General features: G+C 59.1%; 49 protein-coding genes and 1 pseudogene (2 of these 50 running past the window's edge). 17 read left to right on the top strand and 33 right to left on the bottom strand.

What is annotated here, in order from left to right; genetic code table 11:
- The 4 genes from glsB to BK659_RS09580 form a co-directional block, all read left to right on the top strand.
- Positions 1-494 carry the 3' portion of a glutaminase B gene (gene glsB, locus BK659_RS09595; protein ID WP_123424814.1) on the top strand. 415 nt of this gene lie to the left of the window's left edge, so only the last 494 of its 909 coding nucleotides appear in the window; its start codon lies beyond the left edge, outside the window; the stop codon is at positions 492-494.
- Positions 495-851: 357 nt separating this feature from the next.
- Positions 852-2,078 (top strand): ATP-grasp domain-containing protein, encoded by a 1,227-nt coding sequence (locus BK659_RS09590; RefSeq protein WP_123424813.1) that lies wholly within the window; start codon positions 852-854, stop codon positions 2,076-2,078.
- Positions 2,079-2,144: 66 nt separating this feature from the next.
- Positions 2,145-3,509 carry an FAD/NAD(P)-binding protein gene (locus BK659_RS09585; RefSeq protein WP_123424812.1) on the top strand — a complete coding sequence of 455 codons (1,365 nt, stop codon included), beginning with the start codon at positions 2,145-2,147 and terminating at the stop codon, positions 3,507-3,509.
- Positions 3,510-3,515: 6 nt separating this feature from the next.
- Positions 3,516-4,535, top strand: a complete 1,020-nt coding sequence (locus BK659_RS09580) for an AbrB family transcriptional regulator (RefSeq protein ID WP_123424811.1) — start codon at positions 3,516-3,518, stop codon at positions 4,533-4,535.
- Between the two features lie 190 nt (positions 4,536-4,725).
- Here BK659_RS09580 and BK659_RS09575 read toward each other — a convergent pair whose 3' ends face one another.
- From BK659_RS09575 to BK659_RS09540, 7 genes are all read right to left on the bottom strand, one after another.
- On the bottom strand, positions 4,726-5,097 hold the full coding sequence (locus BK659_RS09575) for a DUF6124 family protein (RefSeq protein ID WP_123424810.1): 372 nt from the start codon (positions 5,095-5,097) through the stop codon (positions 4,726-4,728).
- A gap of 593 nt (positions 5,098-5,690) precedes the next feature.
- A complete protein-coding gene (locus tag BK659_RS09570; RefSeq protein ID WP_123424809.1) occupies positions 5,691-7,634 on the bottom strand; it encodes a DNA topoisomerase III in 1,944 nt (647 codons plus the stop codon).
- A gap of 154 nt (positions 7,635-7,788) precedes the next feature.
- Complete coding sequence (locus BK659_RS09565; protein WP_123424808.1) at positions 7,789-8,142, bottom strand: DUF2493 domain-containing protein; 354 nt, start codon at positions 8,140-8,142, stop codon at positions 7,789-7,791.
- On the bottom strand, positions 8,130-9,824 hold the full coding sequence (locus tag BK659_RS09560) for a Na/Pi cotransporter family protein (protein WP_123424807.1): 1,695 nt from the start codon (positions 9,822-9,824) through the stop codon (positions 8,130-8,132). The genes BK659_RS09565 and BK659_RS09560 overlap by 13 nt, the downstream gene beginning before the upstream one ends.
- A 211-nt stretch (positions 9,825-10,035) precedes the next feature.
- Positions 10,036-12,750 carry a magnesium-translocating P-type ATPase gene (gene mgtA, locus BK659_RS09550; protein ID WP_123424806.1) on the bottom strand — a complete coding sequence of 905 codons (2,715 nt, stop codon included), beginning with the start codon at positions 12,748-12,750 and terminating at the stop codon, positions 10,036-10,038.
- 286 nt (positions 12,751-13,036) lie between these two features.
- Positions 13,037-13,327 (bottom strand): hypothetical protein, encoded by a 291-nt coding sequence (locus BK659_RS09545; protein WP_123424805.1) that lies wholly within the window; start codon positions 13,325-13,327, stop codon positions 13,037-13,039.
- Positions 13,328-13,733: 406 nt separating this feature from the next.
- Positions 13,734-14,087, bottom strand: coding sequence for a hypothetical protein (locus BK659_RS09540; RefSeq protein ID WP_123424804.1), 354 nt, complete (start codon positions 14,085-14,087; stop codon positions 13,734-13,736).
- 277 nt (positions 14,088-14,364) lie between these two features.
- On the opposite strand from BK659_RS09540, the gene BK659_RS09535 reads away from it, so the two are divergent.
- On the top strand, positions 14,365-15,798 hold the full coding sequence (locus BK659_RS09535; protein ID WP_123424803.1) for a serralysin family metalloprotease: 1,434 nt from the start codon (positions 14,365-14,367) through the stop codon (positions 15,796-15,798).
- Positions 15,799-15,890: 92 nt separating this feature from the next.
- Here BK659_RS09535 and BK659_RS09530 read toward each other — a convergent pair whose 3' ends face one another.
- Entirely contained in the window at positions 15,891-17,513 is a 1,623-nt protein-coding gene (locus BK659_RS09530; protein ID WP_123424802.1) for an MFS transporter, read from the bottom strand.
- 218 nt (positions 17,514-17,731) lie between these two features.
- Positions 17,732-19,384 (bottom strand): GMC family oxidoreductase, encoded by a 1,653-nt coding sequence (locus BK659_RS09525; protein WP_123424801.1) that lies wholly within the window; start codon positions 19,382-19,384, stop codon positions 17,732-17,734.
- Between the two features lie 134 nt (positions 19,385-19,518).
- Here BK659_RS09525 and BK659_RS09520 point away from each other — a divergent pair, with 134 nt between their 5' ends.
- On the top strand, positions 19,519-20,418 hold the full coding sequence (locus BK659_RS09520; protein ID WP_123424800.1) for a LysR family transcriptional regulator: 900 nt from the start codon (positions 19,519-19,521) through the stop codon (positions 20,416-20,418).
- A gap of 638 nt (positions 20,419-21,056) precedes the next feature.
- Here the strand turns inward: BK659_RS09520 and BK659_RS09510 are convergent.
- On the bottom strand, positions 21,057-22,160 hold the full coding sequence (locus BK659_RS09510) for a DNA alkylation repair protein (protein WP_123424799.1): 1,104 nt from the start codon (positions 22,158-22,160) through the stop codon (positions 21,057-21,059).
- Positions 22,161-22,395: 235 nt separating this feature from the next.
- Entirely contained in the window at positions 22,396-24,204 is a 1,809-nt protein-coding gene (locus BK659_RS09505; RefSeq protein WP_123424798.1) for a monovalent cation:proton antiporter-2 (CPA2) family protein, read from the bottom strand.
- A 195-nt stretch (positions 24,205-24,399) separates the two neighbouring features.
- Between BK659_RS09505 and BK659_RS09500 the strand changes: the two genes are divergently transcribed.
- Positions 24,400-25,320 (top strand): LysR family transcriptional regulator, encoded by a 921-nt coding sequence (locus BK659_RS09500; protein ID WP_123424797.1) that lies wholly within the window; start codon positions 24,400-24,402, stop codon positions 25,318-25,320.
- 23 nt (positions 25,321-25,343) lie between these two features.
- On the opposite strand, the gene BK659_RS09495 is transcribed toward BK659_RS09500, so the two are convergent.
- The 3 genes from BK659_RS09495 to BK659_RS09485 all read right to left on the bottom strand — a co-directional run bounded on the left by BK659_RS09495 (position 25,344) and on the right by BK659_RS09485 (position 28,487).
- Complete coding sequence (locus BK659_RS09495) at positions 25,344-26,120, bottom strand: substrate-binding domain-containing protein (RefSeq protein ID WP_404942521.1); 777 nt, start codon at positions 26,118-26,120, stop codon at positions 25,344-25,346.
- A 248-nt stretch (positions 26,121-26,368) separates the two neighbouring features.
- Entirely contained in the window at positions 26,369-27,676 is a 1,308-nt protein-coding gene (gene tcuC, locus BK659_RS09490; RefSeq protein ID WP_123424796.1) for an MFS transporter, read from the bottom strand.
- A 193-nt stretch (positions 27,677-27,869) separates the two neighbouring features.
- The gene (locus BK659_RS09485; protein ID WP_123424795.1) at positions 27,870-28,487 is read right to left on the bottom strand and encodes a DJ-1/PfpI family protein; all 618 of its coding nucleotides are present in this window, start codon (positions 28,485-28,487) and stop codon (positions 27,870-27,872) included.
- A gap of 188 nt (positions 28,488-28,675) precedes the next feature.
- On the opposite strand from BK659_RS09485, the gene BK659_RS09480 reads away from it, so the two are divergent.
- Both BK659_RS09480 and BK659_RS09475 read left to right on the top strand, forming a co-directional pair.
- Positions 28,676-28,984 carry an RcnB family protein gene (locus BK659_RS09480; protein WP_123424794.1) on the top strand — a complete coding sequence of 103 codons (309 nt, stop codon included), beginning with the start codon at positions 28,676-28,678 and terminating at the stop codon, positions 28,982-28,984.
- Positions 28,985-29,084: 100 nt separating this feature from the next.
- Complete coding sequence (locus BK659_RS09475) at positions 29,085-29,423, top strand: FKBP-type peptidyl-prolyl cis-trans isomerase (RefSeq protein WP_123424793.1); 339 nt, start codon at positions 29,085-29,087, stop codon at positions 29,421-29,423.
- 5 nt (positions 29,424-29,428) lie between these two features.
- On the opposite strand, the gene BK659_RS09470 is transcribed toward BK659_RS09475, so the two are convergent.
- A complete protein-coding gene (locus BK659_RS09470; RefSeq protein WP_123424792.1) occupies positions 29,429-30,334 on the bottom strand; it encodes a LysR family transcriptional regulator in 906 nt (301 codons plus the stop codon).
- A gap of 105 nt (positions 30,335-30,439) precedes the next feature.
- Here BK659_RS09470 and BK659_RS09465 point away from each other — a divergent pair, with 105 nt between their 5' ends.
- A complete protein-coding gene (locus tag BK659_RS09465; protein WP_123424791.1) occupies positions 30,440-31,663 on the top strand; it encodes an SGNH/GDSL hydrolase family protein in 1,224 nt (407 codons plus the stop codon).
- 49 nt (positions 31,664-31,712) lie between these two features.
- Here the strand turns inward: BK659_RS09465 and BK659_RS09460 are convergent, their stop codons facing one another.
- Positions 31,713-33,167 carry an MFS transporter gene (locus BK659_RS09460; RefSeq protein ID WP_259740234.1) on the bottom strand — a complete coding sequence of 485 codons (1,455 nt, stop codon included), beginning with the start codon at positions 33,165-33,167 and terminating at the stop codon, positions 31,713-31,715.
- A gap of 55 nt (positions 33,168-33,222) precedes the next feature.
- Here BK659_RS09460 and BK659_RS09455 point away from each other — a divergent pair, with 55 nt between their 5' ends.
- The gene (locus tag BK659_RS09455) at positions 33,223-33,498 is read left to right on the top strand and encodes a metal/formaldehyde-sensitive transcriptional repressor (RefSeq protein ID WP_054598351.1); all 276 of its coding nucleotides are present in this window, start codon (positions 33,223-33,225) and stop codon (positions 33,496-33,498) included.
- Between the two features lie 14 nt (positions 33,499-33,512).
- Positions 33,513-34,445 carry a CDF family Co(II)/Ni(II) efflux transporter DmeF gene (gene dmeF / locus BK659_RS09450; protein ID WP_123424913.1) on the top strand — a complete coding sequence of 311 codons (933 nt, stop codon included), beginning with the start codon at positions 33,513-33,515 and terminating at the stop codon, positions 34,443-34,445.
- Between the two features lie 33 nt (positions 34,446-34,478).
- Here the strand turns inward: dmeF and BK659_RS09445 are convergent, their stop codons facing one another.
- Together BK659_RS09445 and BK659_RS09435 are read right to left on the bottom strand one after the other, a co-directional pair.
- Positions 34,479-34,814: a hypothetical protein gene (locus BK659_RS09445; protein ID WP_259740233.1), complete on the bottom strand. Its 336-nt coding sequence runs from the start codon at positions 34,812-34,814 to the stop codon at positions 34,479-34,481.
- Between the two features lie 355 nt (positions 34,815-35,169).
- A complete protein-coding gene (locus tag BK659_RS09435; RefSeq protein WP_123424788.1) occupies positions 35,170-35,778 on the bottom strand; it encodes a LysE family translocator in 609 nt (202 codons plus the stop codon).
- Between the two features lie 105 nt (positions 35,779-35,883).
- On the opposite strand from BK659_RS09435, the gene BK659_RS09430 reads away from it, so the two are divergent.
- The gene (locus BK659_RS09430; protein WP_123424787.1) at positions 35,884-36,798 is read left to right on the top strand and encodes a LysR substrate-binding domain-containing protein; all 915 of its coding nucleotides are present in this window, start codon (positions 35,884-35,886) and stop codon (positions 36,796-36,798) included.
- A gap of 164 nt (positions 36,799-36,962) precedes the next feature.
- Here BK659_RS09430 and BK659_RS09425 read toward each other — a convergent pair whose 3' ends face one another.
- The 5 genes from BK659_RS09425 to BK659_RS09405 form a co-directional block, all read right to left on the bottom strand.
- Entirely contained in the window at positions 36,963-37,982 is a 1,020-nt protein-coding gene (locus BK659_RS09425; RefSeq protein ID WP_123424786.1) for a branched-chain amino acid aminotransferase, read from the bottom strand.
- Positions 37,983-38,263: 281 nt separating this feature from the next.
- Entirely contained in the window at positions 38,264-39,649 is a 1,386-nt protein-coding gene (gene lpdA / locus BK659_RS09420) for a dihydrolipoyl dehydrogenase (RefSeq protein WP_123424785.1), read from the bottom strand.
- Positions 39,650-39,667: 18 nt separating this feature from the next.
- Positions 39,668-40,945 (bottom strand): dihydrolipoamide acetyltransferase family protein, encoded by a 1,278-nt coding sequence (locus tag BK659_RS09415; protein ID WP_123424784.1) that lies wholly within the window; start codon positions 40,943-40,945, stop codon positions 39,668-39,670.
- Positions 40,946-42,004 (bottom strand): alpha-ketoacid dehydrogenase subunit beta, encoded by a 1,059-nt coding sequence (locus tag BK659_RS09410; RefSeq protein ID WP_123424783.1) that lies wholly within the window; start codon positions 42,002-42,004, stop codon positions 40,946-40,948.
- A 1-nt stretch (position 42,005) separates the two neighbouring features.
- The gene (locus BK659_RS09405; protein ID WP_123424782.1) at positions 42,006-43,241 is read right to left on the bottom strand and encodes a 3-methyl-2-oxobutanoate dehydrogenase (2-methylpropanoyl-transferring) subunit alpha; all 1,236 of its coding nucleotides are present in this window, start codon (positions 43,239-43,241) and stop codon (positions 42,006-42,008) included.
- Between the two features lie 185 nt (positions 43,242-43,426).
- Between BK659_RS09405 and bkdR the strand changes: the two genes are divergently transcribed.
- Positions 43,427-43,915: a Bkd operon transcriptional regulator BkdR gene (gene bkdR / locus BK659_RS09400; RefSeq protein WP_071555481.1), complete on the top strand. Its 489-nt coding sequence runs from the start codon at positions 43,427-43,429 to the stop codon at positions 43,913-43,915.
- A gap of 7 nt (positions 43,916-43,922) precedes the next feature.
- Here bkdR and BK659_RS09395 read toward each other — a convergent pair whose 3' ends face one another.
- The 5 genes and pseudogenes from BK659_RS09395 to BK659_RS28265 all read right to left on the bottom strand — a co-directional run.
- Complete coding sequence (locus tag BK659_RS09395; protein WP_123424912.1) at positions 43,923-44,876, bottom strand: D-2-hydroxyacid dehydrogenase family protein; 954 nt, start codon at positions 44,874-44,876, stop codon at positions 43,923-43,925.
- Positions 44,877-44,890: 14 nt separating this feature from the next.
- On the bottom strand, positions 44,891-45,916 hold the full coding sequence (locus BK659_RS09390) for an alpha/beta fold hydrolase (protein ID WP_123424781.1): 1,026 nt from the start codon (positions 45,914-45,916) through the stop codon (positions 44,891-44,893).
- A 78-nt stretch (positions 45,917-45,994) separates the two neighbouring features.
- Positions 45,995-46,429, bottom strand: coding sequence for a YqaA family protein (locus BK659_RS09385; RefSeq protein ID WP_123424780.1), 435 nt, complete (start codon positions 46,427-46,429; stop codon positions 45,995-45,997).
- Entirely contained in the window at positions 46,429-46,872 is a 444-nt protein-coding gene (locus BK659_RS09380; RefSeq protein ID WP_123424779.1) for a DUF411 domain-containing protein, read from the bottom strand. The genes BK659_RS09385 and BK659_RS09380 overlap by 1 nt, the downstream gene beginning before the upstream one ends.
- A 112-nt stretch (positions 46,873-46,984) precedes the next feature.
- Positions 46,985-47,056: pseudogene (locus BK659_RS28265) on the bottom strand (recombinase family protein); the annotation flags it as partial.
- Positions 47,057-47,253: 197 nt separating this feature from the next.
- On the opposite strand from BK659_RS28265, the gene BK659_RS09370 reads away from it, so the two are divergent.
- Positions 47,254-47,943, top strand: a complete 690-nt coding sequence (locus BK659_RS09370; RefSeq protein ID WP_123424778.1) for a flavodoxin family protein — start codon at positions 47,254-47,256, stop codon at positions 47,941-47,943.
- A 233-nt stretch (positions 47,944-48,176) separates the two neighbouring features.
- Here the strand turns inward: BK659_RS09370 and BK659_RS09365 are convergent, their stop codons facing one another.
- Positions 48,177-50,171: a methyl-accepting chemotaxis protein gene (locus BK659_RS09365; protein WP_123424777.1), complete on the bottom strand. Its 1,995-nt coding sequence runs from the start codon at positions 50,169-50,171 to the stop codon at positions 48,177-48,179.
- A gap of 415 nt (positions 50,172-50,586) precedes the next feature.
- On the opposite strand from BK659_RS09365, the gene BK659_RS09360 reads away from it, so the two are divergent.
- Positions 50,587-51,123 (top strand): hypothetical protein, encoded by a 537-nt coding sequence (locus tag BK659_RS09360; RefSeq protein ID WP_123424776.1) that lies wholly within the window; start codon positions 50,587-50,589, stop codon positions 51,121-51,123.
- Between the two features lie 387 nt (positions 51,124-51,510).
- Here BK659_RS09360 and BK659_RS09355 read toward each other — a convergent pair whose 3' ends face one another.
- On the bottom strand, positions 51,511-52,506 hold the full coding sequence (locus BK659_RS09355; protein ID WP_123424775.1) for an aldo/keto reductase: 996 nt from the start codon (positions 52,504-52,506) through the stop codon (positions 51,511-51,513).
- A 117-nt stretch (positions 52,507-52,623) separates the two neighbouring features.
- On the opposite strand from BK659_RS09355, the gene BK659_RS09350 reads away from it, so the two are divergent.
- On the top strand, positions 52,624-53,550 hold the full coding sequence (locus BK659_RS09350; RefSeq protein ID WP_123424774.1) for a LysR family transcriptional regulator: 927 nt from the start codon (positions 52,624-52,626) through the stop codon (positions 53,548-53,550).
- On the opposite strand, the gene BK659_RS09345 is transcribed toward BK659_RS09350, so the two are convergent.
- The 3 genes in view from BK659_RS09345 to BK659_RS09335 are tightly spaced (at most 46 nt apart) and all read right to left on the bottom strand, a layout consistent with a single transcriptional unit that may run on beyond the window.
- The gene (locus tag BK659_RS09345; protein WP_123424773.1) at positions 53,539-54,507 is read right to left on the bottom strand and encodes a GNAT family N-acetyltransferase; all 969 of its coding nucleotides are present in this window, start codon (positions 54,505-54,507) and stop codon (positions 53,539-53,541) included. The two genes, BK659_RS09350 and BK659_RS09345, sit on opposite strands and share 12 nt — an antisense overlap.
- A complete protein-coding gene (locus tag BK659_RS09340; protein WP_123424772.1) occupies positions 54,504-55,796 on the bottom strand; it encodes a phenylacetate--CoA ligase family protein in 1,293 nt (430 codons plus the stop codon). The genes BK659_RS09345 and BK659_RS09340 overlap by 4 nt, the downstream gene beginning before the upstream one ends.
- A gap of 46 nt (positions 55,797-55,842) precedes the next feature.
- A protein-coding gene (locus BK659_RS09335; RefSeq protein WP_123424771.1) for an acyl-CoA reductase crosses the window boundary here: on the bottom strand, positions 55,843-57,671 show its 3' portion. The gene runs 592 nt beyond the window's last position; only the last 1,829 of its 2,421 coding nucleotides appear in the window; its start codon lies beyond the right edge, outside the window — the gene reads right to left on this strand; the stop codon is at positions 55,843-55,845.

The following is a 57,671-nucleotide window of genomic DNA, read 5'->3' as shown; positions in this document are numbered from 1 at the left end:
TGTCCGGCAATCCGCAGGTGATGGTCGACAGCAAAGTCGCCGAGTCGGAGTACCAGCACCGTGCACGCAACGCGGCCATGGCCTATCTGATGCAGTCGTTCGGCAACTTCCATAACGATGTAGAAGCGGTGCTGCGCAGCTATTTCAGCCATTGTGCGCTGCGCATGAGTTGTGTCGATTTGGCCCGGGCCTTCTGTTTCCTGGCCAATGACGGGTTCTGCAAGCACAGCGGCGAACAGATTCTCACCGCGCGCCAGACCCAACAGGTTAACTCGATCATGGCCACCAGCGGTCTGTATGACGAAGCCGGCAACTTTGCCTACCGCGTCGGTCTACCAGGCAAGAGTGGCGTGGGCGGCGGCATCGTGGCCGTGGTGCCGGGGCGCTTTACCGTATGCGTCTGGTCACCGGAGCTGAACCCGGCGGGTAACTCGCTGGCCGGCATGGCGGCGCTGGAGCTGCTGAGTCAGCGCATTGGCTGGTCGGTGTTCTAGAGATCACAAAGACCCGTCGTAGGAGCTGCCGAAGGCTGCGATCCGTTGATCTTGATTTTCGGCATTCCCGGCACCGCCAAAAGATCGCAGGCTGCGCCAGCTCCTACGCCGCATGACGTGATCCTCTTAGGAACTCTCGATTGATTTCGCTCGCGCCCATCATTTTCGGAAGCGCCCTACAGCCAGCCACGAAGTAGCGTATTAACCTGTCTTTCATATTTCTCTTGGTTGAGAAATACGTAAACACTGTGTATTGCGTGTGCCAAGGAAGTTGCGCGCGGGTGATTCGCATGGATTTATCGCCCAGTTGCGCGCTTGGCATTTTGAATGGACTCTTTTTGATACCGGATAACTCTCTTGAATCCTGTCATTTTATTTGCGCCTGCAAAAATCCTGCTTCAACACTCCGAAGCAGAATGGCTCAGTGTATTGGGCAACAACAGCCTGATTTATAGTGACTTGTCAGCCAAGGAGTTGCTGACACAACAATTTCCCGCGCTGACCTCAGCTTTGCGGCTCTATGCAAACTTCAATGACTCGGGCGTGGTTGAGCTGGATGCGCTGGCCGCCGCAAAAGAACTGGGAACCAACACTCTGGTGGCACTGGCGGAAGTCGATTTGTTGCGCGTAGCGCGGATCAAAGACCGGCTCAGCGGCTCGACGACGCGCTACGAAGAGATGACCCTGCTGTATCGGGACAAATTCCTCATGAAGCAAAAACTGGCCGAGCATGGTATCCGCATCAACCCCATGGCAGTCGTCCGCTCTGCATGCGAAATCAATGACTTCGCTGAGCAATATGGTTTTCCCGTAGTGGTGAAGCCTCGCGACGGCCGCGGTTCCGGTGGGGTCAGTGTGCTGCACGATGACGCTGAACTTCGCAGCTACCTGCACGAGCAGGAAAGTACAACGCTACACAACCTGATGGTCGAAAAGTACATCGATGCATCGCTGTTGAACGTCAACGGGCTCTACATTGACGGCCGGCCGGTGATCATCTCTCCAGTGCGCTCAACGGTGACCTGCCTGGATTTCCTTGACGGTAAAAGTCTCGGTTTCCAGATGCTGGCCGAGCATAATCCGCTTCACCAACAATGCGTGAAGCTCACCCGACGGATCGTTGAGCAGGCACTGCCGCGACTCGGCACAATGCTGTTTCATCTCGAGGTTTTTCTCGACGGCGAAGATCTGGTCGTCTGCGAAATCGCCTGTCGCCTTGGCGGTTGCAGCGTTAACCAGGAGTTGACCGACGCTTACGGTTTGAACCCGCGCTTGACCCTGATTGACGCGGAGCGGGGCGGGAAAGCGGCATCGCTCAAAGAATTGATCAAGCCGAGCCGCTTGCTGGGACAACTGAATGTTCCGCCACGCACCGGCAAATTGATCGAGTATCCGGCACACATCGATTTGCCCTTCATTCGTTATTGCTCGGTCACCGCAAAAAAGGGCACGGACTACGCCGGGATGAAGTTGACCAATGGCGAAATTGTCTCAGCGATTGTCGAGGGCGATAGCGAAGAAGGCGTCAGCGATCATCTCGCGCAACTCGATAGTTGGATCAGAGACGCGTTTATCTGGGAATAACGGAATCTTCCCACCCGATGCCTTAATGGAAAACGAAAGGCATCGTCACCCACATTAAGGATAGATATGGGCAAGGTAGCAGTGGTCGGAATGGGCTACAGCGGCGCCATTCTTGTGGAGCGACTAAAACACCTGACGCCCGCATTGAAAGTGGATGTCTACGATACAACCGGCAGCACCGGGTCTGGTCAGGCCTATCAACAGGACAATTTGAGCAATCTGGTCAACCGCCCGGCCAGCCTTATGTATTTGCGCGAGCTCGGCGATTTCAAACATTGGTTGCGCGAATGTCCCGTGTCGCAGACCAAATCTTATCAGCCGAGGCCGGTTTTCGGGAGGTTCATCGAGGAGACACTCAAGTCGTCTCTGCGCGCCCATAGCGCCATCCAGTATCACCGCGAGCAGGTGATCGGGATGACTGCAGAACAGGGACGCTACGCCCTGAAAACCGCCAGCGGCGAACGCGCGGGCTACAGTGCTGTGGTTCTGGCGACCGGCAACACCGAGCCGACCGATATCTATCGGCTTGAAGGCGTCGAAGGCTACATCAACAATCCCTATCCGACGACCAGGCTAGCCGACATCCGTTCAGAAAGTATCGGTGTGCTCGGCAATCAGTTATCGGCCATCGATGTGGCGCTAACCCTGCTCGACGCCCACCCTGACAACCACGTCACGATGCTCACCCGAAGCAGCAAGATTCCCAATTACAGCGAGCACTACCATCCGCGCCCGCTCAAGGTGCTGAACGAGAGCAACCTCAAGCAACGGCTGCGGGGCACCGGCTCGGTACTGAAAACCGTACAGGCGATGTTCGACGAGGAGCTGGGCGCACACGGCATTCACGTCAACATCGAGGCCTTGATGCGCGATCACACCCAGGCCTCGGTTGCCCGAGAGGCGATCTACTCGGTGCTCTCATCGACCAACCTGATCGTGCCGATGATCTGGAACCTGTTATCCGAGCGCGACCGAAAAGTTTTCGTCGGGCGATACCGAGGCGCGTGGCGCCAACTGCGGGTGCCGATTCCCAAAGAGAACTGGACCAAGATCCATCAACATATCCATTCCGGGCGGTTGGTCTGCAAAACCGGGTTGGCGGATGTCAGCGTCATCGAGGATCAATTCGTGGCACGCGGACGGGATTTTCAGTGCTCGTTTTCCAACCTGGTTAATGCGACCGGCGCCGGCGATGCAATGGAGGGCGCGTTGTACCAAAACCTGACGGCCTCCGGGATATGCATCCAGCATCAGTACGGCGGAATCGATGTGCGCTTTGACGACTGCCGGGTGATGAACGAACAGGGGCCGACCAATATTTTCGCAATCGGCGCCCCTACCGCAGGGGTGTTCTACGCGGTCAGCAATATTGATGTCCTGCAGATGCAGGCTGAAATCATCTACAAAAACCTTCGTGCATTAGGCACTTGAGAAACTATGAAAACCTTACTGTGTTTACTGATTGCCACTGCGGTGGGCACTGGTTTTCAGTATGCCGGCGTCCCACATGGCCTGTTGCTGGGCTCGATACTCGCGACTGCATTGATCGTCAGCAACCGCCAATTTTCGCCGAGGATGCCGCTCGGTCTTGGCTACGTGCAAATTGTATTGGGGATCGCCACCGGCCTGATGTTCGAGGCCTGGGACAGCCAGACAGTCGCCGCGCTGTTGCCCAGCCTGGGTTTGTTGCTGCTGTGCCTGACAGCGCAGATTGTCGCGGCGGGTTTGTGGCTGCGCAAAGTGTCGGGATGGAATCTCAAGGACTCGCTGCTGGCCGTTTACCCGGGCGCACTCGCGGCGGTATTCGATTTGCTGGAGTCCGAGCGGGCGTCGAGCAAGGTGATCATCGTGCACCTGGTCCGTCTGTTGTCGATCACCGTGCTGGTCAGTTTTTGCATCCCCGGGCCTGTCGACGCCGTGCTTGTCGAGAGCAGCCCGCTGGGCATCAACACCGTGCTGACGTTGTTGTCGCTGCTCGCCCTGTGCCTGGTGCTCGGGCGCCTGCTGTTGCGCATTGGCGTCCCGGCACCGTTCATGCTCACCGCGATTGTCGCCACCGGCGTCTACGTCAAACTGGGTTATCTGCATGACTTCCACATGCCGGCATGGAGCGTTGATGCCGCTGCGGTCATCCTTGGTGTGCTGATCGGCTCGAAATTCAAGGATATTACCCCGGCGGAGCTCGTGCGCCACGGCCGTGCCGGGTTGATGTCTGTCGCGCTGATGTTGCTGGTCGCCGCGGCGTTTGCCGGGGTAGCGGGGCGGTTGCTGGGCAGCGATCCCTTGGCTTCATGGTTGGCGTACATGCCAGGGGCCATCGAAACCATCGCGATCGTCGCGTTCAGTGGCGGGTTGAATGTGGTGTTCATTCTGTCCCACCACTTGGTGCGGATGGTCGTGTTGCACTTCGCTCCCGCCTTGATTGTTCAGGCGCGTAGACGGCGGGAAAATGCCTGATCAGGCAAAGGCCAGGTCGTTTACGGGAGGGCTCAAGTCGGGCCAGCCATTTGACCCGAAACTTGCGCTTGCTCGGTGAGGTTCAAGACGGTATCTACGCGGGACACGCCATTCGGCGTAGGAGCTGCCGGAGGCTGCGATCTTTTGATCTTGAAAAACGACGTCAAAAGATCGCAGGCTGCGCCAGCTCCTACGCCGGTTCTGGTGGATCGAGGTGATCCAGTGCCCGATTCACCGCCAACTCGGCCAGCGAAATCATCTGCTGAATCGCCAGCGCGGTATTGCGTTTGGGGCCTTCGAGGTCGAACGCCAGATCGCTGGCCATGACATTGGCTGAGGCGAGCGTCTCGCAGGCGTGGGCCAATAGGGTTTCAGGGTCGACGTCGGGGGCGATGACGAAAATACAGCCGGGACGTCGGTCAGCTAACAATGCCTTGGTTTCGGGCAGTACCAGGTAATGATCGAGCGCACGGTGTGCGGCGGCGTGGAGTTCTTTTGAATCGAGAGAGGCGTAGGGGGAGGTGCTGTCGGTTTCTGGAGGGTTCGGCGTAGCTTTGAACATGGTAATGCTCCTGATTGTTCCAAAGGAGCTGCCAATATCACTTGCAGATGATGGGTGGCAGCTATGCGCGGGTCTGCAAGACCGGGAAACCAGGAACCCGGCAGACCCGAGGGTCTCCCGCGCACAGCTGCCATAAAAGCGGACACAAAGAAGCGTCCTTTTGCTTATGGTGTTGCTGTGCGACTGGTTATTTCCGGCGGGCTTGCAGACCCGATCACTGATGAGCAGTGACACGGAAACAATAGAGGCGACGACCAAAGCGCACAAGCCGGCGGATTCTGGCGCAGGTGTAGGTTGCTACGCAAGGCGCTGTAGCCTCTGATGGGCACTGCGTAGGCAAGCTTAAACGCCCGTAGCAGCTGTCGAGCCCGCGAGGCTGCGTTCGAGGACGAAGTCCTCGCAAATCCTGTATACGCGGTTCGTCTGAAAAAAACGTGTTGCTTGATTTTACGACCGCTGTGCGGCCGAACGCAGCCTCGCGGGCTCGACAGCTGCTACGGGCTACGAGCTTGTATTGAGCGATTTTCGTTGTTCGGGCAAGGAAATACGTAGTGTTGAGATGGGGCTCATCGCGGGGCGCCTAGCTCTTGCTCCTACAAGGTAGGTTTCGCTTTGCGCTTGGTGGCGGGCGCGGTTTTGCGCTTGGTGGTTTTACGTTTGTTCTTCCACGGTGCCGCACCCTTGCCGGCCGGGCTTGCCGGGCCGCTGATGGTCAGGCGCAGGCCGGTGCAGCGGCCGACCTGTTTGCTCATCCAGGCGGCTTGTTTGGCGACGAACTCTTCAAGGCTCATTTCGCCGCTTTGCACCATGTCCAGTGCTTGTTCCCAGATCGCCGTGGTGCCGGGGTCGGCGATGGCCCGGGGCACGGCATCGATCAGGCTGAAGGCTGGCGATGTGGCGGCCAGGGCTTTACCGTTCTTGATCAGATAGCCTCGATCCAGTAACCCCTGAATGATCCCGGCGCGGGTCGCCTCGGTGCCGATGCCGGTGGTGTCCTTGAGCTTTTGCTTGAGCAGCGGATCTTCCACCAGTTTGGCGACGTTCTTCATCGCCTTGATCAGGTCACCTTCGGTAAACGGCTTGGGTGGCTGGGTCCAGAGATCCTTCAGCGTCACGTTAGCGACGGCGTAATCCCATCCTTCAGCCAGTGCCGGAAGCATCTGCGGTGCCGGGGCTTCCCGTCCTTTGGCCGGGGCCAAGGCTTCGGGCAGCGCGCGCTTCCAGCCGGGTTCGACAATCAGCTTGCCGACCGCCCGCAGCGCTTGCCCGGCGCAGTCGAAGTCAGCCTGGGTGCGGTCGTATTCGTGGTTGGGCAGGAATTGCGCCAGATATCGCGCCCGGATCAAGGTGTAGACCGCACGGTGTTTGCCGGTCAGGCGTTCGAAGTTTTTCGCCGCAGCAGTGGGAATGATCCCGTGGTGGGCGCTGACCTTGGCGTCGTTCCAGGCCCGCGAGCGGCGCTGCGGCTCAAGGTAGTTGAGCAGTTCGCCAAGGCCCGGATCGGCACGTCCAAGGGCGGCGAGAATGCCCGGTGCTTCGCTGTGCTGACTCAGCGGCAGGTAGCCGCAATCGCTGCGTGGGTAGGTGATGACTTTATGGGTTTCGTAGAGTGCCTGGGCCACATCCAGGGTTTCCTGGGCGCCGAGGCCGAGTTTTTTCGAACAGATTTCTTGCAGCGTACCGAGATCGAACGGCAGCGGGGCGGCTTCGCGGACCCGCTCGGTGCGCAGTTTGGCCAGCCGCGCACTGGCGGCGTTGCGCATGGCGGTGGCCGCCTCCTGGGCCAGTGCCTGATTCAGGCAGCGGTCATGTTCGTCGCAGACGTCTGACGCCGCACGCCATTGGGCGGTGAATGGGATGTTGTCATGCAGCAGTTGTACGTCGATGGCCCAATACGGCACGGGTACGAAATCGGCAATGCTGCGGTCGCGATCGACCACCAGACGCAAGGTCGGGGTTTGCACGCGCCCCACCGGCAGCACGCCTTGATAGCCGGACTGGCGCCCGAGCAGGGTGAACAGGCGACTCATGTTCATGCCGATCAGCCAGTCGGCGCGTGAACGCCCGAGCGCCGAGTGGTAGAGGCTGAAGGTCTCGGCGCCGGGCTTGAGCGCCGCCAGAGCCTTGCGAATCGAGGCGTCGTCCAGCGCCGATAGCCACAGGCGCTGGATCGGCCCGCGATAGCGACAATGCTCCACCAGCTCACGGGCAATCATCTCGCCCTCACGGTCGGCGTCGGTGGCGATCACCAGCTCATGAGCCTCGCCGAGCAGCCTCTTGACTGCTTTGAACTGGCTGGCGGTCTTGGGTTTGACCAGCATCTTCCACTTCTCGGGAATGATCGGCAGGTCTTCCAGTACCCAGCGTTTATAGCGGGCATCGTAGGCATCCGGCGGTGCGGTCTCCAGCAGGTGGCCGATGCACCAGGTCACTGTGACGCCCGTTCCCAGCCAGCAGCCGTCGCCGCGCCGGCTGGCACCGAGCACCGCCGCAATGTCTTTGGCCTGGGAAGGTTTTTCACAGAGGAACAGCCGCATAACCACCATCAGTTATCAGGGTTTGAGAGGTGCACAGCATGCGGGCTACGGCGGCATGGATCAACCTTTATCTGTATGGATGTACAGTTAGTTAAGCGCTGTGCCCCAAAAGATCGCAGCCTGCGGCAGCTCCTACGGATTTTGCGTACGAGGGCTACGTCCGTTCGTTCACCGAGAGCGTTTGAATGCCGGCCGTCCTGGCCTGTGCGATCAGCTCTTCGGTGTCTTCGCCGCCGGGCAGTGCGATGACGATGTCCGGTCGGCTATCGCTCAACATGAAGGTGTTGCGCAGGCGCTCCGCCAACTTGCCGTGCAGTTGCCAATTGGCTGGATAGCGCACGATGTTCGCGCCCAGTTCCCGGGCCCAGTCTTCGATTTCGCCACCCAGAAACTGATTGCCTCCGTGAATCAGTACGCGCACTTCGTGCAGGCGCTGGAAGGCTTCCAGCACTCGGCGGCAGGTACGGGTGTCGGCGTAATAACGCCCGGCACAGATCAGGACGCGCATCGCAGGTCATCCTTGTCGCGGGTGGATTGCGGATGAATATCTGCCAGGTCACTGCTCTCGATATCGCGCTCTCCGGCGCGCTCGAGCACCGGGTAGGCCAACGCGGCGATGTGGTGATGCACGCGTCGGTAATCGCGCAGCAGCCGTTGAAAGATGTCACCGGACTCGGCCCAGGCGCTTTTGTCTTCGCGCAACGTACGAAAGTGTTCCCGGCTGGCCGCTGCTTCCAGTCTTCTTACCGACTCCTTGCGATTGATCAGGTGATGGGCGGTTGGCAGGTCTTCGCGAAGAAACACGGTAATCGCCAGGCTCAGGCTTTCCAGCAACTCGTTGTGCAGCGGATAGAGCGTGCCGAGTTCGAAGGCCGAGAAGGTCTCGCCGCGGCGCAACCGCCGCGCGGCTAACTGCGCAAGGCTGGTGGAAAGGATGTCGGCGGCGTGTTCCAGGTTGATCACGAACATCAGGATTTCCTGCGAGCGATCGGCGTCGCTGTCACTGATGCCTTCCTGGCCGATGTCCGCCAGATAAGCGCGGATTGCCGCGCTCAACAGATCCAGGGATTGGTCGATTTGCCGTATCTCATCGGCGTTGGCCTGGTCCGAGGTCTGGAACAGTTGCAACACGCGGTTGAGCATGATCGACAGCATATCGGCCAGCCGCAGGGCTTCGCGTGCCGCGTTGGACAGCCCGATGTTGGCCACCTCAAGCCCGGCCTCGTCCAGATACAGCGGCATGCCGGGGTCAACGTCCCGCGCAGGTGACGGCAACAGACGCGTCAGCAGTTTGGCCAGCAGCTCTGTCAGGCCGATGAACACCAGTGCCAGCACCAGATTGAAGCTGGTGTGCAGGCAGACCACCAGCAGCGCGGGTGTCAGGTCTGCAATCTGACTGGTCTGAGCCAGCATCGGCACGAAAGGCAAGAGCACCACTGCACCGACGACTCGCACCAGCAGATTGCCGACCGGCAAGCGCCGGGCCACGCTGGAGCTGGCGTTGAGCACCGAGGGCAGGGCGCCACCGATGTTCACCCCGAGCACCAGCGCCATGGTGGTCACGGGCGACAGCAGACCGGTGCCGGCCAGCGAGGCGATCAGCAACACCACGGCAACGCTGGAATGGCAGATCCACGTCAGCAGCATGGCCACCAGCAAGGCAATGACAATGTCGCCGTCCAGGCTTTGCATGACGGCGTGGAAGATTGGCGTGCCTTCAACCTCTCCCAATGTCGCCCCGAGCATGCGCAGCGCCAGCAGCATCAAGCCCAGGCCAATCAGCGCGCAACCGACGCTCTCGTAGCGTGAGTCATCGCGCAGCCGGAAGACGATGAACCCCACCAACAACACGAGCGGGGTGACGATCGAAATGTCGAAGCTGAGCAGTTGCACCACCAGCGTCGAGCCGATATTGGCCCCAAGCATCACCGCCAGTGCAGGCGCAAGGCCTAGGGTTCCGGCGGCGGTGAAGGAGGTTGCCATCAGGCTGACAGCGGTGCTGCTTTGCAAAATGCCGGTGATACCGACGCCCGACAGCAAGGCCATCCAGCGGTTGTTCAGGTTTTTTCCCAGCCAGTGACGCAGTGGCGTGCCGAAGCCGCGCAACAGCGCCGAAGAAATCATATGAGTGCCCCAGAGCAGGAGTGCGATGGAGCCGGCGAGGTTGATCAATAGAGTAGTTCCCGACATGAGGACTCTCCCTTATTTCGTGTTGCATTTATTAACGGCCCGGGAGCCGGAGGGCGGTGCGATGAGGTGTACTGATCAGGTGCGGCGAACACAAAATCTGTGGGAGCGAGCTTGCTCGCGATAGCGGACTGACAGGCAGCACAAGTGTTGAATGTGCAACCGTCATCGCGAGCAAGCTCGCTCCCACATGGATTACGGTGTGTTCAGACGATCAGAACCATTGCTTGAAGCGGCGAATGTAGAAGGTTTTCATCAACTGAGCGAACACGCAGTAGCTGAGCAGAGTACCCACCAGCCATGGGAAGTACTGCCATGGCAGTGGCTGCAGTCCGACCAGCGTGCCGAGTGGCGAGAACGGGATGTAGATGCCCAGCGCCATCACCAGTCCAGTCATCAGGATCACCGGCAATGCCGCGGTGCTCTGGAAGAACGGGATCTTCTGGGTCCGCAGCATGTGCACCACCAGCGTCTGCGACAGCAAGCCTTCGATGAACCAGCCGGACTGGAACAGGGTCTGCATTTCCACGCTATTGGCGGAGAACACGTACCACATCAGGGCAAAGGTGGTGATGTCGAAGATCGACGAGGTCGGTCCGATCCACAGCATGAAGCGCCCGATGTTCTTGGCGTCCCACTTGCGCGGTTTGCGCAGGTATTCCTTGTCCATCTTGTCCCACGGCAGCGCCAGCTGAGAGATGTCGTACATCAGGTTTTGCAGCAACAGGTGAATCGACAGCATCGGCAGGAACGGAATGAAGGCACTGGCCACCAATACCGAGAAAACGTTGCCGAAGTTCGAACTGGCGGTCATGTTCAGGTACTTCATGATGTTGCCGAAGGTCTCGCGCCCTTTGAGCACACCTTCTTCGAGCACCATCAGGCTCTTTTCCAGCAGGATGATATCGGCCGATTCCTTGGCAATATCGGTGCCGCTGTCGACCGAAATACCGACGTCGGCATCACGCAGGGCAGGGGCGTCGTTGATGCCATCGCCGAGGAACCCGACGGTGTGACCGTTCGACTGCAAGGCCTTGAGCACTCGCGATTTCTGTAGCGGTGTGAGCTTGGCAAACACCGTGCGTTCTTCGACCCGTAGCTTGAGGGTCGACTCGTCCATCTTCTCGATGTCCTGGCCGAGCAGCGGCGTTCCAGGCTCCAGACCGACTTCGCGGCAGATCTTGCAGGTCACCACAGCGTTGTCGCCGGTCAGCACCTTGACGGTCACGCCCATGTCACGCAGCGCGGCAATCGCCGGGCCAGCGGTCTCCTTCGGCGGGTCGAGGAAGGTCAGGAAACCGCGGATCACCAGCTCTCGTTCATCACTGGTTTTGTACTGATTTTTGCTTTGGGCTTTCGGGATCTCGCGAGTGGCGACCACCAGCACCCGGAAACCGTCTTCGTTGTACTCGTTGGCCATCGCCAGCAGCTCTTTACGACGCTGCTCGTCCAGCGCAACCACCACGCCGCCCTCATGGATGTGGCTGGAAATGCTCAGCATCTCTTCGACCGCGCCCTTGCAGACCAGCAGATGATCGTCGCGGCTGTCCTTGACGATGATCGACAGGCGCCGGCGAATGAAGTCGAACGGCAGTTCATCGATCTTGCTGTAGGCGAACGGGATCTTGAACTTCGGGTTGCGCTCGGCGAACTGCACCACCGCCTGGTCCATCAGGTTTCGCAGACCGCTCTGGTGATGGCTGTTGAGCCAGGCCAGTTCAAGGATCGAATCGTCGCGCCGGCCACTGATGTCGACGTGGTGCTCGAGGATGATTTTGTCCTGGGTCAGGGTGCCGGTCTTGTCGGTGCACAGCACGTCCATCGAGCCGAAGTTCTGAATCGCGTTGAGGCGCTTGACCACGACTTTGCGTTTGGCCATCGCCATCGCGCCCTTGGCGAGGTTGGCGCTGACGATCATCGGCAGCATTTCCGGGGTCAGACCGACCGCCACCGCGAGGGCGAACATGAATGCGTCGGTCCAGTCGCCTTTGGAGAAACCGTTGAGCAGGAAGACGATCGGCACCATGACCAGCATGAAACGGATCAACAGCCAGCTGACGCTGTTCACCCCGCGGTCAAAGGCAGTTTGCACACGGGAGCCGACGATGGCTTTGGCGAGTGAGCCGAAGTACGTGCGTGAACCGGTCGCGACCACCACCGCTTTGGCGGTGCCGCTGACCACGTTGGTGCCCATGAAACAGATGTTTGGCAGATCCAGCAGGTTGGACTGATCAGCCGGCGTCGCTGAAGCGGACTTCTGTGCGACGTTGCCCAAGGTGTCGTACTTCTCGACCGGCAAGGCTTCCCCGGTCAGCACGGCCTGACTGATGAACAGGTCTCGGGATTCGATCAGGCGAATATCCGCAGGGATCATGTCGCCAGCGGACAGCTGAACGATGTCGCCTGCCACCAGTTCGCGCATTGGCACTTCGCGCAGTTTGGGCTTCATGCCCATCTGCTCGCGCCGCAGCACGGTGGCGGTGGTGCGGACCATGGCCTTGAGGGATTCGGCAGACTTGGCTGAACGGTGCTCTTGCCAGAAGCGCATCAGGCCGCTCGCCAACACCATCACCAGCACGATGATCACGCCAGTGAGATCAGTTTCTTCGCCGTCTTGAAAGGGTAGCCAGAAGTCGGTGACGAAGCTGATGGCGGTCAGGGTCATCAGGACGTAGATGAAGGGGTTGTTGAAGGCCAGCAGCAACTGCATCAGCGCATGAGGCGGCTTGTCATGGGCCACTTCGTTGAAGCCTTCGCGTTGCAGACGGCCTTCGGCATCGAGCTCGGTCAGGCCGTCGGCGGAAGTTTTCACGTTGGCGAGGGTGACAGCGAGGCCGTTTTGCGCCTCACGGGCGGCGCGCATCGACAGCTTGGTGTCGTCGCTCGTGGCGCCTTGGGCGGGTGTTTTTCGATTTTTTACAGTGGTCATTGTGTGTGCTCCTGCCGCAGTCTTGCGGCACGACACACAAGCAACTCAGCTAATTAAAGGCGAGCGAAAGTATGTCGAAGCGCAAGTAAGCGATCGATTCAGGTCGTTGTGTTTTTTGTGTTTTAACGTTCGCTGCATAACCAATAACAAACGGTATGCAGCGAACCTACTACTGGCGTCGTCCATAGCAGACTCCAATAAGTGTGTGTTTTAAACAGGCAATAAGAAGTTGCCGAATTCCTTATTAAGGAAAACGTGGGGTTAAATGCCTGGGTGTACTTTCAGATCAACTGAAAGTGCGCGCTCCGAGGTACAGACCCAGCATCAGGCTGGCCTGCTGCAACAGGTACGAAAAGCACCGACTCGGTGGTTCCTGGCTTTCGTCGACGCTCCAGCGTTGCTGGAGTTGGCCGGTCGACGGGCAGACACGCCAATTGGCACGCAGGTGAGCCTGAGTGCGCGAAGAAGGGGAGGAAAACGGTGAGTGAGCCGCCACAGGGCGCTCACGGCAGAGCTTTACGCGCATCGTCGAGGCGAAGGCGCGTACACCTGGCATTACAGTAGATTTGAAGTTCATAACATGCCTCGCAACCGGACTGACGCCGGAGAGGCAAGTTACGATGGAGCGTCAAGCCCTAGCGCAGCTCACCCGACCGAGGAGTCGAGTCCCGTCATTTTCTGGGTTAAATGCCCAGCTCTGCGAATTCGCATCAGCCAGACAGCGTCTAGATACTGTGTCCATTGGATTCTTTTGTGAGTTGAAAAAAGGCCTGAATTACCGGCCCGCGCAATGTACTCAGGCAGGCCACTGAAGTCAACCTTAAAAGCACTCTGTTTAGGTATTAGACAGGTAGGAAGTGTGGCCGATGGAAGCGGAAGGATATAACAGGGTCTTTATATTCGATTGTTATCGATGTTGTAGCGGGAAGTGCTCATGACATTACGCTTGAATGTCATGAGCACCAGCATTTGCAATGTAACGCTTAATGGCTCATGTGCCGGGATATATCCCGGTAAGTATCGCTGTCCGTTGCCGCCAACAGCTTGCTGCCATCCTTGAAGGTGGCGATGAACGTGATCTCGGTTTCCTTGCCGGCCATCAGGTAGCCGGCGATCGCCCCGACGGGACCGAGCAGCATGGCGCCGGCGATGCCGTAGCCAATGGCATCCTTGTTGGCAACGCTATCCTCGGATGCAACTTCCAGGGTTTTGAATGCCGAGGCTTGCACTTTGACCCCGAGCGCTGGATTGAAGGGTGTTTTCAGCCGGAACGCGCCTTCACGGTACTCGCTATCGCCTTGTAGAAAATTGCCTGCCAAAACGTTGATTTTTGCCATGTTGAACCATCCTTGCCCGATGACTACCGGACTCATCATGACGCGCTTGCGGGGGGCGGAGGTCAATGAGCTGGCGATGAAGGGGCGTACCGTCAGTCAGACCAAAAAGAGCCGTGACGCTTTGCCTTGAACAGTCCGCTATCTAAAAATTCAATAGCCCCGCCGCTTCAAACTGTGTCAGTTTCGTTACGCCTTCAACAGGGCGAGTGATAGGACGATCTCGCGAAGGGGTCGCCGTGGTCTATCGGAACCGACTATTTGAAACAAGGACGTAGTGATGTCACAAGCCAAAGCAAAAGCCGTCGTTTCTTCAGGACAGGTCAGTTCGGCCTACAGCCAGGTCGATGCCTTCAACCATCTGTATGATCGCGGTGGTTCTGAGTTGATCAACGGCAAACCGTCGTTCACAGCGGATCAGGCGGCCGATCAGATTCTGCGTAAAAACCTGTCCTGGCACGACACGGACGGCAACGGCAAAGTCGAGCTGAGCTTCAGCTTCATGACCTCGGCACCGGCGAACTACAACACCAAACTGGGTCAGTTCAGCGAGTTCAGCGACCTGCAGAAAGCCCAGGCGAAACTGTCTCTGCAATCCTGGTCGGACGTGGCCAACGTCACTTTCAAGGAGGGGGCGACGGGCGGCGACGGGCACCTGAGCTTCGGTAACTACAACGTCAGCACCGGTGGCGCAGCGTTCGCTTACTTGCCTTCGGGTGGCAGCTACGATGGTCAGTCCTGGTACCTGATCAACGATCAGTATCGGGTCAACGAGACGCCGGGCACCAACAACTACGGTCGTCAGACCCTGACCCACGAAATCGGCCACAGCCTGGGCTTGTCCCATCCAGGCGTCTATAACGCAGGCAGCGGCAACCCGACCTATAACGACGTGACCTACGCTCAGGACACGCGTGGCTACAGCCTGATGAGCTACTGGAGCGAGAGCAACACCGGCCAGAACTTCAGCAAGGACGGCAGCGGCGCGTACGCCTCGGCACCCTTGATGGACGACATCGTCGCGGTGCAGAAGCTCTACGGTGCCAACCTCGGCACCCGTGCCGATGATACGGTCTATGGCTTCAACTCCAACGCCGGTCGCGATTTCTACAGCGCCACGTCAGCTGATTCCAAAGTGGTATTTTCGGTGTGGGACGGTGGCGGCAACGACACCCTGGACTTCTCGGGCTTCAGCCAGAACCAGAAGATCAACCTCAACGAAGGCTCGTTCTCCGACGTTGGTGGCCTGGTCGGCAACGTGTCCATCGCCCATGGCGTGAGCATGGAAAATGCCATCGGTGGTTCGGGCAATGACCTGTTGATCGGCAACGCTGTGGCCAACCTGATCATGGGCGGTGCCGGCAATGACATTATCTATGGCGGCGGTGGCGGCGATACCTTGTGGGGGGGAGCAGGGGCCGACACTTTCGTATTCGGTGCGGCATCCGATTCGACCATGACCGCGCCAGACTGGATCATGGATTTCACCAGTGGCCAGGACAAAATCGACCTGTCGGGCATCGCGCAGTTCTCGTCGGGTGCCGCCACGCTGAACTTCGTCAGCGGCTTCACCGGTCATGCCGGCGACGCGATCCTGACTTACTTCGCCCAGACCAACCAGACCAGCCTGTATGTCGATCTCACCGGCCACGGTGCGGTGGACTTTGCTGTCGGAACGGTAGGTCAGGCTGCAACCACGGATATTGTGGCCTAAACTCTGCTGACAAGAACCGCAGACGCGGTTCTGTGCAGTGAAAGTCCGCCCAGGGCCAACATGGGCGGACTTTTTTATGCTCGTAGGATCCGTCAGTTTTTGTCCAGGTCCACGTCCTTGGTCTCGCGCAAGCAGATCATGCCCACCACCAGGCTTACGCCGGTGATCAACACCGGGTACCACAGCCCGTAGAAAATATCCCCGGTATAGACCACCAGCGCGAACGACACGGTCGGCAGGAAACCACCAAACCAGCCGTTACCAATGTGATAGGGCAGCGACATCGAGGTGTAGCGGATACGTGTCGGGAACAGTTCGACCATCAACGCCGCCAGCGGCCCGTAGCACATCGCGGAAATGATGATCAGCGCCACAATCAACGCGACGATCATCGGTTTGTTGATCAGTTGGGTGTCCGCCTGTTGCGGGTAACCGGCCAGCGTTACGGCACCGCGCAGGGCCGCCTCGTCGTAACCCTCGATCTTCACGTCACCAACGCTCACTTGCACCGCGCTGCCAGCAGGTGCGGCTTCGCTGCTGTAAGGCAGGCCTTGTTTGACCAGGAAGGTTTTGACCTTGTCGCAAGGGCTGTCAAAACGCGCCTTGCCCACCGGGTCGAACTGGAAGGTGCAGGTCGCCGGATCGGCCAGCACGCTGATCGGTGCCTGTTGGCTGGCGCGGTCGATGGCCGGGTTGGCGTAGTGGGCCAGGGTTTTGAAGATCGGGAAGTACAGTGCGGTAGCCAACAGCAAGCCGAGCATCAGGATCGGCTTGCGCCCGACCCGGTCAGACAGCCAGCCGAAGAAAATGAAGAACGGCGCTCCGATCACCACGCTGACGATCAGCAAGGTATTGGCCAGGGCCGGGTCCATTTTCAGAAACTGTGTAAGGAAGAACAGCACGTAAAACTGCGCGGCGTAGAAGGTCACTGCTTGCCCGGCGTTGATGCTGAACAGTGCGATCAGCACCACTTTGAGATTCTCCCACTTGCCGAAGGATTCGCGGATCGGCGCTTTGCAGCACTTGCCTTCTTCTTTCATTTTCAAGAAGGCCGGCGACTCGTGCAGGCTCAGGCGAATCCAGGTCGAAATGCCCAGCAGGACAATCGACAGCAGGAACGGAATACGCCAGCCCCAGACTTCGAACTGATCACCGGTGAAGTAGCGGCTGCCGAGGACCACCAGCAGCGAAAGCAGTAAACCGAGGGTCGCGGTGGACTGAATCCAGCTGGTGTGGAAACCGCGCTTGCCGACTGGCGCGTGCTCTGCAACATAGGTTGCAGCGCCACCGTACTCGCCACCGAGTGCCAGGCCCTGGAGCATGCGCAGCACCACCAGGATGATCGGCGCGGCAATGCCGATGCTGGCGTAGGTCGGCAACAGGCCAACGCAGAAGGTCGCCAGGCCCATCAGGATGATCGTCGCAAGGAACGTGTATTTTCGTCCGATCATGTCCCCCAGGCGACCGAATACCAGAGCGCCGAACGGCCGCACGATGAAGCCGGCAGCAAAGGCCATCAGCGCGAAGATGAACGCCGTGGTGTCGTTGACCCCGGCGAAAAACTGTTTGCTGATCACCGCCGCGAGGGCGCCGTAGAGGAAGAAGTCATACCACTCGAATACCGTCCCGAGGGACGAGGCGAAGATGACTGTCCGGGTTTCCTTGCTGGTGCCGGCGCTGAGCGTCGCGGCTATTGCTTGAGCCTGTTCTGACATGTCGGTATCCCTCACAGTGTTTATTTATTGTTGTTCCACTGTCAGCGCCGGCCTTGTGGGCTGGCGCTGCTATTCCATTTTCCGAGCTCCCGTAGCAGCTGCCGAGCCTGCGAGGCTGCGTTCGAGGACGAAGTCCTCGCAAATCCTGAGCCCGCAATTCGCTACCTGATTCGACGACTGCTTCGCAGCCGAACGCAGCCTCGCAGGCTTGGCAACTGCTACGAAGATAGTCTTTCACCTGTTTCAACGTTGTGTAGATACCTTTGGGACGATGCGGCGAGAATCAGTTGCGCCGCTTTCTCGGCGATCATCAGTGTAGGTGAGCAGGTATTGCCCGAGGTGATGTGCGGCATGATCGACGCATCGGCAATGCGCAGGCCGGGAATGCCGTGGACCCGCAGTTGGGCGTCGACCACCGCGTCTGCGTCGTTGCCCATGCGGCAAGTGCCGACGGGATGGAAAATCGTCGTGCCGATGCGCGCGGCGGCTTCGTGCAGTTGTTCTTCGCTTTGCAAGGCAGCCCCCGGCAAGTATTCGACCGGGTTGAACGGTTGCAAGGCTGGCGCGGCAACGATGCGTCGGGTCAGGCGAATGGCATCGGCGGCCACGCGCAGGTCTTGCGGATGGCTCAGGTAATTGGGCTGAATCAACGGCGCCTGCTGCGGGTCGGCCGAACGAATCTCCACGCGGCCACGGCTTTGCGGGCGCAGGTCGCACACCGAGGCGGTGAACGCCGGGAACGCATGCAAGGGTTCGCCGAAACGCTCAAGCGAAAGCGGCTGGACGTGGTACTCGAGGTTCGCCGAGGTCTGTTCCGGCCCGGAGCGGGCGAACGCACCGAGCTGACTTGGCGCCATCGACAACGGGCCACTGCGGTCGTATAGATAACGCAGGCCCATGCCCATTTTGCCCCACAGGCTACCGGCGATCTGGTTCAGGGTCCGGGCGTTTTCCAGCTTGTAGATCAGCCGCAGCTGCAAGTGATCCTGCAGGTTGCCGCCGACCCCGTTGAGTTCGTGGACGACGCCGATGCCCAGGCGTTTGAGCAGACTGCTCGGGCCAATGCCGGAACGTTGCAGGATGCTTGGCGAACCTACTGAGCCGGCGCTGAGGATGATCTCCTGGCGGGCGACGAAGGTTCTTGTCTGGCCTTGCCAGCGCGCATTGACCTTTGATGCCCGGCCATTTTCCAGTAGTACGCGGTCGACGTCGACGTCGGTCAGCACAGTAAGGTTCGGTCGATGGCGAATCGGTTTGAGAAAGGCCTTGGCGGCATTCCAGCGTATCCCGGCTTTCTGATTCACCTGGAAGTAGCCACAGCCTTCGTTGTCGCCCTGGTTGAAATCATCGACGCTGGCGATGCCGCTTTGTTCGGCGGCACTGCGGAAAGCGTCGAGAATCGGCCACGACAGGCGTTGGCGTTCGACACGCCATTCCCCGGCGGCGCCGTGAAACGCCGAGTCACCGGCAAAATGGTTTTCGCTCTGCTTGAACAACGGCAGCACGTCGCTCCAGCTCCAGCCGGGATTGCCCTCGGCGGCCCAGCGGTCGTAATCACCGGCCTGGCCGCGCATGTAGATCATGCCGTTGATCGACGAGCTACCGCCCAGTACCTTGCCGCGCGGGTAGCTCAGGCTGCGGCCTTGCAGGCCGGTTTGCGCTTCGGTCTTGAAGCACCAGTCGGTGCGCGGGTTGCCGATGCAGAACAGGTAACCGACCGGGATGTGAATCCACGGATAGTTATCGCGCCCGCCGGCTTCAAGCAGCAGCACCCGGTGTTGCGGGTTGGCGGAGAGTCGATTGGCCAGCAGACAACCGGCCGGCCCGGCGCCGACCACGATGTAATTGTATGCATCAACGGCAGGTTGCATCCATGACCTCGCAGCGTGTTGTTCTTATTGAGATCCATCCTAGTTGTTAGTTTTCGGCAAAAGAATGTTAGTTTTTGCTCAGCTGCTGTGCGTTTTTAAACAGTGATCAACTCCCATGCATGCAAGGAAGGCAGATGTTCGACTGGAATGACCTGCGGTTTTTTCTCGAATTGCAACGCAGCGGTCGCTTGCTGACCGCCGCCCGGCGCTTGAAAACCACCCACGCTACGGTGGCGCGGCACATCGAGGCGATAGAAACGAGCCTTGGCACTGCGCTGTTCGTCCAGCAAGCCCAGGGTTACCAACTGACTCCGGCTGGCGAAGCACTGCTCAAACATGCTGAAGCCATGGAGAACGTCGCTTTGCTGGCGCAGGAGGAGATCACCCAGTCCAGCGCGCCGCTGGGCAAAATCCGTGTCGGGGTGACCGAAGGCCTGGGGATCATGTTCCTCGCCAGTCGTATGCAGGGCTTGTTTGATCGCTATCCGGGGCTGGAAGTGGAGCTGGTGGCGGTGCCGCGATTCGTCAGCATCCTCAACCGTGAAGCCGAGATCAGCATTCATCTGGAACGCCCGGCCGCCGACATGTTGGTCACCCGTAAGCTCACCGATTACCGTCTGGCGCTTTATGCCAGTCAGGCCTACCTCGACCGTTCGCCGCCGTTGCGCAGCCGTGAAGACCTGGCGCGGCATGTCTGGATCGGTTACGTCGACGATCTGTTGTTCAGTCAGGAGTTGATGTTCCTCAATAGTTTCTGCCGCAGCCCTCAGGTGGTGTTTCACAGCACCAGCGTGATTGCCCAGCAGCAGGCGGCGCGCTCGGGGTTGGGGATCGCCGTGCTGCCGTGCTATATGGCTAGTAGCGACCCGGGATTGGTGCCGCTGCTGCCGGCTGAAAGTATTCAGCGCAGTTACTGGATCAGCACTCGCCGTGAATTGCATAAGTCGGTGCGGTTGCGGGTGTTGTGGGATTACGTGGTGGGGTTGTGTGATAGCGAGCAGGCGCTGCTGCTCGGCCAGCCCCCAAACGCGTAGGAGCTGCCGAAGGCTGCGATCTTTTGATCTTGGCGGCCTGATAGCCGACCAATCTCTTGCGGATGTACACAGTTCAACTGTGGGAGCGAGCCTGCTCGCGATGGCGGCCTGACAGCCGTCCCATCTCTTGCAGGTGTACATATCCATTCCTGCGGTAACGGCCGCTTAGGGTTTCGCCCTGACGGCGACTCACTTTTTTTACAAGCGCCTAAAAAAAGTAAGCAAAAAAACGCTCGCCCCGAGCGTCCGGCCCCTCGCTTAGGCTCGGCGTTCCTTCGTTCCGGCATTCATCAGGGGGCATCGCCTCCGGTCTGCTGCGCGACGACCTCCTCTCGATGTGTCCGGCTGCGCCGTACGGCGCTACGCGCCAACCCCCTGATGAACGCCTCCACTCAGCCTCCCGAGGGGGCGGGTGGATCAGGATCAAAAGCTGCAGGCGAGCTAACGCTCGGCCTGTTGAGTGGTGAAGGCGCGCCGCTGGTGATGATCTTCGTAGGAGCTGCCGCAGGCTGCGATCTTTTGATCTTTTGATCTTTTGATCTTTTGATCTTGACGGCCTGACGGCCTGACGGCCTGACGGCCGAGCAATTTCTTGCAGGTGTCGTGAATCCATTGTGGGGGCCGAGTTTGCTTCGGGATTACGGGGTGATTTCGAACGCTGTGCTTCCCAGTCGTTCGCCATTGACCATGATGTGGATCGCGTGCGTGCCCGCGTAATGCTTGCGGGTGGTCAGTTCGCGGATCTGCTGGGCGCGGCTGAGGGTTTGGCGGGCGTGGGCGGGCAGGGTGAGGCCCTTGAGTTTGAAGATTTTCGCTGAGGTTGCGCCTGAGGCTTTGACGTAGTCGATGGCGTAATCGACCACCAGTCGCTGGTTGCCGCTGGCGGTTGAATGAAGGTCGAACGAGAGCGTGATGGTCTCGCCGAGACTGATCACCGCCGGTTCAACCTTGAGGTTATGGATCTGGACCTCGGGTTTACCGCCAGCGCCGATGATTGCCAGTGCCCGTTGGTTGCCTTGTTTGATCAGGCTGCGCAGGGCATGTTTGGCGATCCACGCGGTGCGCGGGTTTTCCATTGACCAGCCTTCAATCAGGCTCAGCACCCACTCGGGGTGGTCCTTGGTGATGTCGTTGAGGTGATTGGCCACCGACTTGCGTACGTAAAGGCTGCTGTCGGCCTTGAGGTTGTCGAGGATTGCTGCGGCCAGCGTCGGGTCGGCTTGTACCTGTTCGAGGCGAAACGACCACGGCAGGCGCGGGCGACTGCCTTCGCTGGCCAGGCGACGGACGTGTTCGTTGTCGTCCAGCGACCATTCGCGCATCAGCGCCAGCGAGCGCCCCAAGTCGCTGCGCAGGAAATGCCGGATCGCGAACTCCGAGGATCCGAACGTGGTGAAGTACTTGAGCGCATCCATCGACAACTCGAACGCGTGAACACCATAAGTGGCGACATAGTGGGGCAGGAACATGCTGACGAAGCCGCTGTTCAGGCGCGGTGCAAGCGGGCGCAGGATCTCCAGCGTCTGCTCATAGCTCAGCGGCAACACCGCGTGCAGGCATTCACCGACCCGTGCCATGCGCTGCATCACCGACAACTCGCCCAGGCCGTCATTGGCCAGTTTCAGGAACGCCTTGGCGTTGAACGCCGGGTACACCGCGCGCATTTCGGTGGCGATGTGTTGCAAGCGCTCGGCGTTGAAGATTTCCTTCAGCGCGGGGGAGGACTGCTCTGCATTGCTCATCAAAGATTCCTTTGAAAAATCGTTTACCGGATAGACCGCGATGGGCATAAGTATCCATACATTTTTGTGTTCCAACTCCCGTAGCAGCTGCCGAGCCTGCGAGGCTGCGTTCGGCCGCGGAGCGGTCGTCAAGTCAGACGGCGCGTTCTATTAGGAAATCCGTGTGTACAGGATTTACAGATCAAAAGATCGCAGCCTGCGGCAGCTCCTACGGGGAGCGCGATCTTTTCGGGGTTCAAGGTTTGCCCGTCTCTTCCTCAAGCTGATCCGCCTCGAACAGCCGCGCCAGTTCGACTCGGGCTTCCTGGGCGGTCTGCATGACTTTCGCGGCATCGTCGTAGATCGCGTGCTGGGCTTCGAGCACTTGTTCGTCGTGATGCTTGAACGTTTCGATGCGGGCTTCCGCCTGGGTCTTGCTCAGGCCCAGACCGAGCAGGGTCCGGCGACTCATTTCCAGGCTTGAATAATAGGTTTCCCGGATCGCCTCGGCACCGAGGTCGACCAAGCGGTGCACGTGCTGACGGTTACGCGCGCGGGCGATGATTTTCATGTGCGGGTAGAGCTTGCGCACCAACTCGGCAGTCTTGATGTTGGTGTCCGGGTCATCGGTGGCAATCACAAAGAATTCCGCCTGCCCGACCTTGGCCGCGCTGAGGATTTCCGGGCGCATCGGGTCACCGTAGAACACCGGTACGCCGCCAAAACTGCGCGACAGTTCGATGGTTTCCACCGACGTGTCGAGGGCAACGAACTGGATTTTCTGCGCCCGCAGGATCCGCGCCACGATCTGTCCCATACGGCCCATGCCAGCGATCACTACGCGGGGTGCGTCGGTGTCGATTTCACGCAAGTGCGGCGGTACGGCGACGGGTTGTATTTTCGATTTCACCAGTCGACCGCACATCAGCAGCAACAACGGTGTCACGGCCATGGACAGGGTGATGGTCAACACCTGAAGGTCGTACATCCGTGGGTCGAACAGGCCTTGATCGCGGCCGATCTTGAACACCACGAACGCAAACTCGCCGCCTGCCGCCAGCACGATGCCCAGGCGCAGCGCACTCAGCCGACTCAGGCCTCCGGCCAGCCGACCGACGATAAACAGCAGTGGCAGCTTGAGCATGATCAACAGCAGGGTCAGGCCCAGCACGGTCGCCGGGGCGCTGAACAACAGGCTGATATTGGCACCCATGCCGACACTGATGAAAAACAGCCCCAGCAGCAGGCCCTTGAACGGTTCGATTTGCGCTTCCAGTTCATGGCGGTACTCCGAGTCCGCCAGCAGCAAACCGGCGAGGAATGCCCCCAGCGCCATCGACACGCCGACCAGGTCCATCAGCCACGCAGTGCCTATCACCACCAGCAGCGCAGTGGCGGTCGAGACTTCCGGCAGACCGGTTTTGGCGACGATACGAAACACCGGCCGCAACAGGTAACGGCCACCGATTACCACCACCGCGATGCTACCCAGCACACGCAGGACATGGTTCAAATCTTCAGCGGCGGTCGTGGTGTGATCACCGCCCGCGAGCAGCGGCACCATGGCGATCAGCGGGATCGCCGCGATGTCCTGAAACAGCAGAATGGCAAACGCCAGCCGCCCGTGAGGGCTGGTCAGTTCCTTGCGTTCGGCGAGGCTTTGCAAACCGAATGCAGTGGACGACAACGCCAGCCCCAGACCGAGCACGATCGCACTGTTGAGTGCCTGGCCGAACACGTAGAACGCCAGCACGCCGATCGCCGAACCGGTCAGCAGCACCTGCGCCAGACCGACGCCAAACACCGCTTTGCGCATCACCCACAGCCGTCGCGGCGACAGCTCAAGGCCAATGATGAACAGCAGCAAGACCACGCCGAGCTCGGAAATATGGCTGACGCTTTGCGGGTTGCCGATCAATCCCAGCACCGATGGCCCGATGATTACCCCGGCCAGCAAATAGCCCAACACCGCACCCAATTGCAGGCGTTTGGCCAAAGGCACGGTGAGCACCGCCGCGAACAGAAAGACTACAGCGGCTTGCAACAGGTTGCCTTCATGGGGCATGGCTTACTCCTGGGAATACGTAGAACGACACACATTGCGGACAATCATGGGTCACAAGGGCGGACAGGATAAAGGCTGGGCCGGTATCAGTCAGTCATGAGTGCCGGCTATCGCGGATTAGCGCGTTACAATTTGCATCAATTTGTTACATTCATAGGATAAGCTGATCAATTCGTTTGCCGGTGAGTGTGCGTCATGGCCATCAATTTCGACCTGAATGACTTGCAGGCATTTCGCGCGGTGGTCGAGCAAGGCAGCTTTCGCAAGGCCGCCGATACGGTGCGCATCTCCCAGCCGGCGTTGAGCCGACGGATTGAAAAACTCGAAGATGCGCTGGGCGTCAAACTGTTCGAACGCACCACTCGCCGCGTTAGCCTGACCCAGGCAGGGCGCGCGTTTGCGCCCAGTGTCGACCGTTTACTGGATGACCTGGATGTGGCGTTGCTGGGGATCAGCGACGTGGCGTCGACCCGTTTGGGTTACGTCACCGTGGCTTGCGTACCTTCGGCGGCCTATTACTTCATGCCGCAGGTGGTCGCCCAATACCATCAGCGATTTCCGCGAATCAAGGTCAAGGTCCTCGACTCCAGCGCCCATGACGTGTTGAGTGCGGTGGTCAATGGCGAGGCGGATTTCGGCTTGAGTTTCATGGGCACGCTGGAGGCCGAGGTCGAGTTCGAACCGCTGGTGCAAGAGCGTTATGTGGTCGCTTGCCGGCGCGATCACGCCTTGGCCAGTCGCGCAAGCGTGAGCTGGAGCGAGCTGTACCAGCAGGATTACATCTCCCTCGACAAAACCTCGGGCAATCGCTTTCTGCTGGATCAGGCGCTGAGCGGGATCGTGCCGGCGCGTCAAAGCATCTGCGAAACCCGACACGTCACCACGATGATCGGTCTGGTCGAAGCCGGGCTGGGTATTGCCGCGGTGCCGTTGATGGCGATGCCCGGCAGTGACCATCCGATTTTGACTCATGTACCGCTGACCGACCCGCAGGTTATGCGCAGCGTCGGCCTGCTCAAACGCCGGGGGCGGACGTTGACGCCGGCGGCGTTGGAGCTGGAGCGGTTGATCGTCGAAATGAAGGTCAGCCAACCGCCAGAACCGGTCTCAGCGTAGATCGGCTGAGGCCGGCGGCAGGCTTAGCGGCTGACCGAGTCGAGTCCGGTTGCCGTGACATCCGGCTGGGCGGTCGGGGAGGCAAGGTAGTCGAGCAATGCCTTGGCTTGCACCGGGTGTTGCGCGCCGACGGGGATGCCAGCGGCGAAACGCGTCACTGACTGCACGGATTCCGGAATCTTGCCGACGAAGGTCACGCCGGGCACCGGGAGCAATTCACTGACCTGCTGGAAGCCCAATTGGTACTCGCCAGTGGCAACCACAGAGCCCACCGGGATTTTCGGCACCATGGTCGATTTGGCTTTGAGCTGCGGCTCGATCCCCAGGCGCTTGAACATCTGGTCCTGGATGTACACGCCGCTGGCGCTGTCGGAGTAGGCTACGGACCGGGCGTTGAGCAAGGTCGCCTTCAGCCCCTCGACCGAGCCGATGTCCGGCTTCGCCGCACCCTCGCGCACCACCAGACCAATCCGCGAATCGGCCAGTTCAACCCGTGACCCGGGCAAGACCTTGCCTTGCTTGATCAGCTCATCCAGCGCATAGCCAACCATGATCACCACATCGGCGGGTTCGCCACGGGCCAGCCGATTAGGGATTGCTTCAGGCGCCTTGCCCATCGACGGGCCGAGTGCCGTGTCGAGGGTGTTGCCGGTGGCGGCGGCGAACTTCGGACCGAGCACTTTATAGGCGGCAGTGAAGCCACCGGAGGTCATCACGCGCAGCTCTTCAGCCTGGGCAACGCTGCTCAGGCCCATGACGCCGATCAGGGTCAACGCCATGAGGTTCAATCGTTTTTCCATAGTGTTTCTCTCCGCAAGGCATAAGTATCTACACATCTTTCTGTTCCGACTCCCGTAGCAGCTGTCGAGCCTGCGAGGCTGCGTTCGGCTGCGAAGCAGTCGTTGAATCAGCTGGCAGGTTCTTCCAGGTAAACCGTAGACTCAGGATTTGCGAGGACTTTGTCCTCGAACGCAGCCTCGCAGGCTCGACAGCTGCTACGGGAGCAGTTCGGCAGCGCATTTCAACGTTCTAGAGATGCCTATGCTCATCAAGGGGCAGGGGTGGCTTGCAAACGACCGGTCGAGCGCCGGTACAGGTAAAGCGTTGCGCACAACGCACACAGCGCGGCGAAACTCATCCAGTAACCGGGGGCGGCCTTATCGCCTGAGTATTGAATCAAGAAGGTCGAAATCGCCGGAGTGAAGCCGCCGAATACTGCTGTCGCCAGGCTGTAGGCCAGAGAGAAACCGGCCACGCGAACTTCCACCGGCATGATTTCAGTCAGTGCTGCAACCATTGCGCCGTTGTACAAACCGTAAATGAACGACAACCACAGCAGCACCAACAGCATGTTGATGAAACTCGGTGCCTGGACCAGGTACGACAACGCCGGGTAGGCCGTGGCCAACGTCAACAGAGTCATGGCCAGTAACACCGGACGCCGACCGATGCGGTCCGACAGTGCGCCGCCCAGTGGTAGCCAGCAGAAGTTCGACACGCCGACCAGCAAGGTCACCAGCAACGCATCGGCGGTGCTCAGGTGCAGCACGGTTTTGCCGAAGGTCGGTGCGTACACGGTGATCAGGTAAAACGCGGTGGTGGTCAGCGCCACCATCAGCATCCCGGCGATTACGATCTGCCAGTTCTGCAGCAGCGTGCCGAACACCTGACGCATACTTGGGCGGTGGCGACGGGCAGTGAACTCTGCGGTTTCTTCGAGATTGCGCCGCAGCAGGAAGATGAACGGCACGATCATGCAGCCGACGAAAAACGGAATGCGCCAGCCCCAGTCGGCAATCACTGTAGCCGGCATCCATTGATTCAGCGCATAGCCCAGCGCGGCGGCAATGACGATTGCCACTTGCTGACTGGCCGACTGCCAACTGGTGAAGAAACCCTTGCGGCCCGGTGTGGCGATTTCCGCCAGGTACACCGACACGCCACCCAGTTCCGCGCCTGCGGAAAACCCCTGAAGCAGGCGGCCGATCAACACCAGCGCCGGGGCAAACAGGCCGATGGTCTCGTAGCCGGGCACCAGCACAATCAGAATCGTGCCGCTGGCCATGATCGACAGGGTGACGATCAAACCTTTGCGACGGCCGACGTCATCGATGTACGCACCGAGAATCACCGCGCCCAACGGCCGCATCAAGAAGCCCGCGCCAAACACCGCGAAGGTCATCATCAGCGAGGCGAATTCGCTGCTGGCAGGGAAGAACGCCGCCGCAATATAGGTGGCGTAGAAACCGAAGAGGAAGAAGTCGAACTGTTCCAGGAAGTTGCCCGAGGTGACCCGGAAAATCGCACTGGCCTTGCTGCGAGCGGATGTCGCTGGCGGATGGGTTGTAGCCTGCATGTTTTGTCTCCCGCACTTTTTATGACATGCGCAACGTGGCGCATGGATCTTATTAGGGCGGGATACTGGAGCAGGTCGATCGATATGATAAGTGCATATTTAACATCTATTGATGCGTGCAGATTATCACTGGGGCGAAGCTCCCCAATGACTCACTGCACACGTTGCCGCGTGGTGTTTTATCCGGGTGCAGTCAGACAGCCGCCTGCATTGCGGAGTGGATATGCGACAGCGCTCGCGTCACATACTCGTCCTTTTCGCCCACCGGGGCGAAATAGTGCAGTACCTCGCGGGCGGCTTCGTGGCTCTTCAGGCGGGCGATCAGCCAGGCCGAGAGGTACTGAGCCGACAGACAGCCGCCGGCCGTGGCGATATTGCTGTCGCTGTAGAACGCCTGATTGATGATGTTGATTCCGGCGGCCACCACCCACGGTTTGCTGGTGGTATCGGTGCAGGCCGGTGCGTGGCCCAGCAATCCAAGCCTGGCCAACAGAAACGTGCCGGAGCATTGCGCCGCCAGCAGTTGGCGGGTCGGGTCCAGTCGTAGTTGGTCCATGATCGCCGGGTCGTTGGCCACCTCGCGGGTTCTCATCCCGCTGCCCACCAGTACCGCATCGGCCTGACAGGCTTGTGCAAGGTCGATGTGGGCGTCGATGGTCAATCCGTTCATGGACGTCACTCGCGGAGTTGGCGAGGCAATGCTCACGCGCCAGTCTTTATCTCCCAGCAAGGAAATCCGGCTCAACATGCCGAAGGCAATCAAGGAGTCCAGTTCGTTGAACCCTTCAAACGTCAGAATGGCGATGTGCATGGCAATCATCCGGCAGGGCCCGCTCAGGCAGGCGCGATTGTGTTGTCAGCAGACTACTCTGGCCTTTGGTGAAAGCGCAGGTACAGTCAAGCGCAGAATCATCGCTACAGTGAGGTGTGAGCGTTTCGAATGACTGGACGCAAGCGTGGTCCCAGAGCGGGTGCCACGAATTCACTGGAGGAATACCGATGCTGCATAAAGAAAACCTGGCTGCCATGGTGGTGTTTGCGAGTTTTGTCGTCGTTTGCCCGATGGTCCTGGCCGATGATCCCGTGCAAGCCAGCGTCCAGGCTTCGCCGATCAATGCACGTAACCTGCAAGTCGGCGATCATGCGCCGGAGATCTACAGACGCTATGAAAAAGCCCTGGTCAACTGGAAGAGTCACGGCTTGAAAACCCCGCCAAGCCAGAGCCAATGGGTGCAAGTCAACGACAAGTACATGCTGGTGCAGACCACCAACGGGCAGATTCTGGCGGTCATGCCGATCGAGCGTTGAGCCGCTGCCCGCACCAGCGTCTTCAACAGCATTGCCCTGCGAGGCGAAATCTGAGAAAACGCGGTCCGTGTTTAGGGTCATCGCTAATGAGAGAGCAGTAATGAACGAAGAATTGCAGGTCATCGACCTTGAAGTGGGCGATGGCAAAGTGGCCGTCAAAGGCGCCTTGATTACCACCCAGTACCGCGGCTTTCTGGAGGATGGCACACCGTTCGATTCTTCCTGGGAACGTGGTAAACCCTTTCAATGCGTGATCGGCACTGGCCGAGTGATCAAGGGCTGGGATCAGGGCTTGATGGGGATGAAGGTTGGCGGCAAGCGCAAATTGCTGGTGCCGGCGCACCTGGCCTATGGCGAGCGCTCGATGGGCGCCATCACGCCCAACTCCAACCTGATTTTCGAGATTGAATTGCTCGAAGTGCTGACGCGCGACGACTGACGCTTTTACGCCTCGAACCCCGGTAACTGGCCGATTCGCTCGCTGAGAAACTCTGTGAGCAACCGTGCGCGCAACGGTCGGTAGCGGCGCTCCGGATAGAGCAGGAACGCTTCGTTGGCCGGGCCGCTCCACTGCGGCAGCACGCGTACCAGTTGGCCGCTTTCCAGCAGATCGCTGACCAGCCAGGCCGGTGTGATGCACAGCCCAGCGCCGAGCAGAAGGCCGTCGCGGATCGCCAAAGAGCTGTTGGCTCGATAGCGTCCCTGAGCGATGACCGTTGCACGTTCACCGTCGGGGCCGCTCAATTCCAGTTGATCGCCGGTGGTCAGCCAGGCGAAGCGCAGGAAGTTGTGTTGGCCCAGATCCGTCGGGTGCGTCAATGGCGGATGCTTGCGCAGGTACGCAGGCGCTGCCACCAGCATCCGTGGCGAGGTTGCGACGCGGCGGGCGATGACGTTCGGCGGTAGTGCACCTCCCAGACGCAGGGCCAGGTCGACGTTTTCTTCGGTCAGGTCGACAAATCGATCATTGAGGATCAACTCGACCTCGATCTCCGGGTACTGCGCCATGAATTCCAGCAGCAAGGCATTCAGGCGCAACACGCCGAGGCTGACCGGTGCGTTGATGCGCAGCAATCCTTGGGGGCGTTCAGTCAGACCTCTGACGTCGGCGAGCGCTTCGTCGTATTCCTCAAGAATCCGTTTCGTGCGTTCGTAGAAACGCTTGCCCGGCTCGGTCGGCGTCAATCCGCTGCTACCACGGGTCAACAGGCGCGCACCCAATTGCTTTTCCAGAGCGGCGATCAGCTTGCTGACGCTGGGTTGAGTGGTTTCCAGCTCACGGGCGGCAGCGGACAGACTACCGAGCTCGAGTGCACGGACAAAGCACTGCATGGCTTTCAGATCATTCATGGCATTCAATTCTGGAATGGGCTGTATTCGAATTAACCTTCTACCACGTCTTTTTTGAATGGAACACGCTGACCTCCTCGAAACGCTTCCTCAAGGAGATTCAGCATGAAAAACCTTCACAGTGCATTGCCAGTGATTCTGTCGTTGAGCGCCTTGTTCGCCATGGCGCCGGTCAACGCCCAGGAGCATTGGGTCAGCACCTGGACCGCCAGCCCTCAACCGATCTGGGGCCATGAACTGCCACTGCCCACACTCATTCCCGAAACCCTCACCGACAGCACCGTGCATCAGCAGTTGCGGATCAGCAGCGCGGGGGATCGGATGCGCGTGGTGATTTCCAACGAGTATGGTCAGCAGCCACTGCTGATCGGCGCTGCACGGCTGAAGCGGGTTGAGGAGAGCAATGCCGGGCAGCCGCTGACCTTCAATGGCCAGACGCAATTGCGCATCGCCCCCGGCGAAAAACGCACCAGCGACCCGATTGACCTCCATGTCCCGGCCCTCGCGGAACTGCTGGTCTCGCTGTACTTGCCGCAACGCACGCCGCTGAGCACCTTCCATTGGGACGGCAAGCAAACAGCCGTTATCAGCCCGGGTAACCAGACCCAGGCCATACAGCTAAAGGGCAACAGTGAGGTCGAAGCGCGGCTGTTCCTCAGTGAAGTACTGGTCGACGCGGCGCCTGAAACCCGTGGCGTGGTGGTGCTGGGGGATTCGCTCACCGACGGTCGTGGTTCTACGCTGAACGGCAACCGGCGCTGGACCGACTTTCTCGCACAACGCTTGAGCACCCAGCCTGTCGCCGTGCTCAACGCCGGGATCTCCGGCGCGCGGCTACTCGACGACGGCATGGGCGAGAGTGCGGCCAAGCGCTTCGAGCGCGACGTGTTGCGCCAGCCCGGCGTCAGCAGTGTGGTGTTGATGCTGGGAATCAACGACATCAGCTGGCCGGGCAGCACCTTCGCTCCGAATACGCCGATACCGACACTGGAGACGCTGATCGCCGGTTATCAGCGCCTGATCGCCCAGGCGCGGCAGCATAAAGTGCGGATCATCGGCACGACCCTGATGCCGTTTGAGGATGCACTCCAGGGCACCCTGATCGAGCACTACTACAGCGCCGAGAAAGACCAGTTGTGTCAGGCACTCAACCGGTGGATTCGCAGCAGCGGGGCGTTCGATGCCGTGATTGACTTCGACCGCATCATGCGCGACCCACAACATCCGACTCGTTTTCTGCCGAAGTACGATTCGGGCGATCACCTGCATCCGGGGGATTTCGGAAATCAGGCGATGGCTGAGGCGGTTGATCTCGAGGTCTTGTTTTAGAATTTTTTGCGAACTCCGTTTGTAAGAGACGGGAGTACGGCGAGGCACCTCAGTGCGCAAATGCTTCAGGGTATTTGTCCAGATAGGCATCATCGAGCTGCGTATCCTGGGAACGCATGAAAGTTTTGAAATCGGGTACCAGAAAAACCAGCAGAGATAACAGCAGCACCATGATGCCCAGCAGCGTGATTGTCAGTGCGACCCCCAGATAAGCGATCAGGGTGTTCATCGCGAAACTGCCCAAGGGGCTGGCCGCCGCAGACAGAAATGAAACCGTGGCAAAAATCCGGTTGCGATGGAGCTTGGGCGTTGCCAGCAACCTCACAGCGGAGGTGGGGATGTTGATCAACATCAGGCCGACGCCGCCGCAGAAAAAGGCCGCGGGCACGATGAACGACGATGAAACGGTGCCGACCACCACCAGGTTGCACCCCAGTAATGCAAAACCTGCGGACACACACATGTCACGGGGGACCCGGTCGGATAACCAGCCGATGATCTTGTAACTGCCCGCCAGAATGCCCAGTCCGAAGCACGAATCCAGAAGACCGATGTAAGTGACCGGGTACTGGATGACGTCCTTTACGTACAGTGGGATCAGGATGGTGAAGAACGGAAACAGGGCAAAGTTGATCAGCATCGCAATGATGGCCAGGTAAAATTCGACTTTCACTCCGTAAACCACTTTGAAGCCGGAATAGATCATGCTGAAGCCACTGGCACCCGGGGCTTTTTCGCCTCGGCCAGTGGCACCGATGTGGCTCGGGATGGTCGCGATCAACGCCCCGGCGATGAGAATCGCAAAAAAATCAGCGGCAAAGGCGAACGTGATACCGAACCCGTAAATCAACCCGCTGGCCAGTACCGGCCCAAGCAGAATGGAAAAGGACGACATCACGCTTTTGGTCCGAAAGGCCAGGGAGACTTTATCGTCGTCCGCAAACAAAGGAATGATCGACGCCTGGAGAGGGTCGCGTACGCCGACGATCGCACTGCTGATCATCATCAGCGCGCCCACCGTCCAGGGGTTGAACGACCCCGTGGCGGACAGCACCACCATCAACAGCGCTGTCAGCAGGCTGATCCATGAGGCCAGCTTGATGATCAGAATTTTGTTGTACTTATCCCCCAACCATCCCAGCAGAGGTTTGGCTAACACTTCCGCCGCGATGGAACAGGCAATCATGTTGGCGAAATAGAGCGCAGAGCCTGTTTCCTGCAAGGTCCACCAGGCCACCGCCAGTTGATTGCACCGTCCCCCCAGAACCATCAGCAAAAAACTGAATTGCACTTTCAACAGACGCCGGTCGATGCCGGGAAAGCCCCACGTAATGCCCGAAAAATTTGCACTCATTGACATTCCTTTGATCCGGATAGGGCGACTGCGCAAGCAGGGGCGTCCAAGAGTACAGGTCGACGCGGCGAGGCGGTTGATCCGAGCGCCTTGTTCTAGCGCTGTTGAGGGGCTTGTCCCATAACCATTGGGTGAATGCAGGGTTGCCAATGTTGAGGTGATCGGCGACTATCCTTTTTTGCAGATAGGTATAGGGGGTATTGGTATGTCGCACATTCACGAACACAAAGACGATCTGCTCAAGCGGGTTCGTCGTATCGCCGGCCAGGTTCAAGCCGTCGAGCGCGCATTGGAGTCGGAAGCTGACTGCGCCAAAACCCTGCATTTGGTCGCGGCGATTCGTGGCGCGGTCAACGGCCTGATGGATCAGTTCATCGAGGCCCACGCCCGTGAGCACGTGGCCAGCCCCGAGCTCAGCGATCAAGAGCGTGCCGAGGGCCTGGAAGAGTTGCTGCAAGCCATTCGTCGTTATTCAAATTGAAGGTCATGCAACCCATGAACAGTTCACCTCAGGTTTCGCGTTTTTCCCACGATCATATGTTTCTGGGAGCGACCCACGATGACAATGCCAGACGCACACTGTGGGTCGTTGCGCTGACGTTCGTCATGATGATTGGCGAGATTGCCGCCGGTTACATCACCGGTTCCATGGCGCTGTTGGCGGATGGGTTTCATATGGCCACCCACGTCGGTGCGCTCGGCATTACCGCGATCGCTTACGGGTTTGCCAGACGAAATGCCGGTAATGCGCGCTACAGTTTTGGTACGGGCAAAGTAGGAGATCTGGCGGGTTTCGCCTCGGCCATGGTGTTGGGGCTGGTCTCGATCGTCATTGCCGCAGAGTCCATCATGCGGTTGTTTCAACCGACCACCGTGGCCTTCACCGAAGCGACACTGATCGCGGTGGTGGGCCTGGCCGTGAACATCGTCAGCGCGCTTTTACTGGCCGGCAACTCTGCGCATCATGACCACGGTCACGGTCACGGTCACGGTCACGGTCATGAGCATCATCACGACAACAATCTGCGTTCGGCCTATGTCCATGTGCTGGCCGATGCGATGACCTCCGTGCTGGCAATCGCTGCGTTGTTGGCCGGTCGCTATCTGGGTTGGGTCTGGCTGGACCCGGTGATGGGTATTGTCGGTGCAATCGTGATCGCCAATTGGGCTTATGGCTTGATGCGAGACAGCGCGGCGGTGCTGCTGGATACGACCGATGAACACGTCGCCGCCGAGGTGCGTGAACTGCTTGAGTCGACAGGCGATGTCAGCATCACCGACCTGCATGTCTGGCGCGTAGGCCCACAGGCCCGTGCAGCGATTGTCAGCGTTGTGACCTCGGCAGCCCTCACGGCCGATGCCATCCGCGAACGGCTGGCCCCGGTCCATGAACTGTCACACCTGACGGTTGAATATCGCAACGCTTGAGGACACCGCTACAGGTATTTACCTGGCACCACGTCAGGTAAATAGCTCGATATCTTCGAGGGTGTCCGAGATGACAGGTTCAAGAGAGGGGAATCTCGCCTTCGCACGTTCAAAGGCTGCGAGTACCTTCTCTACCTCCAACTGACCGTGTCGGCGTGCCACATGGCCAAGGGCTGTGATGGCTGCTGATGCAACGTTTTCACTCCCACTGTTCAGATAGTGCAGGCAAGTGTTCTGAGCCCACACCCCATCTGGCTCGTTAAGACCGATGGAAATCAGTGCGGCGATGACATCCGTTTCCTTTCCTTCAGCAAGAAGAGTGCTCGCTTTGTCATGGTACATCGATGGATCTTGATAGAGCAGGCTCACTTTTTAACTCCCTGAATGTTGCCTTTGTTGTCGACCGTTCCAGCTTTGATCAGAGCATGTCTTCATATGCCTGCTGTCGAGCCTCACGCTCTGCAAGCTCGGTTGGTGTCATGTATCTAGAGGTGCGGTGATGACCGTCGCCCAATGGAGGGTTCCAGACTTTTGGTATTTCCTTGCTATAAGCCATGCGTGTCCTTGTTTCGCCTGTTAAATGCGACAAGACGCTATCTTAAGTCTGAGTGTCGTGGCTGTAGGACGGGGCTGAAACGTCTGCTCATTTAGGCGCAGCGCCAATGCTGGACGGCTTTTTCGTCGTGCCAGAGTGAGCCTGGCACACCGTTGTGCGCCAGGCTCACTAGCGGCTGGCCGAGGCCATGAGCAGGCCGAATCCGGTGAAGGTCACGCCTGAGATTTTCGCGGCCAGCCAGGCACCCTTCGGACTCGACAACCAGCCTTTGGCGGCATTGGCGAGCAAGGCATAGCTGCTATGGACCACGATCACCACCACGCCGTAGGAGCTGACCAGTTTGAAGAATTGGGCGTAGAAGTGCGCCGAGGGGTCGATGAACTGTGGAAATACCGCCAGAAAGAAGAACACTGCCTTGGGGTTCAAAAACTGGATTGAAGCTGCTTCTATGAAGCGATATCCAGGGCTGGTGGGGCGTGTTTCAAGTAGCGTACTGAAACGATCCGAATGCCAGCTTTTGTAGCCCAGGTACAACAAGTAGGCGGCCCCGGCGTATTTCAGCGCGATAAAGGCGTTTGCGGACGTGGCTAGAATCAGGCCAACGCTGGTGGCGCTGATGGCGGCGACGACAAACGCCCCTGATGCGATCCCCAGAATCCCTGGCAGTGCGCCCGTCCAACCATAGCGCAGCGCGTTGGTCAGCGTCAGCAGCACACCTGGCCCGGGGCTGAGAATGGTCAAGGTGGCAAACAGTAAAAATAATCCGTAGCTATTCATCTTTCACTCCAACAGGTGGCACTGGCTGCGTGCCCGCAGATTGGCCTGACGAGGAGAGTGTGACAAACGCTTTAATTGCGCCGCATATGTGACTAAATTAGACGCATGATTAATCAACTCCCCCCCTTGAATGCTGTTCGCGCTTTCGCGGCCGCCGCTCGTCATCAGAGCTTCAGCCTCGCGGCCGAGGAGCTACATGTCAGCCACAGTGCTGTTAGCCGTCATATCAAATTGCTTGAGGAGCACCTGGGCGTGCTGCTGTTCGAGCGGCGTATCCGGCAATCGGTGCTGACTCCGGCAGGACAGAGTTTCTTTGAGCAGGTCAGCGCCGGGCTGTCACAGATTGCCAACGCCGCAGCGGCGCTCAAACAACAGGCTTCACTGCGCACAGTGAAGATCAATGTCCGCCCGACGTTTGCCCAGCGTTGGCTGACGCCCAGGCTGGCGGATTTCATTGCGCTGCATCCAGACATAAAACCTGTGGTGGTCACTTCCACTCTGGCGCCCGATCACGCACGAGACGGGTTCGACATTGTCATCCGACGTGGCCGCGACGGCTGGGCGCCCGACATTCACGCTCAGGTACTGTTTGAAGACGAACTGCTGCTGGTCGCGGCGCCATCGCTGATCGAGCGCCTACCGCTCGACGACTTGAACGCCCTCAGCCGACATACCTTGCTGACCGCCAAGACGCGTCGCGAGGACTGGCACAACTGGGCCCTGCTGTTTGGCGAAACGCAGTCAGCGACTCAGACGACGCTGCAGTTCGATCATATGCATCCGGTGCTTGAGGCCGCCGTGGAGGGACAGGGCATTGCCTTGTGTCCGGCCTCCTTGCTAGGCAGTGACGTGTCGAGCGGCCGTCTGATCTGCCCGTTGCCCGAACTGCGGATGCCGTTGCCGCGTTATTACTACGGTATTGCGCCGGATGTGACGGCGCAGACTCAGGTGTTTCTGGAGTGGTTGTTTGCCTGGATCGAAGTAGATGCCGGTCAGGTAGGGCGATTGATCGCAGGGTGATTTTAAGATCAAAAGATCGCAGCCTTCGGCAGCTCCTACGGCGCGAGGTATACATGTAGGAGCTGCCGAAGGCTGCGATCTTGATGCTTTCACTGGCGCTGAAAATCAAAAGCCCACCCACCGCGTTAGCGATGGGTGGGCTTTTTAGTGCCGCAAGCGCTGGATCAGACTTTGACGATCCAGCCCTCTGGCGCTTCGATGTCGCCGGTCTGCACACCGGTCAGCTCTTTGTAGAGCTTCTGGGTGATCGGGCCGACTTCGGTTTCGCTGTGGAACACGTGCAGTTTGCCGTTGTACTCGATGCCGCCGATCGGCGTGATTACCGCAGCAGTACCGCAGGCGCCGGCTTCCTTGAAGTCGCCGATCTTGTCGATGAACACGTCGCCTTCAATGACTTCCATACCCAAACGCGATTTTGCCAGCTCGATCAACGATAGGCGGGTGATGCCTGGCAACACCGAAGGGGATTTCGGCGTAACGAAGGTGTTGTCGTGGGTGATACCGAAGAAGTTGGCCGAGCCGACTTCTTCGATCTTCGTATGGGTCATCGGGTCCAGGTAGATGCAGTCGGCGAAGTGCGCCTTCTTGGCCTCGGAGCCGGGCATCAGGCTGGCAGCGTAGTTGCCACCGACCTTGGCTGCGCCGGTGCCTTGTGGCGCGGCGCGGTCGTAGCTGGAGATCAGGAAATTGTGCGGGGTCAGGCCACCCTTGAAGTAGGCGCCGACCGGGATGCAGAAGATCGAGAAGAGGAACTCGGGAGCGGTACGCACGCCGATGTTGTCACCCACGCCAATCACGAACGGACGCAGGTACAGCGCGCCGCCAGTGCCGTACGGCGGAATGAAACGCTCGTTGGCACGAACCACGGCCTTGCAGGCTTCGATGAAATCTTCGGTTGCCACTGGTGGCATCAGCAGGCGAGCGCAACTGCGCTGCATGCGCAGGGCGTTCTGGTCGGGGCGGAACAGGTTGATCGAGCCGTCCTTGCAACGATAGGCCTTCATACCTTCGAAGCATTGCTGGCCGTAGTGCAGGGCGGTCGAGCCTTCGCTGATGTGCAGCACATTGTCGGAGGTCAAGGTGCCTTTGTCCCAGGAACCGTTGCGCCAGTACGACAGATAACGCTTGTCTGTCTTGATGTAGTCAAAACCCAGCTTGTCCCAATTGATGCTTTCGTTACCCATGACACCCTCTATCACTTAACAATCGCCTGAACGGTTCAAGGCTTCTGACGTTTTTCTGGATGGGGACAACAATACTTCATTCCGGACCGAAATCGCAGCCCGGAATGCGATATCCCCGTAGCAGCTGTCGAGCACCGCGAGGCTGCGTTCGACGGCAAAGCCGTCGCAAAATCTGCAACCGTGTTATTGCAGGCTGACCGCGTCAGCCGGATTACGACGGCTGCGCCGCCGAACGCAGCCTCGCGCTGCTCGGCAGCTGCTACGGGGTTTGCGGCAGCTTTTTACAGGTGCAACGCGTGCCCCAATGCGCGCAACGCCGCTTCCTGCACCGCTTCACCCAACGTCGGATGGGCGTGGATAGTGCCGGCGATATCTTCCAGGCGTGCGCCCATTTCCAGGGACTGGCCGAATGCCGTCGACAACTCGGACACGCCGACACCGACCGCTTGCCAACCGACAATCAGATGATTGTCACGCTGTGCGACCACCCGTACGAAACCGCTTTTCGACTCCAGGGTCATCGCCCGGCCATTGGCGGCGAACGGGAAGCTCGACACGATGCAATCCAGGCCCGCGGCCTTGGCTTCGTCCGGAGTCTTGCCGACCACCACCAGTTCCGGGTCGGTAAAGCACACGGCGGCGATGGCAGTCGGGTTGAACTCGCGGTGTTTGCCCGAGATCAGCTCGGCGACCATTTCACCCTGTGCCATGGCGCGGTGGGCGAGCATCGGCTCGCCGCTCAGGTCACCGATGGCCCAGACGTTACGCATGCTGGTCGCACAGCGGTTGTCGATCTTGATCGCCGAACCGTTCATGTCCAGGTTCAACGCTTCAAGGTTCCAGCCTTGGGTGTTGGGTTTGCGCCCGACGGCCACCAGCACCTGATCGGTAGCCAGGTTCAGAATTTCGCCATTCGGGTCGCGCACTTGTAATGAATTTGCTTGTGAATCAAAGCCTTCGACGCTGTGCTTCAAGTAAAGCTTCACGCCGAGTTGCTTGAGCGCTTCGTTGACCGGTTGGGTCAGTTCGGCGTCGTAGGCTGGCAGAATGCGATCCTGCGCTTCGACCACGCTGACCTCGGCGCCGAGCTTGCGGTAGGCAATGCCCAGCTCAAGCCCGATGTAGCCGCCACCCACCACGATCAGCCGTTTTGGCAGGCTTTTCGGCGCCAGGGCTTCGGTGGAAGAGATGATCGGCCCGCCAATCGGCAGCATCGGCAGGTTGACGCTTTTCGAGCCGGTGGCCAGCAGCAGGTGCTCGCACTGGATCCGGGTGTCGCCGACTTCGACGGTTTTGCCATCGATGACCTTGGCCCAGCCGTGAATGACCTGGACCTTGTGCTTTTTCAGCAGCGCGGCGACGCCGGTGGTCAGGCGATCAACGATGCCATCCTTCCACTCGACGCTTTTGCCGATGTCCAGGGTCGGCGCCGAGACGTTGATCCCGAGGGCCGAGTGCTGACTGTGGTGCTGAGTCTGATGGAACTGCTCGGCCACATGGATCAACGCTTTCGACGGAATGCAGCCGATGTTCAGGCAGGTGCCACCGAGCGCCTGGCCTTCGACCAGAATGGTGCTGATGCCCAACTGGCCGGCGCGAATCGCCGCCACATAACCGCCAGGGCCGCCACCGATGATCAGCAGCGTGGTGTTCAGAGTCTGTTGCATGCCTTGCTCCACAAATGCTTATTCCACGAACAGCGTGGCGGGTTGTTCGAGCAAGCCACGGATGGCCTGGATGAATTGCGCCGCGTCCATGCCATCGACCACCCGGTGATCGAAAGAGCTGGAGAGGTTCATCATCTTGCGAATCACGATCTGGCCTTTGATCACCATCGGCCGTTCGACGATCTTGTTGACGCCGACGATGGCCACTTCCGGCAGGTTCAGCACCGGGGTGCTGACGATGCCGCCCAAGGCGCCGAGGCTGGTCAGGGTGATGGTCGAGCCGGACAGTTCATCGCGGCTGGCCTTGCCATTGCGTGCAGCAGTGGCCAGACGGGAGATTTCCGCAGCGCTGTCCCACAGGCTGCGAGCTTCGGCGTGACGTACCACCGGCACCATCAAACCAATGTCGCTTTGGGTCGCGACGCCCACATGTACGGCGCCGAGGCGGGTGATGACCTGGGCTTCGTCGTCGTAACGGGCGTTGATCTGCGGGAAGTCGCGCAGGGCGACGACCATGGCGCGGACCAGGAATGGCAGCAAGGTCAGCTTGCCGCGAGTGGCGCCATGCTTTTCATTCAGATGCGCACGCAGTTCTTCCACCGCAGTGACGTCGATTTCTTCGACATAGCTGAAGTGTGCCGCACGCTGAGTCGCGTCCTGCATCCGCTGGGCGATCTTGCGACGCATGCCGATCACCGGGATCTGCTGTTCGTCGTTGCGTTCGGCATAAGCGGCCACAGCGGTCGATGCGTTCGACTGACCTTGTGCCAGATAGGCGTCGAGGTCTTCGTGAAGAATCCGCCCGGCAGGGCCGGTGCCGCGCACCAGGCGCAATTGAATGCCGGCATCCAGCGCGTGTTTGCGCACGGCCGGGGAGGCCAGTGGGCGTTCATCGGCGTCGCGAGCGACCAGCGGGCCTTGCGGCACGACAGGGCGAACCGGTGCGGCGGGTTTGCTTTCAACCACGGCTTCGACTTTCGCTGCGGCAACCGGCGCAGGCTTCGGTGCTTCTGCGACCGCCGCAGGCTGAGACGACTCTTTGACGTTGCCCGCGCCTTCTACTTCGATGCTGATCAAAATGCTGCCGACGGCCATGACTTCACCTGGCACACCGCCGAGGGAGATGACCTTGCCATGCACCGGGGACGGGATGTCGACCATCGCCTTGTCGGTCATCACATCGGCCAGTACCTGATCTTCGACGACCATGTCGCCGACCTTGACGTGCCACACCGACAGTTCAACTTCTGCAATGCCTTCGCCAATGTCCGGCATCTTGATAACGTGCGTGCCCATTCAGACCTCCATGACCCGTTTCAAAGCCGCGCCCACACGGGACGGACCTGGGAAATACGCCCATTCCTGCGCATGCGGGTAGGGAGTGTCCCAGCCGGTCACACGCTCGATCGGCGCTTCCAGGTGGTGGAAGCAATGTTCCTGAACCAGCGACACCAGTTCGGCGCCGAAACCGCAGGTGCGGGTGGCTTCGTGAACGATCACGCAGCGCCCGGTTTTCTTCACCGACTTGACGATGGTTTCCAGATCCAGCGGCCACAGGCTGCGCAGGTCGATGACTTCGGCGTCGATGCCGGTTTCCTCGGCGGCGACTTGCGAGACATACACCGTGGTGCCGTAAGTCAGGATGGTCACGTCCTTGCCCGGACGGGTAATGGCGGCGACGTCCAGCGGCACGGTGTAGTAACCGTCCGGCACTTGCGCGGCCGGGTGTTTCGACCACGGGGTTACCGGGCGATCGTGATGGCCGTCGAACGGGCCGTTGTACAGGCGTTTTGGCTCAAGGAAGATCACCGGGTCATCGTTCTCGATGGAGGCGATCAGCAGGCCTTTGGCGTCGTAAGGGTTGGACGGCATGACCGTGCGCAAACCGCAGACCTGGGTGAACATCGCCTCGATGCTCTGGCTGTGAGTCTGGCCACCGTAGATGCCGCCGCCGCAAGGCATGCGCAGGGTCATCGGGGCGGTGAACTCGCCGGCCGAGCGATAGCGCAGGCGTGCGGCTTCGGAAATGATCTGGTCCGACGCCGGGTAGACGTAATCGGCGAACTGGATCTCGGCCACTGGCCGCAAACCGTAAGCGCCCATGCCGACGGCGACGCCGACGATGCCGCTTTCGGAGATCGGCGCATCGAACACCCGAGAGGTGCCGTATTTGCTTTGCAGGCCTTCGGTGCAACGGAACACGCCGCCGAAGTAGCCGACGTCCTGGCCGAACACCACGACGTTGTCGTCACGCTCAAGCATCACATCCATGGCCGAGCGCAGGGCCTGGATCATGGTCATGGTGGTTGTGGTCATGGCGGTTTCCAACTGAATATTATTGTTGTGATCGTTCATGTCAGATCCCCAACTCTTGACGCTGGCGCTTCAAGTGCTCCGGCATCTCTTTATAGACGTCTTCGAACATCGTCGCGGCGCTCGGAATCTGGCCACCGGCGAGGGTGCCGTACTGCTCGGCTTCTTTTTGCGCGGCAATCACTTCGGCTTCGAGTTCGGCGCTGAGGGCCACGTGTTCCTCTTCGGACCACTGACCGATTTTCACCAGGTGCTGCTTGAGGCGCGCAATCGGGTCGCCCAACGGGAAGTGGCTCCAGTCGTCGGCGGGGCGGTACTTGGACGGGTCGTCGGACGTCGAGTGCGGGCCGGCTCGGTAGGTGACCCATTCGATCATGGTCGGGCCGAGGTTGCGGCGGGCGCGTTCGGCGGCCCAGGCAGAGGCCGCGTAGACCGCGATGAAATCGTTGCCATCGACTCGTAGGGAGGCGATGCCGCAGCCGACGCCACGACCGGCGAACGTGGTGGCTTCACCGCCAGCAATCGCCTGGAAGGTGGAGATTGCCCATTGGTTGTTGACCACGTTGAGGATCACCGGCGCACGGTATACGTGGGCGAAGGTCAGGGCAGTGTGGAAGTCCGATTCAGCGGTGGCGCCGTCGCCGATCCAGGCCGAGGCGATCTTGGTATCGCCCTTGATCGCCGAAGCCATGCCCCAGCCCACGCCTTGCACGAACTGGGTGGCGAGGTTGCCGGAAATGGTGAAGAAACCGTGATCGCGTACCGAGTACATGATCGGCAACTGACGGCCCTTGAGCGGATCGCGCTCGTTGGACAGCAGTTGGCAGATCAGGTCCACCAGCGGCACTTCGCGGGCCATCAGAATGCTTTGCTGACGGTAGGTGGGGAAGCACATGTCGTCGATGTTCAGGGCCAGGGCCTGGGCGCTGCCGATGGCTTCTTCGCCAAGGCTTTGCATGTAGAACGACATCTTTTTCTGACGTTGGGCGACCACCATGCGGTTGTCGAAAATCCGCGTCTTGAGCATGGCACGCATGCCTTTACGCAGAATCTCCGCCGGTACGCCTTCCGCCCAGGGACCCAGGGCATTGCCCTGATCGTCGAGTACGCGAATCAGGCCCTTGGCCAGATCAGCGGTGTCGGCAGGTTCTACGTCGATTGGGGGTTTGCGCACCGTGCCGGCATCGGTCAGATGCAGGTAGGAGAAGTCGGTTTTGCAGCCGGGACGGCCCGAAGGTTCGGGAACGTGCAGGCGCAGCGGTTCGTACGCTTGGTTCATGGCTTCTACGCTCGATCTTGTGAATTTCTTGTAGTGAGCTGACCGTCATTCTTCGATAAAAGAAATCTTGTCCTACAACAATCATAGGCCGGGCCAAGAAGAATATTTATCTCTGTTTCGTTGCGCTCAAGGTCATTTGAGGATAAAAAATCTGCATAAACATAAAAAGCAGGTGGTTTTGTCTCATGCGCAAACTTGACCGTACCGACATCGGCATTCTCAACAGCCTTCAGGAGAATGCCCGCATCACCAACGCCGACCTCGCTCGCTCGGTGAATCTGTCTCCAACACCGTGCTTCAATCGGGTCAAGGCCATGGAAGAATTGGGGCTGATTCGCGAGCAGGTCACGCTGCTGGATGCCGAGCTGCTGGGGCTGCACGTCAACGTGTTCATTCACGTCAGCCTGGAGAAACAGGTGGAGGAGGCGCTGGCGCAGTTCGAGGCGGCAATCGCCAACCGTCCGGAGGTGATGGAGTGCTACCTGATGGCCGGCGACCCGGATTATCTGATCCGCGTATTGGTGCCGACCATTCAGTCGCTGGAGCGTTTCATGATGGACTTTCTGACCAAAGTCCCGGGCGTCGCCAACATCCGCTCAAGCTTTGCGCTCAAGCAGGTACGCTACAAAACCGCATTGCCGTTGCCAGCCAATGGGCTGACCCTGGCCAACTAATCCCGATCTAGTTCAGTACGCGGATCGAATGGCCGGTTGCCCAGGCCTGGATATCCTCAATCATCTGTGAAAAGAACAACTGGTAGTTCTGTTCGCTGACATAGCCGATATGCGGGGTGGCCAGCACGTTGGGCAATGTCCGAAACGGATGGTCGGCGGCCAATGGTTCGTGCTCGAAGACATCCAGCGCTGCGCCCTTCAGACGGTTTTGCTCAAGGGCCCGGATCAATGCGGCTTCATCGACAATGGGGCCGCGGGCAGTATTGATCAGCACTGCGCCAGGCTTCATCCAGCCCAGTGCCTCTGCATCGACCAGGCCGCGGCTGCGCTCACTGAGCACCAGATGGATCGACAGCACATCGGCCTGCTCGAACAGTTCACGCTTGCTGACATAACTCACGCCGGCTTCAGCAGCGCGCTCGGCGGTGAGGTTTTCGCTCCAGGCGATAACGCGCATACCGAACACCTGGCCGAACTGGGCGATTCGTTTACCAATGCTGCCCAGGCCCAGAATACCCAGGGTCTTGCCGTGCAAGTCGCCGCCCAGGCCTTGCTGCCAGTGGCCGGCACGCAGGGCGTTGGCTTCTGCGAGCAGATTGCGGGTCAGGGCCATGATCAGCGTCCAGGTCAACTCAGGCGCCGCGTGTTTGTAGCTGTCGGTGCCGCAGACCTGAATCCCCAGCTCGGCAGCAGCCTTGAGGTCAATGGCCGCGTTGCGCATGCCACCGGTCACCAGCAACTTGAGTTCGGGCAAGCTGCGCAGAAGTGCTTCGTCGAACAGCGTGCGCTCGCGCATCACGCAAATCACCTCGAAGGGTCGCAGGCGTTCACTTAGAGTGGTGTGGTCGGCGGGATAGTCATGCAAAAAGCTGACTTCGCCGATACCCTCCAGCGACGCCCAATCCACCACATCACGGGCCACGCCCTGCCAGTCATCAATCACCGCAATCTGCACAGCCATGAGCATTGCCTCTTCTAAAGGGTTGGCGCGGTCTTGGTCAGCCAGCCAAGTAGCGCCTGATGAAATTGCGCGGGTTGTTCTATTTGTGGTGCGTGACCCAGGCCGGGGAATTCGATCAGCGTCGACTGTGGAATCAGTTGTGCGACCTGTTTGCCCAGGACCTTGTAGTCACCCAGTCTGGCCTTGACCGCCGGCGACGCAATGTCTTTGCCAATGGCTGTGGTGTCTTCGGTGCCGATCAACAGCAGGGTGGGCATTTTCAGGTCCTTGAATTCGTAATACACCGGCTGGGTGAAGATCATGTCGTAGATCAGTGCCGAGTTCCACGCGACCTGAGTGTGCCCCGGCCCTTTGTTCAGGCCGGCGAGCATGTCCACCCAGCGCTCGAATTCGGGCTTCCAGCGTCCGACGTAGTAAGTGCTTCGCTCATAGTTGCGAATGCCCTCGGCGGAGACCTTGAGTTCGCGTGCGTACCATTGATCCACCGTGAGATAAGGCACGCCGAGGGCTTTCCAGTCTTCGAGTCCGATGGGATTGACCAGCGCCAGTTGCTCGACTTGCTCGGGGTATTGCAGCGCATAACGGGTGGCGAGCATGCCGCCGGTGGAGTGGCCCAGCAGGCTGGCTTTTTGAATGCCGAGTTTGGTCAGCAATGCGTGGGTGTTGCTCGCCAGTTGCTGGAAGCTGTACTGATAATTGTCCGGTTTGCTGGAGGTGCAGAAACCGATCTGATCCGGGGCGATCACCCGATAACCTGCGTCGCTCAGGGCCTTGATCGAACTGTCCCAGGTTGCGCCGCAGAAATTCTTGCCGTGCATCAGCACCACGCTGCGGCCGTTGGCCTTGCCGCTGGCGGCGACGTCCATGTAACCCATTTGCAGAGTTTTACCCTGGGACTCGAAGGCAAAGTGCTTGACGGTGTAGGGATAGTCGAAGCCTTGAAGCTCCGGCCCATAGGCGGGGCCTTCGGCGTGGGCCAGGGCGGGCAGGGCAAGTGTCAGGAGCAGGCCGGACAACCAAAGAGGACGCGAGTTGGGCATAGGTGAACTCCATTACGAATCGGCCGATGCTGGAACACCGCGATTAGCGCGACATTAACAATTGACCGCAATAAAGGTTCAGAGCATCCAGCCCGATGTCGCCAGCGCCAGCACACCATAACGTGCACCTTTGGCGAAGGTCACCATCAGCAGAAAACGCCCCACTGGTTCGCGCATCACGCCGGCCACCAGGGTCAGCGGGTCGCCAATGATAGGCACCCAACTCAGCAGCAATGACCAGTGACCGTAGCGCTGATAGTGCACGCGGGCTCTTTCCAGATGATCAGGGCTGACCGGAAACCAGCGACGTTCCCTGAAGCGCTCGATGCCGCGCCCCAGCCACCAGTTCACCAGCGAACCCAGCACATTGCCGACCGTGGCGACGCCGAGCAGCAGCCACAGCCAATATTGGCCGTTGAGCAACAACCCCACCAGCACCGCCTCGGACTGCAACGGCAACAGCGTCGCGGCACCGAACGCCGCGAAGAACAGCCCGAGGTAACCTATAAACATTACTGGGCCGGGTAGTCGGCGATCACTTTGTCGGTGCCGTTTTTGGTCAGGCCCATGACCTGATAAGCGTCGGCCATGCCATCCGTTTCCATGCCTGGCGAGCCCATGGGCATGCCCGGAGCCGCTACGCCGAGCAGGTCGGATTTACTCAAGGCCAGTACCTGTTCAGCGGGGACATGGCCTTCGACAAATTTTCCGTTGATCACAGCGGTGTGGCATGAAGCCAGTCGCGGCGGGACGCCGAGGCGCTGCTTGACTTCGCTCATGTTGGTTTCGACGTGGTCATTGACCTTGAAGCCGTTGGCTTCCAGGTGCGCGATCCACTTTTTGCAGCAACCGCAATTGGCATCGCGGTGTACATCGATCGGAATCAGCTCGGCGGCCTGGGCCAGCGATGTGATGAGCAAGGCAGAAAGGGCCGTCAGACGCAGTGTGGTTTTCATCGGTTATCTCTCGTTGATCATTTCACGCAGCGCATTTTGATCATTTTTTCCGATGAAGAAGGACACTTATGTTTCAAAATTATACATGGACATCCCTTGAAGGCAGGTCTTGGTTGGCCATGGGTGAGTCTTCACCAGTGAACACCAAGCCTTCTTCCAGAAACTCGATACACACGCGGCTTTTCAAACGCTAACCTGACTTGATGTCTGGTAGCCTGGCATCAAGTCAGGGTATACGTCAGTCTGACGGAGTTCAGTAGCTGTACCCAGTGGATGGTCTACCGTGCGCAAGGCGCCCCGTATTTCCTGTCGGAAACAATCAAAAAGCAACGAGTCGAAGCTCAACCCAAATCTACCAGCAGTACTAATCAGGAGAAATCAATGACTATCGTCGCAATTGTGTATTCATCCGGACGAGGTCACACCCGGACTGTTGCGGAGCATGTCAGGCGAGGCTCGGAAATGGTTGAGGGAACATGTGCCGAACTCATCGAGATCGTGCCCGCTCAGATTGATAGTGATGGCAGGTGGCGTGACGACGATGTGATGAACCGGCTAGCGGCGGCTGACGCCATAGTCTTCGGTGCGCCCACCTATATGGGATCCGCCCATGGTTTGTTCAAGCTGTTCCTCGAGGCTGGCATCGTGCCTTGGCGCAGCCAGGAGTGGAAAGACAAGATCGCAGCCGGGTTCACAAACTCTGGAGCGCGCTCCGGCGACAAGCTCGTAACGCTGCAGCAGATGTCGATCTTCGCGGCGCAAATGGGAATGATGTGGGTAAGCGCCGGGGATTTGCCTGGTGGCAACTATACCGATGGCGGTTTCACCGACGTGAACGTCAACGGATCATGGCTAGGCCTGATGACTCAAAGCTTGAATGATGGCACGGCGGAGAATGCTCCGCACTCAGGCGACAGGCTTAGCGCGGAGCGCTTTGGACGTAGGGTGGCGCGAGCGACGGCACGTTGGACGGTCGGTGCGGAACGGTTTCCTCCCCTGCGGATCGACGCACAAGAGAACCGGCGGCGGAATCGCGCTGGGATCGACGAATGGCGCCAATTTGACGACTGACCTCATCCTCAACCGGTGGGACCAGATAAATGTCGAGGAAGGGTCTCAGCCCTTCCTCGATTCATCACGTACCGGACCTACCTATCAACCGGTTTGAGAACGACACGGTAGATATCTGCTGGGACGTTTCGGCCACTGCAGCGGCCCTTAAAACCTTAGCGTGCGATTGTTTCCGAGTTCTGTGAGCTCCCAAGTTGATGCCCGCGCGACACACGCGGGCATCATTTACTGGTTCACTTGACCTTGAAGCGTCCCATGATCGAACTGACCCGGCTATTGGCGTCCAGCAACTGGCGCGTATTGAGCTCGGTGGCGTGACCGCTTTGCACCAGCTCTTCGACCATGTGGCGGATCTGCACCATGCTGCGGTTGATCTCCTCGGTCACCGCGCTCTGTTGTTCGGCGGCAGTGGCGATCTGGGTGCTGAGGCTGTTGATGTGGCTGACCGAACCGGCCATTTCGTCCAATCCTGCGTTGACGCGTGCCGTCGCATCGGCGGCGGACTGACAGCTGGTCTGGGTATTTTCCATCGCCGCCACCGAAGAACTGACGCCCTGGGTCAGACGGCTGAGCATCTCGTTGATCTCCGAGGTGCTGGCCTGGGTACGGGCGGCGAGGGCGCGCACTTCATCGGCGACCACTGCAAAGCCTCGACCTTGTTCACCGGCGCGTGCCGCTTCAATCGCTGCGTTGAGCGCCAGCAGGTTGGTTTGTCCGGCAATGGCGCCGATCACTCCAAGGATTTCGGTGATGCGCTGGGCGTCCTGCTGCATGCTTTCGACTTTATGGGTGGCGCTGGCCACTTCGCCGATCAATGCGCTCACGCTGCTTGAGGCTTCGCCCACCACCACCCGCGAACGGTCGGCGTGTTCATTGGCGCGCTGGGTAAACGCGGCGGTTTGTGCAGCGTTCTCGGCGACGCTGTCGGCGGTCGAACTCATCTCGGTGATGGCGGTGACGGTCTGGTCGGTCTCCGAGGCATGACGCTGCAGGATCTGGTTGGTGTGTGCCGAGGTCTGTTGCAGTTTGTCCAGGCTTGAGGCCATGGCGCCCGTGGCCTGGGTGACTTCGCCGATCATGTTTTGCAGGTAGGCGATGAAGGTATTGACCGAATGACCGATCGCGCCCAGCTCATCCTCGGCGCGAATGGTGATGCGCCGGGTCAGGTCGGCGTCGCCGGTGGACAGCGCGTCAATGTTGGCTTTCAAGGCTTTCATGCGCTGGATCAGTTGGCGGATCGCATAGATTTGCAGCAGCACCAGCAGCAAGACCATCGGGATCTGCAACAGGCTCAAGGTGCTCAGCACATCGTCGCGTTGAGCAGTAATCAGTTTGGTCGGCAGGGCGGTGGCGAGGAACCACGGCGTGCCTTCGATCGGACGCATGAAGAAGGTGTTCGCCACGCCTTGATTGTCGAACTCGACGCGCTGCAGCGAAGCGTCACGGCGCTCAAGTGCGGTTTTGATCTGCGCGGCAAAAGGCGAGTTGCTTGCCAGTTCACTGATGTTTTTCAGGACAATCGGGCTATTGATGCGTGAGCTGTTGCTGATGATCTTGCCGTCGGCTTCGACGATCAGCATTTCGGCGCCGAGGTCTTTTTCCTTGCGCGCTACCAGATCATTGAAGAAGCCCAGCGTGACGTCAATGGTCGCGACCCCGTACGGCACGCCATTGCGCGCAATCGCCATGGCGCAGTTGGTACGCGGTTCTGCACTGGCATCGTCCTTGTAGGCGGCGGCCCAGGCGCATTGACCACGCGGCGTCTGCATGCCGCCCTTGTACCAGGACTGGTCGTAATAGTTGGGCGCAGCGTCGCTGTTCCAGAACGTGTTGACGGCCAGTTTGCCCGACGCATCCCGGTGCCAGAAAGTACTGAATTTGTTGCGTCCGGCTTCGCGCTGGCCAGGCAATGGCCAGATCCCTCCACCAAACACCTTCAGCTCACCGTACTGATCCACCAGGCCAGGCAGCACGGTGTCGATGGCCGCGCTGTCGAGCAGGGGGATGGTTTGGGTGATGCTGCGTTGTTGCGCTTGAACCTTGTTCAGTTCGCCCTGGATCTGATCGGCCACTTCGGCAATACGGTTCAGGGCCACCTGTTCTTCCGTGTGCCGAAGTTTCGGCGCGACCAACTGGCTGATGCCCGCCACCGTCAAGGCGAATAACAACAGGATGAACAGCACCAGAAACAGAGTGTAACGGGCTTGAATGGTACGGAATGCGGGCATTGAACCTGTCCTTCTGTGGCGTGCTAAGCGCTCTTGTTGATTTATTGCGGCGTTTAGCAGCTATCGGCCTGCGGCAGACGAACTTTAGTACCATGGTCCCAAAACAGGCTTTTTACGGACGACCGGTTAGTCACGGGCGCGAGACACTTACGCTTCCGTTCCGGGCTGGCGACGTGGTTTTGTTGGGACGCTTTTAAATCGGATTCAGTGACGGTCCGATTGTTAAACAATGGTTTCAAATCAATGAATTCAAGGGTTTGGTGGTTTGTATCCGAATTGTACAAAAATTGTAAAAAGCTGAAATATTTGTAGGTGGAGGGGCGCTGGCACATTGATACTTGCGCGCAATTCCATCGGTTGAATAAGGACTTTTTATGCTCGCCTTACAAGGATGTCTGCACACAGGGGCACTGTCATGACGATCGGTTATGTCGGTGGCTGGACCAGTAAGGCCGGATTACTGATTCGCGAGGGCGGAACGAGTGGCAGCAAACCCGTACCGCAGAGCGTCAAGGTCAAGCAGATGCTCGCACTGGTGGGCAACGACCCATTGGCGCTGAACACCGCGAAAATGAACGAGCAGAAGCTCTACAAGAATTTCAAGGGATTCGACCCCGAGACGGTCACGGTCAAACAGCTCGGCAACATCAGCGCCTTTTTGCGCGATCGGGGTTTGATCAGCGATGTGACGGCCCTGACGCTGCTCAACGCTGGCGACAAGTTCGATCGCTTTGGGGTGCCGAAAAACCTGGACGAAAAATTCAATGCGCTGGAGTACTTCGCGACGCAGCTGGATACCATCCAGAACAACAACCTCAAAGGCAACAAGTACGCCAATCATCTGATCCCCGAGTACAAGAAGGCGATCTACGTACTGCAGAACCTGAAGACTTATGGCATGGGCAATGGCACTGCCGTTCCGAACACCAAGGGTGTCAACGGCAAAGCCTGATCTTCAAGCGCAACAGGCCCGTCGGCAACGACATGAACGGGCCTGCCGATGCTGGTCATAAGTATCTACACATCTTGCTCTTCCAGCTCTTGTAGCAGCTGCCGAGCCTGCGAGGCTGCGTTCGAGGACGAAGTCCTCGCATATCCTGCACACGCGGTTTGCCTGAACGAAGGTGTTGCCTGATTTTACGACCGCTCTGCGGCCGAACGCAGCCTCGCGGGCTCGACAGCTGCTACGGGGGTGGCCCTGTAATTGGCTGTTTGATCGTTCTCATGCGCCGCAAAAGAATGCCTCTAGGGACGCGGAGCGTCACGGGCTCGACAGCTGCTACGGACATAGTCCTTCACCGTATTTCAAAGTTGTGTAAATACCTATGCGATGCCGGTGTTATCGATCGAGCATCTGCATGACGGCTTGCGGGTAACGCGCCCCGAGCACCGCATCATCCGGAAAAATCGCCTCCAGCGCCGACAAATCTTCCTGACTTAATACAACGTCCAGCGCCGCGATATTCTCCTCCAGATACTTGCGTTGCTTGGTGCCCGGAATCGGGATCAGGTAATCGCCTTGCGCCAATACCCAGGCCAGCGCCAGCTGCCCTGCGCTCACGCCTTTATCCGCCGCCAGCGTTTGCACTTGCTGGACCAACTGTAAATTCCTGTTGAAGTTGTCGCCCTGAAAACGTGGGCTGAAGCGTCGGTAATCGTCCGCTGCAAAGTCATCGGGACTTTTCAGGGCGCCGGTCAGAAAGCCTCGGCCGAGGGGGCTGTACGGCACAAAGGCAATCCCCAGGCGCTGGCAGGTGGCCAGGCAATCGTTGTGCTCCTGATCGCGACTCCACAGCGAGTATTCACTTTGCAGCGCGCTGATCGGGTGAACCTTGTGCGCTCGCTCAAGGGTTTTCGCTGAGGCCTCGCTCAAACCGAGATAGCGCACCTTACCGGCCTGGACCAGTTCGGCCATGGCACCTACGGTTTCTTCGATGGCCACGTCCGGATCGACGCGATGCTGGTAATACAAGTCCAGGGTTTCTATGCCCAGGCGTTTCAGCGTGCCATCGATGGCGGCACGGATGTAGTCCGGTCGGCCGTTGACCCCGCGCGCGGTCGGGTTGAGCGGGTCACGCACAATGCCGAATTTGCTCGCAAGAAACACCTGATCGCGCTTGCCGACCATGGCTTTGCCGATCAGCTCTTCGTTGGTGTGGGGGCCGTATATATCAGCGGTATCGAGAAAATTGATGCCCAGTTCCATTGCACGATGCAATGTCGCCAGTGCCTCAGAGGTATCGCCGCCGGTGGTGTAGAAGTCGGTCATGCCCATGCAGCCCAGACCGATCGCAGAAACCTGAGGGCCGTTTTTGCCCAATTGACGAGTGTGCATGGTGTCGCTCCTTTTTTGATGTGGGCCCATTGTTACGCTCGACAAAAACAAGATAAACCGGCTAAAAGCGCTATCACTATTTGTAATTTCTAAATAATCATCGGATGGCCAAGGGCAATGGACCGATTTAATGCCATGCGAGTGTTCACTCGCATTGTCGAGCTGGAAGGGTTTGCCAGGGCCGCTGACAGCCTGCAAATGCCCCGTGCCTCGGTCACTATCCTGATCAAGCAGCTTGAGGCGTATCTGGGTGTCCAGCTGTTGCAGCGCACCACGCGGCACGTCAGTCCAACCGCCGATGGCGCGGCGTATTACCAACGTTGCGTGCGCCTTCTGGCTGATCTGGATGAGGCGGAGGTGGCGTTTTCCAGCTCCCGGCAAAACCCGCGCGGTCTATTACGCATCGATATGCCTGCCGGCATCGGTCGTTTGCTGGTGATCCCGGCCTTGCCGGAATTTACCCGCCGTTACCCGCTGATCGAATTGGAAATTGGCTTGAACGATCGTCCGGTCGACCTGATTCGCGAGGGCGTCGATTGTGTGCTGCGCGGTGGTTCGTTTCTGGATGAGTCGCTGGTGGCACGACCTCTGGCGATGCTCGATCAGGTCACCTGCGCCAGTCCCGAATACCTGCAACGCCAGGGCACGCCGCGTTGCCTGGAAGATCTTGCGGGGCACCGGATGGTCGAGTATTTCTCCAGCACCACCGGCAAGCGTTTCGGTCTGGAGTTTGAAATCGATGGGCACGTGCGCCTGGTGGATTTGCCCAAACAGGTGGCGGTCAACAGCGCCGATGGTTACCTGGCCTCTTGTGAAGCGGGTTATGGCCTGGTTCAAACGCCGTACTACCACGTCGCTCGGCAGTTGCGTGAGGGCAGTTTGTGCGAAGTGTTGGAGCATCTGCCGCCGCCAGGAATGCCCCTGACGGCGCTCTATCCCCCGCACCGCCAGTTGTCTCTGCGGGTGCGGGTGTTTGTCGATTGGCTGGTGCAGCTCTGCGCTCAGCCGGGTAACGGACTGGTGCGCAGAGATTCAGGCAACTGAGTGTGTTGTCGCCGACTCGGTATCGGCTAACCGAGTGCGAGGAGTGTTTGACCGCTTGAGGAGTAAAGCGTCATGCAGTTGTTGCATGTGCGGGCAGTAAAAACTGACTGGCCGCTGTCTTGCGCCGCGATGAAACAACGCATACCAGCCAGACGCTGCGGGTGCGGGCATCAGGCCGGTAAATACGAAGTCGATGGCGCAGAGCGCTTGCAGGTTTCGTGGAAAATGCCGCGACAGATCAAGCTTGATCGAGACCATCCAGTGCCTGGGTAGCTGTCCCAGTTGCAGCAGTGTGCTTTTGTTCAACTGGCAAAGGACGACCTCCACACGCTCGTGATGCTGGCTTATCTGAATGGGATAAGGCCGTTGCGATGGCGAGTCACGTTGGCTGCCGAATGCTGCAGACAGTTGTCCCATGAGGGTGGCACAGGCCTGCGGCCATTCCAGTTGCGGTAACGGACGCGCATGCCCTTTGACCATTTGATAGCCAATGACAACGCTTTCCTTGTAGCGCTCACCAAAGGGTGAGGGGACATAGTCGGGAAGCAGTCCAATGCTTTGGAAACCGAGTCTTTGCGCCATCCGCTGAGTGTAGGGATGATGGGTGACCTGTTTGATCGAGACGCTCTTGAGTCCGAGTCGACTCGCACGTCGCAGCAGTTCACGCCCCAATCGGCTGGCGATACCTTTTCCCTGGACTGCCGGGTGCACAAGGCTCAAGGCAAATTCTGCGTGATCCCGACCCTGTGGGTCTCGGCAGAGTGCAGCGTGGCCAACAATCCGATCATTGATCACGGCCAGCATTGAATACCATTGGTGGTCGGCGTTGTGTTGGCCAATCATCGACGGCAGATAGACATCGGGCTGTACATAATTTTCCCCGTACACCTGACGAAACAACGCACTGACCGCTGCAGAGTCCGCTTGCTTGAAGCGTCGAAGTCTTACTGTGCTCATGGAGTGGGCTCCCGCTGAGGGGCGCCATACACACGCAGGTCAACGATCCGGCGCTGTTTTCCAGAGCGCGGATGCAGCAGCAGTGCGCTTGCCGAGCAAGGTCTGACCACACATTCAAGCTGACCATTGCCGATCATCTGGTTGATTTCCGGGTACTGAGCGAGCAGCGCTGCGTGAATGGCCAGGGTCTTGGTTTCTATTGAACTTGCGCCTTGGGCAGGTACCCACATCAGGCTCATTCGATCCTTGACCCCGACACTTTCGAGCACTAACTGCCATTGCCAGCAATCGGCCAGACGTTGAAGGATCTCGGCCATTTCTTCCTGAAACAATGATGCAACGCCGATGCGGATACGGTTGCTTTGCTCGCTACGCCCGAGCAAGGCGAACTTGCGTTTTGGGGTGCCGCTCGGCTCGCGCCAACAGGCACGATCACCGACCGGATAACGCAGCAGCGGCATCAATTTTCGGGTCAGGTTGGTGATGATCAATTGACCTGGACGGTTACACGTGTCGATGACTTCATGAGTGTGTTCATCGACAATTTCCACCACCGTCTGTTCATCGAATACTCGATGTTCTCCCATCTCGCAATCCCGGGTGCTGGCGCCTACCAGTCCTGCGTCGACACAGGCGTAGCCTATGGACACAGTGCGTGCATTGGGAAAGACCTGCGCCAGCAACGGCAATTGTGCGGCAAACAGACTTTCGCCGCCGTAGAGCACGGTCGTTACCTGTGGCAGGACGCATTGTTGCTCGATCAGGTAGGCGGCAAAGCGCAGCAGTTGTGCCGGCACGCCAGCGAGGACATTGATCCGGTGCTCGGTAATGGCTGCGGTAAGCGTTGCGCCATCGACTTCGCCGGCAAACGGAAACTCACAGATGGCAGGGGTCACATGGGCCAATGAGTCATGGATGAACAGAAAACTGGCATAAAGGTCACCGGCAAAGAACAGATTGGCGACCCGGTCACCGTCGCAGAGCTGCCCCGAGAGGGAGTGACCGAAGTGCGTCACCATGCTCTGCCATTCAGCGCGCGTGTACGCGACCAGTTTTTCCTGGCCGGTTGAACCGCCGGTTTTATAGATCAGGGCGTTTTCGGTTTTACCGGTCAGTACTGACCAGGTGTCCAAGTTATGACTGCCATTCCAATACTCCGAGGCAATAGTCAACGGTAAGTCGTCGAGAGTGCAGGGATGTTCCGGCAGGTGTTTGAAGTGTGTTTTGTAATAGCGTGAGTGCTTTATTGAATACGACAGCAACGCTTCAAGTGAATAGCTAATATTCATTGGTCTGTACTCTTTATCATTTATGAATGTGATTTTTGTTGTGCTATTAGTGAGTCGGGAAGTTCTTCCGCAGATCAATGATCAAGGGGATTTTGCCGCTGTGCCTGTTGCGTTCGAAACGGTGTGCAGAGCACCGCTGAACTTCAAGTTCCAGCAAACAATTATTCACGGCCATTGAAATAACGGGGATCTCCAGCAAACGTTGCCGAAGGGTGTGCGGATCGTGTTCTGCGCGCACCAGCAAGCGTTCGTTTCCGTTCGAGTCGTAATCAAGGACCAGCTGTAGTTGAGTGGCGGCTTTTTCTTCCAGATCGCGGGTCGAGACAAAATACGAGGCGACCCGCAGCAGTCGGCCGTGTCTTCCATGCAGTTCAAATCGAGGCGTGTCGAGGCCGCACGGGCAGGCCCCCGGCACCCAACGCCCACAGTCCCCGACCTCGTAACGGTTGATCGTCTGACCTTCGCGTGCCCGCGAGGTAAAGAGCAAACGACCGACTTCGCCGGGTTCGACGGGAACGTCGTGCTCGACATTGACGATTTCAAGCCATTGGATGTCGCTCATCAGGTGAAATACGCCATCTACGGTCGCAGGGCACGCATGACCGAGAGGGCCGGCGTCGACAGAACCGTAGAGTGCGGAGCGAATCGTCGAGACCCCGCAACTCGCCATTAGCCGTCGGCTGGCATCGCCAGGATGTTCACCGCCCATAAAGACTTTATGGACCCCGCCATAGGCCTTGAGGCGATCCTGCTCATTGAAAAACAGGCGCTGCAACGTGCTGGGCATGCCAATCAGCGTGTTGATGCGCTGGCTCACGATCAGTTGGGCTATTTCACTGAAATCGTCGTCGTTGGGGCCACCCATGGGGAAGTGCGTGACACCCATCTGTTCGAGGATGCTGGAGAAACTGAACAGCCCGCCATAAAGGCTGCCGCCGTAGAACAGGTTCATCACGCGATCCTGGCCTGGGGTCAGCCCCATGGCGAACATGCCATCAGCCGCCGCGCGCATTTGCCGGTTAAAGTCTCGATAGCTGAAGCCTGCCAAGGCCGGAACCCCGCTGCTGCCACCTGAGCGGAAAAACAGTTGGGCTTCGGGCGCTAAAGGTTGCGCGATGAAATCCGCCTTGCTCATCACCGCACAGGTGTTCAAGCCTGCAGGCGCGCAAGGGCGCTGGTCCAGTGTCGCGCGGTTGGCCAATAGCTGCGTTGGCAAGGTTACCGAGGTCCTGCGGGTCATGCGTGACAGGGCGTAAACGCCGTCATGGGGTTCGCCCGCATAGCCCTCATGAATCAGCTCGGGCGGTGTGATTCGATTGACCCCGGCACTCAGCAGTTTCCTGACCAAACCTGGCGTTTGCGCGGGTGTGCTGATCAGCGCGCAGCTTTGCAGAAACGCCCGCCACGGCAGCAACGATTCGGCAACCAAAGCGTGTGGCATTGGCCGTAACAACAGCGTACGAAACAACGGTGAAGGCGCCAGTTTGCGATGGTGCTCCCAAATGACCCGCCATCCCTCACCGGACCAGACGTGCCCCGTTTGATCGGCAAAGCTCTGATCGAGTTGCGCGAAGGCCACCCGGGTGGTGATCTCCGAGGCTTCCTGAGGTGTGGGAGCTAACGCTGGCCAGCGCTTCGCGCGGCGTTCAAAGGCGTGGGCGAGTTGTTCGCCGATTGCGTGCAGCGTTTGCGGGTCAGCACTGTCAACCAGCAGCCACTGCGGACTGGAGCAGGCTTGTTGGTCCAGTCGGCAAACCTCATCGACCAGGATATCCAGCGCTTCAGGCGACAGCGCTTCAGGGGACACGTAGGCAAAACTGATCTTGTGTCCCCAGTCGATCCAGCGACAACCGCTGGGAATCTGCTGGCGAATGG

Source organism: Pseudomonas brassicacearum, assembly GCF_003732225.1.
Lineage (GTDB): Bacteria > Pseudomonadota > Gammaproteobacteria > Pseudomonadales > Pseudomonadaceae > Aquipseudomonas > Aquipseudomonas brassicacearum_E.
Note: the sequence above shows the minus strand (reverse complement) of the source record. Positions and strands in the feature narration are given on the sequence as shown.

Excerpts from the sequence above, each read along its gene's own strand:
- BK659_RS09585 (WP_123424812.1), top strand. The coding sequence starts at position 2,145 with ATGGGCAAGGTAGCAGTGGTCGGAATGGGCTACAGCGGCGCCATTCTT.
- BK659_RS09580 (WP_123424811.1), top strand. The coding sequence starts at position 3,516 with ATGAAAACCTTACTGTGTTTACTGATTGCCACTGCGGTGGGCACTGGT.
- BK659_RS09575 (WP_123424810.1), bottom strand. The coding sequence starts at position 5,097 with ATGTTCAAAGCTACGCCGAACCCTCCAGAAACCGACAGCACCTCCCCC.
- BK659_RS09570 (WP_123424809.1), bottom strand. The coding sequence starts at position 7,634 with ATGCGGCTGTTCCTCTGTGAAAAACCTTCCCAGGCCAAAGACATTGCG.
- BK659_RS09565 (WP_123424808.1), bottom strand. The coding sequence starts at position 8,142 with ATGCGCGTCCTGATCTGTGCCGGGCGTTATTACGCCGACACCCGTACC.
- BK659_RS09560 (WP_123424807.1), bottom strand. The coding sequence starts at position 9,824 with ATGTCGGGAACTACTCTATTGATCAACCTCGCCGGCTCCATCGCACTC.
- mgtA (WP_123424806.1), bottom strand. The coding sequence starts at position 12,750 with ATGACCACTGTAAAAAATCGAAAAACACCCGCCCAAGGCGCCACGAGC.
- BK659_RS09545 (WP_123424805.1), bottom strand. The coding sequence starts at position 13,327 with ATGAACTTCAAATCTACTGTAATGCCAGGTGTACGCGCCTTCGCCTCG.
- BK659_RS09540 (WP_123424804.1), bottom strand. The coding sequence starts at position 14,087 with ATGGCAAAAATCAACGTTTTGGCAGGCAATTTTCTACAAGGCGATAGC.
- BK659_RS09535 (WP_123424803.1), top strand. The coding sequence starts at position 14,365 with ATGTCACAAGCCAAAGCAAAAGCCGTCGTTTCTTCAGGACAGGTCAGT.
- BK659_RS09530 (WP_123424802.1), bottom strand. The coding sequence starts at position 17,513 with ATGTCAGAACAGGCTCAAGCAATAGCCGCGACGCTCAGCGCCGGCACC.
- BK659_RS09525 (WP_123424801.1), bottom strand. The coding sequence starts at position 19,384 with ATGCAACCTGCCGTTGATGCATACAATTACATCGTGGTCGGCGCCGGG.
- BK659_RS09520 (WP_123424800.1), top strand. The coding sequence starts at position 19,519 with ATGTTCGACTGGAATGACCTGCGGTTTTTTCTCGAATTGCAACGCAGC.
- BK659_RS09510 (WP_123424799.1), bottom strand. The coding sequence starts at position 22,160 with ATGAGCAATGCAGAGCAGTCCTCCCCCGCGCTGAAGGAAATCTTCAAC.
- BK659_RS09505 (WP_123424798.1), bottom strand. The coding sequence starts at position 24,204 with ATGCCCCATGAAGGCAACCTGTTGCAAGCCGCTGTAGTCTTTCTGTTC.
- BK659_RS09500 (WP_123424797.1), top strand. The coding sequence starts at position 24,400 with ATGGCCATCAATTTCGACCTGAATGACTTGCAGGCATTTCGCGCGGTG.
- BK659_RS09495 (WP_404942521.1), bottom strand. The coding sequence starts at position 26,120 with ATGGAAAAACGATTGAACCTCATGGCGTTGACCCTGATCGGCGTCATG.
- tcuC (WP_123424796.1), bottom strand. The coding sequence starts at position 27,676 with ATGCAGGCTACAACCCATCCGCCAGCGACATCCGCTCGCAGCAAGGCC.
- BK659_RS09485 (WP_123424795.1), bottom strand. The coding sequence starts at position 28,487 with ATGCACATCGCCATTCTGACGTTTGAAGGGTTCAACGAACTGGACTCC.
- BK659_RS09480 (WP_123424794.1), top strand. The coding sequence starts at position 28,676 with ATGCTGCATAAAGAAAACCTGGCTGCCATGGTGGTGTTTGCGAGTTTT.
- BK659_RS09475 (WP_123424793.1), top strand. The coding sequence starts at position 29,085 with ATGAACGAAGAATTGCAGGTCATCGACCTTGAAGTGGGCGATGGCAAA.
- BK659_RS09470 (WP_123424792.1), bottom strand. The coding sequence starts at position 30,334 with ATGAATGATCTGAAAGCCATGCAGTGCTTTGTCCGTGCACTCGAGCTC.
- BK659_RS09465 (WP_123424791.1), top strand. The coding sequence starts at position 30,440 with ATGAAAAACCTTCACAGTGCATTGCCAGTGATTCTGTCGTTGAGCGCC.
- BK659_RS09455 (WP_054598351.1), top strand. The coding sequence starts at position 33,223 with ATGTCGCACATTCACGAACACAAAGACGATCTGCTCAAGCGGGTTCGT.
- dmeF (WP_123424913.1), top strand. The coding sequence starts at position 33,513 with ATGAACAGTTCACCTCAGGTTTCGCGTTTTTCCCACGATCATATGTTT.
- BK659_RS09435 (WP_123424788.1), bottom strand. The coding sequence starts at position 35,778 with ATGAATAGCTACGGATTATTTTTACTGTTTGCCACCTTGACCATTCTC.
- BK659_RS09430 (WP_123424787.1), top strand. The coding sequence starts at position 35,884 with ATGATTAATCAACTCCCCCCCTTGAATGCTGTTCGCGCTTTCGCGGCC.
- BK659_RS09425 (WP_123424786.1), bottom strand. The coding sequence starts at position 37,982 with ATGGGTAACGAAAGCATCAATTGGGACAAGCTGGGTTTTGACTACATC.
- lpdA (WP_123424785.1), bottom strand. The coding sequence starts at position 39,649 with ATGCAACAGACTCTGAACACCACGCTGCTGATCATCGGTGGCGGCCCT.
- BK659_RS09415 (WP_123424784.1), bottom strand. The coding sequence starts at position 40,945 with ATGGGCACGCACGTTATCAAGATGCCGGACATTGGCGAAGGCATTGCA.
- BK659_RS09410 (WP_123424783.1), bottom strand. The coding sequence starts at position 42,004 with ATGAACGATCACAACAATAATATTCAGTTGGAAACCGCCATGACCACA.
- BK659_RS09405 (WP_123424782.1), bottom strand. The coding sequence starts at position 43,241 with ATGAACCAAGCGTACGAACCGCTGCGCCTGCACGTTCCCGAACCTTCG.
- bkdR (WP_071555481.1), top strand. The coding sequence starts at position 43,427 with ATGCGCAAACTTGACCGTACCGACATCGGCATTCTCAACAGCCTTCAG.
- BK659_RS09395 (WP_123424912.1), bottom strand. The coding sequence starts at position 44,876 with ATGGCTGTGCAGATTGCGGTGATTGATGACTGGCAGGGCGTGGCCCGT.
- BK659_RS09390 (WP_123424781.1), bottom strand. The coding sequence starts at position 45,916 with ATGCCCAACTCGCGTCCTCTTTGGTTGTCCGGCCTGCTCCTGACACTT.
- BK659_RS09385 (WP_123424780.1), bottom strand. The coding sequence starts at position 46,429 with ATGTTTATAGGTTACCTCGGGCTGTTCTTCGCGGCGTTCGGTGCCGCG.
- BK659_RS09380 (WP_123424779.1), bottom strand. The coding sequence starts at position 46,872 with ATGAAAACCACACTGCGTCTGACGGCCCTTTCTGCCTTGCTCATCACA.
- BK659_RS09370 (WP_123424778.1), top strand. The coding sequence starts at position 47,254 with ATGACTATCGTCGCAATTGTGTATTCATCCGGACGAGGTCACACCCGG.
- BK659_RS09365 (WP_123424777.1), bottom strand. The coding sequence starts at position 50,171 with ATGCCCGCATTCCGTACCATTCAAGCCCGTTACACTCTGTTTCTGGTG.
- BK659_RS09360 (WP_123424776.1), top strand. The coding sequence starts at position 50,587 with ATGACGATCGGTTATGTCGGTGGCTGGACCAGTAAGGCCGGATTACTG.
- BK659_RS09355 (WP_123424775.1), bottom strand. The coding sequence starts at position 52,506 with ATGCACACTCGTCAATTGGGCAAAAACGGCCCTCAGGTTTCTGCGATC.
- BK659_RS09350 (WP_123424774.1), top strand. The coding sequence starts at position 52,624 with ATGGACCGATTTAATGCCATGCGAGTGTTCACTCGCATTGTCGAGCTG.
- BK659_RS09345 (WP_123424773.1), bottom strand. The coding sequence starts at position 54,507 with ATGAGCACAGTAAGACTTCGACGCTTCAAGCAAGCGGACTCTGCAGCG.
- BK659_RS09340 (WP_123424772.1), bottom strand. The coding sequence starts at position 55,796 with ATGAATATTAGCTATTCACTTGAAGCGTTGCTGTCGTATTCAATAAAG.